Origin of the sequence: Bradyrhizobium sp. LB8.2 (genome assembly GCF_040548035.1) — a bacterium.
Lineage (GTDB): Bacteria > Pseudomonadota > Alphaproteobacteria > Rhizobiales > Xanthobacteraceae > Bradyrhizobium.
Genome location: NZ_JBEPQV010000029.1, coordinates 55,442 through 109,934, shown reverse-complemented (window position 1 = coordinate 109,934; position 54,493 = coordinate 55,442). Strand labels below are relative to the sequence as shown.

The following is a 54,493-nucleotide window of genomic DNA, read 5'->3' as shown; positions in this document are numbered from 1 at the left end:
ATCGAGGGCGCACGCCTCAACCCCGTGAAGATCTCGGACATGGTCTCCATTCTCCGAGAGGACACGACCAAGCTTTACAAAGCCGTGATGCGGAAGGGCTGAGCGATGAAGAAGTTTTCAGTGGCAGACCACACGTTCAAGGACGCAAAGGCGGCTCTCGCTCATGCGAAAGCGCTGTTTGAGACCGGAGAGATCAGCAAAGCTGAATTCAGTAAGCTGAAGCAGAAGCTCGATCCATCCAGCGACATCGATCTCTATCTGAATAAGACCTATGGGGACAGGCGGCGGTGAGGACGATGAAGCGAATTCTTCTCTCGGCCTGCCTGGTTGTGAGCTCAGCCGCTCCTAGCTTCGCCGCTGGCACCATCCCCGGCATCAGCATGACGCAGCAGTTGGATGAGCTCGCTCACCCGCTGATCGGCGGAAAACTCTACCTGATCCAAGCCGGAACGACCTCCACTCCGCAGAGCTGCTATCAAGATACGGCTCTCACGCTGGCGTATCCGAACCCTGTCACGCTCGACGCCTCAGGGCGCGTACCGCAGCTCTTCTGTGCTGACGGCAATATCAAAATCCGCCTGACCGACAAGAACGGCGCTCAAAAGCTCGTTCAGGACAATCTCCTGGTTGTCGGCCCCTCTGGCGGTGGCGGCGGCGGTGGCACGGTCGACCCGACAACCATCTTCAAGACCGGCGCCTTCATGCAGTTCTATGGCACCGGCAATATGACGGGCTGGGTTCGCTGCAATGGACGTACAGTCGGCAGCGCTAGCTCTGGTTCATCCGAACGGGCGAACGCAGACGTTCAAACTCTGTTTGAGTTTTTGTGGGCCGCTGATCCCAACCTTGCGGTAAGCCCCGGTCGGGGCACCTCGGCGAATGCGGATTGGACTGCCAACAAACAACTGACGTTGCCGGATTGCCGTGGGCGCGTTGTTGCAAGCCTTGACGACATGGGAAATTCCGCGGCCAGTCGATTGACGTCGACTTACTTCGGAGCAACGGCAACTGTTCTTGGAGCAACAGGAGGCGCAGAGGGTAAAGCAATCGTCACGACGAATTTGCCTCCCTATTCGCCGGCCGGTTCTGTTAGCGGCATCATCACATCTTTTAGTTCTTCTGCGCTCTCGAATAGCTCCGCCGGGTCCAATATTTCTCCTTCAACACTTGTAAACGGCACCACGGCCGGGACGCCTCTTGGCGTGCAAGCTTGGAATACAGTTTCGGGAACCATTTCAGGAACGTTCACTGGCACCGCGCAAGGCGGCACAAGCACGCCATTGGCAGTCGTTCAGCCGACGATCCTCGCAACAACGTACCTCAAACTTTAGGAGGCGCCTCCATGGCAAGCCGAGAACTTCTTAAACGGACCGCATTCGCCAAACGCAATCCCGAATGGAATGACGACCTTCGCGGGGCCAATATCGGCATCGCGCACGCGGCTGGGATGGTTGCCGCGGGCAAGCTGACGCACAAGGAATTCAAGGACTATGAGGGGCATCTCTGGTACGAGATGCTCGAAAAGATGCCGATGGACGTTTTCTCCGAGATGCAAGCCGATGGCTCGCTCGAGGATCTGGAAGCGCTGGCACGTCGTTACGATGACGACCGCGATTCCGGTAGCCTCATGGACGATCGGAAGGCTGTCGAACGGAAGGTCAAGGCCGACGCGCTTGAGATGAAATGGCTGGACGGTACGATTGACAACGAGACGTACGCGCAGCTTTCGCGCGATCACGTGGGCACGAGCGAGAGTCTAGATAACAAGATCGCTGATGGTGACCACAGCGGGGCGGCTTTTGAGGTATTCGAGGGCCGGTACGATGAGAAGCCCGACCACGATAACCAGCTTGCGCGCTATCTCAATGAAAAATTCGGCGGTGGAAAAAAGCCGGACGGCAGCGATGTTGAGCCATTTTCAGTGAAGCGAGACGATCGCTCGAGTTGGGAAAAGGCGACCGATAAAGACGGCATTACCGATCTGGACAAGTTGGATGAGTTCGAGCACAGCGCGTCTGAGTACGCCCAATCCCATCCGGGTGGATGGGTGGATCATGACACCGTGGTCGATCTGGGGTCCTCATTCACCAACAATCCAAACCGGAGCAACGAGGATTGATGGCAGAGCAAGACGCGAAAACCGGCCGCTTCCTGCCGGGCAACAGCGGCAACGGCGGCCGGCACAAGGGCGCGCGCAACAAGCTGCACGCCGATTTCATCCAGGCATTGTTGGACCACTTCCACATGCGGGGTGCTGCGGAAAACGCGGCCGCCCTTCCCCGTGGTCAGGCAGCTATCGAGATCGTCTACCGGGAAAATCCTCGCGACTACCTGAAGCTGATCGCGAGCGTGCTTCCCAAGGAATACACCATCGAGGACAACCGGTATGACGACGTCGGCGACGAAGAGCTCCGCGAAATCATCGACGACTTCCGCCGAAAAGCATCTGAGCGAGAAGGAAGCCAAAGCGCTCGCGAGAGCACAGGCGGAGCTAAACCGGCGCTTAACTGAGAACCGGCTTCAATATTATCGGCCCTATGCCAAACAGCGCGCGTTTCACGAAGCGGGGCTCATCTACCGCGAGCGTTTGTTCCGCGCAGCCAACCAGGTCGGCAAGACCATCGCGGGCGGCTTTGAAGCTGCTATGCACGCAACCGGCCGCTATCCGGACGATTGGAAGGGAAAGGTCTTTGACGAGCCAACTTTCGCTTGGGTTGGCAGCCCCACGGGCGAGACGTTGAGGGACAATCCGCAGCGCATCTTGCTTGGCCGCGTTGGGCAGCATGGGACAGGATCGATCCCAAAAGACGCGATTGTCGAGACTACCCCTGGCGCCGGCGTGTCCGATCTGGTCGGCAGCATAATCGTCCGCTGGGGCGGGGGCGGTGATGTCCAGGCCGGTCAAAGCTCGATCGGCCTGAAGTCTTACGTCCAGGGCCGCGAGAAGTGGCAGGGCGAAACGTTGCACTGGATCTGGCTTGATGAGGAGCCGCCGGAGGATATCTATTCCGAAGGGCTGACACGGACGAACTTCCACCAGGGCCTGGTTTGGTTGACGTTCACGCCCCTCCTCGGCATGTCGGAAGTGGTCCGGCGCTTCCTGATTGAGAAGTCGCCAGATCGCTGTGATATTCCCATGACGATCGAGGAAGCCGAGCACTACACGCCGGAACAACGGCAGAAGATCATCGCGAGCTATCCGGCGCACGAGCGGGACGCGCGTACCAAGGGTGTCCCGATCCTTGGCTCTGGCCGCATCTTTCCGGTCACCGAGGAATTGATCACGGTCGCGCCCTTCGAGATCCCCACGCACTGGCACCGGATCGGCGGCATGGATTTCGGCTGGGACCACCCCTTTGCCGCGGTGGAGCTCGCCTGGGATGCTGACCAGGACGTGGTCTATGTGATCAAGGCCCACCGGCTGCGTGAGGCAACGCCTGTCGTGCACGCGGGCGCAATCAGGTCTTGGGGGCCCCTGCCCTGGGCCTGGCCCCGGGACGGCCGCCGGGAGACGCTGGAGGGCGCTGGCGTGGCATTGGCTGAGCAGTACCGGGCTCAGCAACTCAACATGCTACACGAGCACGCGCAGTTCATAGACAAGTCTGTGAGCGTTGAGGCCGGACTGATGGACATGCTGACCCGAATGGAAACCGGCAAGTTCAAGGTCTTCAGCAGCCTGCTAGACTGGTTCGAGGAGTTTCGGCTGTTTCACCGCAAGGACGGCAAGGTCGTGAAGCTGGGGGACGACCTACTATCCGCGACCCGGTATGGCGTGATGATGCTTCGCTTTGCCGAACAGATCTATCGGAAAGACAAGCCGCGGCGCCGGCGTGGGTTCTTCTGGGGTGGCGGGCACGACTCCGGCGCCTGGATGAGCGGCTAGGTAAGTTCCGCTAGTGGCTGTCACATCCGCAACACGATCTGCTTGCCTTAATCGTCCTCGATTACGGATGGAGGCTCCTTCAGCGCTTTAGCGAACAGAATCTGACTAGTCTTCAATTTGATGGTGTTGATCTTGGCAAGCGCGCATCTGCGAAAGGCCTCTTCGTTCGCTAGGCCGTCTCGCCAGTTCGAAAGGCGCCTGCAGTCCTGGTCAACATGGGGACTGTCGAAGAACACGTAGCGAGTAGTGTGCGCAAACTTATTTCGGATGCTCTTGATCACTTGCAGGTCGTCCCTCGTCGATTGATCGATCAACTCGAACATGTAAGCGATTTCGATTTTTGCTGAGAGGCTATGAAGAGGGCCCATTCCGCCGAATATCTCTTGCGCTTGCTTATTCGATAGGGATCGGCCGGCAGTGAGAAGAAGCTTCTCAAGCTCATCCTCAACTAGTCCGGCAATGACCAAAGCGTTGCCGGCTTGGCTTCCACGGTGAAGAATGCGGATCAGATCATCCGAGCTAAGCGGCGTGGTTTCTGTGGTCATCCTGCCCTCGTCTAAACCATCGTGGGAATCACCTAGCCTATCAAATTGGACGGCAGCAATCCGATGCGGCGGGGCGAGGCACCCTATTTTTCGCGTTCGTACCCGTAAGCGACGACTGCGCCGGTCAAAATGCAGAGACCGAGGGTGATGGTGAAGTGATTGATCTCGGCGCATCCCAAAGTGGTAGAAAATCGAACCGGGGAGATCAGTTCCGAAGAGAGCAATTATTGCTCCTGTCCAGATCGATCAGCACAACCTACACCAACGGCTCGCAAACGCAGGTCGCTCTAGGCAGCCGACCATCCTCGCCAACAAGCTGATCCGCGTCTCATTTAGCGAAGACAGCCGCTGGAGATCGAAGCAACATACTTTGCTTTTTGGCAAGGCAGGGTTTCTCTACGAGCAACCATGAGAGGACCGCGGCAAGAAACGTTAGTGCGTATACGACTATCAAAAGATATGCGCTGCGCTCAAGGCCTACCGACATCAGCGCCACAATGACCGGCATGTGATAAAGATAGACGCCGTAGGAAATATCATTGCCGCGAAGAAAGGTGGAGGCCCGCGGCAGCGTGTGGGCGGCAGAAAGAACGGTCCCTGCGAGCAGTACGAGTTGCAGAGCGTTGAGCAGGTTCAGGTTGTGATAGTCGGGTATTTGGCCAGACCATAGTGAGTAGGATAAATAGACGGGAATCCACAGTGCAGCAGTGCCGTCAAATAGGAAGCGAAGTTTCGACCACGCGAACCATGCAGCGCTTCCGAGTAGAAAAATCCAGAGATATGGCGGAATCGTTGTCCACAAATACCTGTTTTCATCGTTTTGAAGGTGCACTTGAACGGCGATCGACGCTGCGCCAGCGGCGACGATGACGAGACACAACACTGGCGGATTTGATCTGATCCGACGATGGAAGAGAAGCGGGGCAACGATATAGAACCCGAGCTCCATCGTGATCGTCGCTAGAACTCCTCCTGGGAAGAACCGGAGGGATTCGTTCCAAACGAACTGCGCAGTGCCAGCTACCTCGGCGAATATTGTGGATCCGGTCAGCGCGACAATGAGTAGCCATGCGAATGATGCCGCCGGGTCTCGAAAAACTCCAGCCGCGAACATCATGATGATAATGACTGCGATGTTCACCCACATAGCCGGGTAGATTCGCAGGGCTCGTTTCGTGAAGTAGTGCGGCGCGCTCTCGCTGTTGACGAGTGAAGCGGTGACGAGAAATCCGCTGATCACAAAGAAGATCGGAACGCCGGGAAATATCGCGAGGACGTAGCCTGTCGTCGTCCCGTACGGGAGGCGCAGGTGCTCACCCGCGTGCATAAAGACGACCTGGCAGGCCGCCAGCAGCCGCAACACGTCAAAATTATTTTTGTGAACCATCCATCCCCTTCCCCACGACAAACCATGCCTTACAACCGCTGATGGCGCAACAACATGAGCCGCGCGCGAAAGCGCCCCGAAAGGGGATAGATTTTTAAGCAAATCAGTGGTGGACTGTCCGTGGGTGTCGAAACCCGGACCGAAGATGAGGCCGCGACCCTTGGCGGGGGAGCTGCCGACAATGCGCGTAGGAAACCTTGGCGGGTATCCTCAGGCGCTTAGGAGCGCTTGGCGGCGCACCTCAACCTGGCCTTTATGCCGGGGGCGGTGTGCCATGTCCAGAGCCGAAAGGCTTAAAAGCACGCCGACCAGTCTCTTCGGCTGGTTTCGACCCCCCGGCTGCCGGTCTGTTACCGGCGACGGCTGTCGAAAGCCAAACCGAAGAAGCACAACCCCATGACCACCGTTTTACGACATCCAAACGCCATCACGGAGCTATGGCCGTCCACCGGCGAGCTCTGCACACGCCTGGCTGCGCAAGAGCGGGCGAGAGAAAGGGCCCTCAAGCGCCTCGCCAGACTCAGGAAAAAGGCATCCGCGGAGATCACCCTGCTGATCGCCTTTCTGGACGCCTCCGACCCCTACGCCATGAACGAGAGGGAGGACGAGGCCGACGCTGGCCCATGCGAGGACGAGCTCGAGCAGGACTTGGCATCACCCGGCCCGTGCACCAGTGGCGACTACCTGGGCCGCTCACCATGGGTGGCCCGGAGCTTCGATCAGAGCCGATTTCAGGGTGAGGATGCCGAGGCCGACGACAGCGACGACGAGCCTTCGCTGGGGTTTCTGGATCTGGTCTATCAGGATGGGGGCCTAGTGGCTGGGCTGGGCAATGACATGGAGGACGAGCACGACGGTACCGAACCCGGACAGGACGAGGAGCCTTCCCTCGGTTGGACGACCAGCGGCGTCATTGGCGGGCTCAACGATCGCGAGCACGACGACTGCGACCGGGAGGACAGCGAGCCGCTGTTGACCGAGTGCGTGTGATCCGAGCCCTATGGGCACTCCAGCGGCTCAGCTGGGCACGCCGGCGTGTGATGCGACGCTATCGACGTCTGACGCTCTGAAGACCAACGGGGCCCGCCGGTTTATGCCGGCGGGCCATTCTGCCGACCGGCACGCCGATTGATGATTGACCCGGACCTTAGCTTGGGGCACGAGTGGATTTTTCTGGGTGCATTCTTTGGTGAAAGATTGTGGGATTTGAAAATACTGCCGTCTCGGTGGCGAGGCGGTTCGCAATTTATTCGGTGGGAATGGCGGGTGCTGTAGGGGTCACGCTATTGGCTGTCTTCAGCCTGCTCGACGATGCTATCGAGGCCCGATTATACAGGATTTGCCTGATGGCTCATCCGCCCGTTTCGTCGGGCTGCCTGACTGAGGAACATGCATTGCGGCTTGGATTTTACGTTCCGTAGCGTCTCCGCCCCAAACCACGACCGCCGCGCGTCCGTGCTATCAAAGCGTCGCTGGGGACATTTCTTAGCAAGATCAACGCTTGCGGCGCGAGAATGGGCGGCTCCAAGCCTGAGCTTATTTTGATCCAGGCTTTCCAAGATCGCACAAAGATACCGGCTGTCCCCCGCGGATACACAGATCATAGGCAAGCTTGTCGATAGTGGGCCCGAAAACAACAAGCGTGACATATAGTGCCGCTGCTGTGACGACGCCGCAGAACAACTCATACGCCGCGATGCGATAAACGGCCTTCAGCGGCGGTGTCCTTCCTCCCGCGGCGAGCCGATGCCGGTCATTCAGGTCTCTTTGAACGCGGGGCTGGCGAGCGGCGGCCAGGCGCCATCCAGCGACATCTTCAGTATTGCCGCAGTATTCGCAGCTGAGATCGCCTTGAAGAGTCGAGCGACCGCGCGCGAGAGTGCAGGACAGTGGAGCCCTGCAACAATGTGGGCAGACCAATGGGAGTTTTCGCACTCGCCAGCGTTGCAAAAGGAAGGGGAGCATGATGCGTTGCCCAACCTGATTGACGCCTATCAAACCTTGTGAAGACGCCGAAATAATGTCTGCCGGACTAACGCAGCGACTGGGCGTCGGCTCCTAGGCAACATCAACAAGAGGTCGATGAGTTCGCGGTCCCAGCGCCCGCTCACGCTGGCGGCCTTTTCATATTGGGAAATTTGCGGGTGGCGCGCGTAGTTGTCGGCGATCTCCAGGAGGGCGGCGCGCTCGACGGGGTCGCTAGTGGCAACTGCCAAGTCGCGGCAGGCCAGCTCTATCTGCATCATTGCCCGGCGATCCTGAGACACCCTGCCCCACCACGTGAATGCGCGTCGCCACATGCCATAGCCCCCCGTGATCGTTGGGCGAGCGCCGGTGCTACCGGATTTGCTACCCAACTGGTTGGGACGACGCGGGATAGCGGGAGACGAAAGCCCCGTAGAATTGAGGGAAACCCTGCAATCCAAGGCCTGAACGGCATTCCGTGGTATGGCCCGGAATGGCCGCTCCTGAATTTCAAGACCGGTGCCTTAAACCACTCGGCCACCCTTCCAAGTCCGGAATTGCTGTCGCTTAACGCAGTCGACGGTCCAAGGCAACGCGAAGTTGGCGCCCGACCCGAAACCCCCTCGCCCGCACACGATCTGTCAGGCGAGCGTCAGCCTGTTCCCTTAGCCTGTACGCCTCAGCCATCCGGACACTGGCGACATCTCCCAGGGCGTCGCCGGTTGCGAGGCCCGGTCTGGATTCATCTCCGTTTCCGGGCCTCGTTTGCTGCTCTCAAAAGCAAAACGGCGCCCCGTTGGGAGCGCCGCATGGAGTTCTTCGTTGCTGCCTCGGCTCAGTAGCCGCAGGAGGCGCAGCCCATCTGCACCGGGGCGTAATAGGAATAACCCGGCTGGACCATCTCGACGCGCTGGCGCGTGGCGTATTGCGGCGGGATGCGTTCGTACTGGACGCTCGGCGGCGCCACCATCACGGTCTGCGGCACCATCACGGTGCGGTACTGCGCCGGCGCGCGGTGCGCCACGACGGAGCCGGGCGAAACCATCACGGTCTCGTCGACGGTGCGGTATTGCGGCTGCACATATTGCTGCTGGTAGCAGGTCGTGCACGGCGGCGGCGTGTAGCAATTGTAGCAGCCGGCGGAAGCAGCAGTCGTCATGGAAATCGCAGCGACGACCGTCGAGAAAACGACAGCAAGAGTACGAGACATTATTGTGGTGCCCCAGTTGCCCAAAATGGATTTGCGAAGGTCGATGGCAGTATATGCCGCAAAACCTTGCTTTGCCGAAGTTCGTCGGGGCATCCTTAATGCGAACGGCCGGCTTTCGCCGGCCGTTCAGAACTTGTTGACCATGCGCGATGCGCGACGCTTGCGATCACGCCCGCGCAAGACGCTCCTACTTCGAGCGACGCTTGACCTCGCGCACCGCGCCACGCGCGGCGCTGGTGGTGAGTGCAGCGTAGGCCTGAAGCGCGGTCGAGACGTTGCGCTTGCGGCCCGTCGCCTGCCAGGCGGCATCGCCCTTCGCCTCTTCCGCGGCGCGGCGCTTGGCGAGCTCCTCGTCGGAGACCTCGAGGCTGATGCTACGGTTTGGGATGTCGATGGCGATGCGGTCGCCGGTCCGCACCAGACCGATGTTGCCGCCTTCGGCGGCTTCCGGTGACAGATGCCCGATCGACAGGCCCGACGAGCCGCCCGAGAAGCGTCCGTCGGTGACGAGCGCGCAGGCTTTGCCGAGACCCATCGATTTCAGGTAGCTGGTCGGATACAGCATCTCCTGCATGCCGGGGCCGCCGCGCGGGCCTTCGTAGATGATGACGACGATCTCGCCGGCAACGACCTTGCCGCCCAAAATGGCCTCGACGGATGCGTCCTGGCTCTCGAACACGCGCGCGGGACCGGAGAATTTCAGGATCGAGGCGTCGACGCCCGCGGTCTTCACGATGCAGCCGTCCTGCGCGAGATTACCGTAGAGCACGGCGAGGCCGCCATCCTTGCTGAAGGCGTGCTCGAGGTTGCGCACGACACCCTTCTCGCGGTCGGCATCGAGCTCGTCGTAACGGCGCTCCTGGCTGAAGGCGACCTGGGTCGGGATGCCGCCGGGCGAGGCGCGGAAGAAGGTGCGGACCGACTCGCTCTTCGAGCGCTTGATGTCCCAGCGCTCCAGCGCGTCTTTCATGGTCGGCGCGTGCACGGTCGAGACCGACGTGTCGATCAGGCCGGCGCGGTCGAGCTCGCCCAGGATGGCCATGATGCCGCCGGCGCGATGCACGTCCTCGACATGCACGTCGGCGACCGACGGCGCGACCTTGCAGAGCACAGGCACGCGGCGCGACAGCCGATCGATGTCCTGCATGGTGAACTCGACCTGCCCTTCATGGGCGGCGGCGAGCAGATGCAGCACGGTGTTGGTCGAGCCGCCCATCGCGATGTCCAGCGTCATCGCGTTCTCGAACGCCTTGAAGTTGGCGACATTGCGCGGCAGCACGGAGGCGTCGTCCTGCTCATAGTGGCGACGCACGATATCGACGATGGTGTGGCCAGCCTCGACGAACAGGCGCTTGCGGTCGGCGTGGGTTGCGACCACCGTGCCGTTGCCGGGCAGCGCAAGACCAAGTGCTTCAGTGAGGCAGTTCATCGAATTGGCCGTGAACATGCCCGAGCACGAGCCGCAGGTCGGGCACGCCGAGCGCTCGATCACCTTGACGTCCTCGTCGCTGACCTTGGAGTCGGCGGCGGCGACCATGGCGTCGATCAGGTCGACGGCCTTGGTCTTGCCCTGCAGCGTGACCTTGCCGGCCTCCATCGGTCCGCCCGAGACGAACACGGCAGGAATGTTGAGCCGCAGCGCCGCCATCAACATGCCGGGCGTGATCTTGTCGCAATTCGAGATGCAGACCATGCCGTCGGCACAATGGGCGTTGACCATGTACTCGACGCTGTCGGCGATCAGCTCGCGCGACGGCAGGCTGTAGAGCATGCCGTCATGGCCCATGGCGATGCCGTCGTCGACGGCGATGGTGTTGAACTCCTTGGCGACGCCGCCGGCCTGCTCGATCTCGCGCGCGACGAGCTGGCCGAGGTCCTTGAGGTGGACGTGGCCGGGCACGAACTGGGTGAAGGAGTTGACGACCGCGATGATCGGCTTGCCGAAATCGCCATCCTTCATGCCCGTCGCGCGCCAGAGGCCGCGAGCGCCCGCCATGTTGCGGCCGTGAGTGGTGGTACGGGAGCGATAGGCTGGCATGGCGGTTTCCGTCCTCGGTTTGGCTGGCCGGGCGAGAAAAATGGAAGCCGCCTCAGGCCTTTCCCGGCCGGATAGCGCACGGAATGGGCCGGCGCAACGGTAACTTGGGCCTGACAGGGCCGGATCGGCCTTTCGCAGGCCTCCCCTGCTCCCGGCGCGGTCTATTGGAGGGTCGGATCGAGGCGGTCGCGCAATCAGTCGCCAATTGCGGAGACCGCCAGCGTGGTCGAGACGATCAGGGGCGAGACGATGTCGGGCAGGATATGCCGGAGGGAAGACGCATGCATCCGCGCGCGGAATCACGCGCGTTCGTCTCCGTAGTGATCCGGAATGGAGTCCTATTCAGATGTCGCGTACATCGCGTGACATCGATCGGCGGCCTTACAAGGGCATCACCCTCTGATCGCGCTACATGGGGTTGGGGGACCGCATGGGGCGGGGGATCAAAGGCTGGGGCAAGGTTACGAGGTCCGGACTCCTAGGCACTCCGGACCTCGGGACTTTCTAGATTGAACGCGATTTCGCGCCGCCGGCCTCATGAGCCGCGCGGCGCGATTTCGTTTTGGGCAGCTGCACGGTCAGACCTTGCCGATCAGTTCGGCACATTCCGTTCGAGATCTTCAAGCCACGCCGCCGCGCTGGAATCCGACGGCGCGCGCCAGTCGCCGCGCGGCGACAAAGAGCCGCCGGCCGAGACCTTCGGCCCGTTCGGCATCGCCGATCGCTTGAACTGGCTGAAGGCAAAGAAGCGGCGCAGGAACACCTCCAGCCAGCGGCGGATCTCCTTGAGATCATAGGCCTTGCGCTTATCGGTCGGAAATGCCGGCGGCCATTCGCCCTCAGCGACGTCCTTCCATGCCTGCAGCGCCATGAAGGCGATCTTGGACGGCCGCATGCCAAAGCGCAGCGTGTAGAACAGGTTGAAATCCTGGAGCTCGTAGGGACCGACGGAGGCTTCCGTGCTCTGTGCCTTCTCGCCGGGCTGGACCGGAACCAGTTCGGGCGAGATCTCGCCCGACAGGATCGAGGCAAGCGTCCGGTTGACGTCGTCGCTGAACTGTTTTGAGGCGATCACCCAGCGGATCAGGTGCTGGATCAGCGTCTTCGGCACCCCGGCGTTGACGTTATAATGCGCCATCTGGTCGCCGACGCCGTAGGTGCACCAGCCCAGCGCGAGCTCCGAGAGATCGCCGGTGCCGATCACGATGCCGCCGTGATGGTTGGCGAGCCGGAACAAATAGTCCGTACGCAGGCCCGCCTGCACGTTCTCGAAGGTGATGTCGTAGACCTTCTCGCCCTTGCCGAAGGGATGGCCGATGTCCTTCAGCATCTGCGTCGCCGTGGTGCGGATGTCGAGTTCCTGCCAACTCGTCTGCAACGCCTTCATCAGCGCCAGCGCATTGGTCTTGCTCTCGCTGCCCGTGGCAAAACCCGGCATGGTGTAGGCAAGGATGTTCTCGCGCGGCAGGCCAAGGAGATCGACGGCCTTGGCGGCGACGATCAGCGCATGGGTCGAATCGAGCCCGCCCGAGACGCCGATGACGACGCGCTTGGTGCCGGTGGCGCGCATGCGCTGGACGAGGCCGGCGACCTGAATGTTGTAGGCCTCATAGCAGTCCTGCTCGAGCAGGCTCTCGTCGCTCGGCACGAACGGAAAGCGCTCGATCTTGCGCAGGAAGCCGATGTCGGCGGCCGGCGGCTGCAGGGCAAAGGTGATCCTTCGGAAGAAACCTTCGCGCTGGCGGCGATTGTCGTCGAACGTGCCCATCGAGGCGCGCTCCTGTCTGAGCAGGTCGAGATCGATGTCGGCCAACGTGATCTGGCCGCCCTGACGGAACCGCTCGCCCTCAGCCAGCAGCACGCCGTTCTCGTAGATCGAGGTTTGGCCGTCCCAGGCGAGATCCGTAGTCGATTCCCCTGCCCCCGCGGCGGAATAAACGTAGACCGCGAGGCAGCGCGTCGAGGTGGATTGGCACAGCAACGCGCGCGAACGGGCACGGCCAATCGTGATCGGACTGCCGGAGAGATTGATAAGAACGCTTGCGCCAGCAAGCGCGAGCTCGGAGGCCGGCGTCACCGGGATCCACATGTCCTCGCAGATCTCGACACCGATCGTCAGGCCCGGGACGTCCTCGGCCGCGAACAGGAGATCGACGCCGAACGGGGCATGCAGCCCGCCAAAAGCGATCGTCTCGCCGACGATGCCGGCGCCGGAGGCGAAATGCCGCCCCTCGTAAAACTCGCGATAGGTCGGCAGGTAAGTCTTGGGTACGACGCCAAGCACGTTGCCGCGATGAACGACGACGGCGCAATTGTAGATGCGATGACCATGGCGCAGCGGCGCGCCGACGATCAGCGCGGTCATCAGCGCCGAGGAGGCTTCGACGATCGCGGCAAGTCCGCGCTCGACCGCATCGAGCAGCGGATCCTGCTTGACCAGGTCTTCGATCGCATAGCCGGACAGGCAAAGCTCGGGAAACACGGCAACCGCCACCGACTGCTTGTGGCAGTCCTGCGCGGCCACCATGATGGCCTTTGCGTTGGCCGAGGGATCCGCCACATGCGAGGTGGTGACGCAGGCCGCCACGCGCGCAAATCCGTGGGCATAGATCGAGTGGAAACTCATCGAGCTCAGCACCTTTGATGTCTTCCGGCATCGAGAGGCGTCGTCCGGACGCCGCCTGCTCCGGCTCTATTTAACCCATCGACGTGACTTCGTGCAGGCCATCCACCGTCATGCATAACGGATTTGCAGCTGCGCCGGCACGCCCCTTGGCCGGATCAGGCGCTACGGGCCAGCACGTTGGACAGATCGCCGCGTAGCCACTCGGCGATCTGCGGCCAGGCATGGGCGTGGGTTCGCGCGCCCATGAACAGGCCGAGGTGGTTGCTGGGTTCGGAGGCCGCCGCAACGAAGGCCGGTGGCGTGCCGAGCAAACCGGCGGTGGCGAGCGCCTGCGCGGCCGGCACGACGTCGTCATCGAGCCCGGCCAGCAGGAAGACCGGCGCCTTGACGTGCTTCAGATCAATCACGCGGCCGAGCGCCGTGAATTGCCCGTTCGCGATCCGGTTCTCCCGGAAAATCCGGTTGACGATCTCGAGATAATAAGCGCCGGGCAGATTGAGCGTCTCGGCGTTCCAGCGCTCGAACCGCGCGAGCAGCGTTGCGCTCCCCTCAGCCGCAAGGTCCACCTGCAACGCCGCGGCGATGTCGTCGCGGGTTGGCGCCTTGGACCAGACACGCAGCATCTCCTCGCCGCTGACATTACCGCCGCCCCGTGCGACGAGCTGGTCATAGACCATTTCGGGAGCGTCGCGGGCGAGCTGCGACAGCCTGGACTCGATCGAGAGGTCGACCGGCGCGCCGACCAGGACCAGCCGCCGCACCTTGGCGGGAAAGCGCGCCGCATAGAGCAGCGACAGCCAGCCGCCCTGGCACAGGCCGACGAGATCGACCGGCGCGCCGATCTCGTCGATGGCGACGTTGAGATCGCCGAGATAGCAGTCGATCGAGAGATAGCGCATCTCGGGCGTGGCTGACCGCCAGTCGGCGAGATAGATCCGGTCGATGCCGCCATTTTGCAGGGACTGCACCACGCTGTGGCCGGGTGCGAAGTCGGCAATCAGGGCCCGATGCAGCGCGTAGGGCGCGCAAACCAGCGCCGGCTGGCCGGATCGCGTCCGCGTGCAATCGCGCAAGCGCATGGTCGCGAGCTCCAGAGCAACGGAGTTGGCCGTGGTCCACGGCAGGCTGCTGTCGGCCTGCTCCGGCGGACCGCGCTCAAGCCATCCGAACCAGGCGTCCATGGCGAGCTGAGCCGCTGCGAACGGCCACAGCACCGGGTCACCCGGGACCTGCCCCGGCGCGCGCAGCTGTTTGCCGGTCTTCTCCGCCATGGCTACGTCACCGTTCTCACAGGAATGCCTCGAGGCCGATGACCGGAATGCCGCGCTCCCGAAAACTCTGATGGGTTGCGCCCATCGAGCCGTCGAGGTCGATGCCACAGCAGGCATCCTCGATGACGGCGACATCGAACCCCGCCTCGCGGGCATCCTCCGCCGAAAAGCGGACGCAGAAGTCGAGCGCGAGGCCGGAGACGAAGACGGTGTTCAACTCGCGTTCGCGCAAATATCCGAGCAGGCCGGTCGGTGTTTTCTTGTCGTTCTCGAACAGCGCCGAATAGGAATCGATGCCGCGCCGAAACCCCTTCCGCACCACCAGACTCGCGCGGGTGACGTCGAGATCGCGATGAAATTCGGCGCCCGCGGTGCCCTGCACGCAATGGCTCGGCCACAGCACCTGGGCGCCGTAGTCAAGCGCGATGGTCTGGAACGGCTGCCTGCCCGCATGGTTCGAAGCAAAGGAGACATGATCCCGGGGATGCCAGTCCTGGGTCAGCACCACATTGGCGAATTTTTGGGCGATTCGATTGATGGCGGGCACCACCTTCTCGCCGCTGGGAACGGCGAGCGCCCCGCCGGTGCAGAAATCGTTCTGCACGTCGATCACCAGCAGCACGTCGCGGTCGGAAATCTTCATCGCAAGGTCCATTTCAAGCCGTCCCGCGCGACCGGCGCCGAACGCTCCTCCAATGTCGATCTTCCCGGCAACTACCGCAAGGTGCGGCGATCTGCGCGAATGGCCGCCGTCATTCCCAAGGGATGCAACGGTTTGGCCTCGTGCGTGTTGACTAGATCCACCCGAGGACGGATTCTGAAAGCCGTTCGCATCTTGCGATCCGATAGAACGGAGGAAGAGGTTCCCGCAGCCGGCAAGGCCGCGGCAGCCATATGGACATGACCATCGGCAAGACAGGACCGATTCTTCTCGCCGATATCGGCGGCACCAATGCGCGCTTCGCGCTCAGTCAGGGCAATCAGACCGGACCGATCGACTATGTGAAGGTGGCAGACTTCCCGACCGTCAGGGAAGCCATTGTCGATGTACTCGGGCGCCGGTCCGGCGGCGAACCGCCCCAAAGGGCCGTGCTGGCCGTGGCGGGTCCGGTGACCAACAATCGCTGCGTCATGACCAACAGTCCGTGGGTCATCGACGGCAACGAGCTCCAGCCGGCCCTTGGCTTCGGCAGCGTTCACGTTCTCAACGATTTCGAGGTGGTGGCCTGGTCCCTGCCTGCCCTGCAGCCCGCCGACCTGATCCCGCTCGGCGGACAGGATGGCCTTCCCGGAGAGCCGTTGCTGGTGGTCGGGCCTGGAACCGGCTTTGGCGTCTCCTGTTTGGTCGAGCGCCATGGCGCACGGCTGGCCGTCGTCACCGAGGCCGGCCACGCGACTCTGCCGGCGGAGAACGAGCACGAGGAACGCGTGATCGCGTCCATGCGCCGACGCCTCGGCCATGTCTCCATCGAGCGCGGTGCACTGTCCGGCTCCGGCCTGCAAAGCCTCTACGAAGCGCTGTCCGAAGTTGAAGGCGCTCGGGTGCCGCATCGCGATGCTGCCGCCATTACCAAGGCGGCCCTGGAAGGCAGTTGCGAACTCAGCCGCGCGACCCTGGGGATGTTTTGCGCCATTCTCGGCTCAGTCGCCGGCAATCTCGCAGTGACCTTCGGCGCCCGTGGCGGTGTCTATATCGCCGGCGGAATCGTGCCGCGTTTTCCGGATTTCCTTGCAGCTTCCGCGTTCCGGGCGCGCTTCGAAGCCAAGGGGCGCTTCCAGGACTATCTACGCAACATCCCGACCAGGCTGGTCACGAAGCCTGACGCGAGTTTCGTCGGCCTGAAGATGTTTGCCGAGCACAACCAGCCTTAAGATCTCATACGAGTTCCAGTAATTCACAGCTCATTGCACCGAACGCGCGGTTCCATGCGGGATGGCGCTTGCGTGCATGTTTCGGATCAGAAACAATTCGGCGTTGTGTGTGGCGTAGTTGCGGGGGCGTGACATGCGTAAGCAGGATTTTGGTTTCGACTATCACCGCTATCACCGCCTGCTAATCGAGGCGGACGACGACGGCAAGCGGCTGGCCCTGATCGAGCTTTTGATCGAGGAAAAGGCGCGGGATCGGCTTGCTGCCCAGCGGGCTTCGGACCGCGCGGCCATGACAGCCCACACCATCGCCACGGTGCTGAAGAACGGGCGCCACTGAGGCGTGATCTTGTTACGGCGCGCGCAGACGCGGGACCGATTGCGATTCCGTTAACGATGCATCGAAAGCTCGCGTCAAACTTTTTGCTCTAAGGCTTCCCTCACCTGATGCAATTCAGGGGCAACAAAGGGGGGGAATGAACATGAGCATGATTTCGATCGCCGCGATGCCGGCCACCATCGAAACGCGTTTGACCGATTCTTCTTTCAAGACCATCTTGCTGTTCTGCTGCACAGGCCTCGTCGCCTCGTTCGGCCTGATGGCGCGCGGCATCGATCTTGGCGCCGGCCTGATGTGAGACCGCGACGAATTCCGTCGCAAAATGGCCGCCCTTGATGGGCGGCTATTTTCGCCGTCGCTCAGTGCGGCGTCTTCGCTCCCGCTTCCGGAAACATCGAATCGATCATCGCCTTGAGCTGATCGATCCCAATCGGCTTGCGCAGGATCGGCCGACGCCGGAGCAAGGACGGCAGCAGTTCCGGCCCGTAGCCCGTGGCAAACAGAAACGGCTTCCCGCGGCGCTCGATCAGGTCGGCCACGGGATCGACGTAGACGCCCTTGAGGTTGATGTCGAGAATCGCCAGATCGTACTGCGCGGTCATGGCGTAAGCGCTGGCATCCCGGACATTGTCGGCTTCCGCGACGACGTGGTGGCCGAGTTCCTCCACCATGTCCGCCATCATCATCCGGATCAACGCCTCGTCTTCGACCAGGAAAACGGAGAGTGCGTCCGCCATTTAAACCCCGCAATCAGCTTACGAAGCTAAGCATAACCGAATTGCGGAGAGGATTCACGAATTCGTGGCGGGCGCCGTTAATTCAGGCGCGCCCGATCCGATTCAACTTGATCAATCCAATCCTCGTTCGTGGCTAAGGTGCACCATCTCCTGTATGAAGACCTGCTTCTGCTTGTCATCGAGGCTCGAGTAGAGTGGCTCGGCAGCGTCGGCGACGTTGCGCTGGTCGGCAGCGCGATCGATCAGGAACTGCGACTCGTTGCGCATCTGCTCGATGATGTCGTCCGGCGGATCCCGCTTGGCCCGGGTAACCCGCAGGTTGAGCCGCTCCGCACCATTGTGCCCCAGGTAGTGCATGGCGCTCGAGAAGCCGAACCAGTGCTTCTCCTGATCGGGCGTGAGGTTCAGTTCCGTCTTGATCCGCTCGATATATGAATCGCTGTTGGCAACGATTTGCTCGGCGGTCTGTTGCGGCGCGCCGGTCTGGGTGAGGACGGGGACGTCCTTATTGTCCTGCGGCGCATTCTTGGCTTCCTTGCTCGCCTTGGCGCCCTTGCCCGCCTTGCCGCTCTTGGCATCCTTGTCCTTGCCGGCGCCGGGCTGCTTAGAGTCCTTGCTGGCGTCCTTGTTAGAATCCTTGGCGGCCGGCGGCGCCTGATTGCCGTTATTGTTGTTGACGCCGAGCACGCCGGTGAAGACGCCGACCACGCCGCCGATCGCACCGCCCAGCACGCCCCCGACGGGGCCCGCTGCCTTGTTGCCGGCCGCGGCCCCATCCTGAACGCCTTTGACCAGGCCTTGTGCATTCGCGACCGCGGCTGCGCCGAGCAGCAACACGAAAACGGCCCCCAGCGCGAACCATCGTCGCAGGTAAAGCCGCGCGGGCGGCGCCGGGTTTTTCATTCTGGTCTCCATGGTCGATCTGATTGGCCTGTCGGGGTGGAAGCCACCCGCCAGTTGCAACTCTATCGTTTTCACCGCTTCGAGGTCTAGGCGCCGACAAATGCTATCCACGCCCGAAAAGTGTTTGGCGCGAGGCGCTTATGCAGGCTCGTTGGAAACTGCGGCGTAATTGCGCACATGTCGCTGCGGCGGGGCGGCGCAAAGTGTGCGTCGCAAAACGACCGACCGCGGTTCATGGCCGGCGCGCGACACCGAAGGCAATCCCACCTTCCCGGGGCACAACGTTAGTTCTAGGCGCAAGCCGTCCGGTTTTCTCGACAGACGCGATCAATCATGATCTGATCGCGCTACCAATCTGCAAAAACGATCAACAAGAAACTCCCAACAAGAAAATCAAAAGCAAAACTCGGAAGAGTTCAGAGGAAACACCAGAACAATAAACACCCAAGCGAGGAAACGAGATGTCACGCAAGACACTGACGCGACGTCAATTTGTGGCTGCCACTGCAATGTCCTCTGCGGCGCTGATCACCGCGCCCTATGTCCGAGGCGCTTACGCCGCCGGCAAGCTCTCGATCGGCTTCTGGGACCACTGGGTGCCCGGCGCCAACGATGCCTCCACCGCCCTCGTCAAGGAATGGGGCGAGAAGGAGAAGGTCGAAGTCTCGATCGACTACATCACCAGCAACAACAAGAAGATCGAGTTGACCGCGGCGGCCGAAGCCCAGGCCAAGTCCGGTCACGACATTCTCCAGATGCCGAGCTGGTGGCCACACGCCTATTCGGAGAATCTCGAGCCGCTCAACGACGTCATGGAGCCGCTCATCAAGCAGAACGGCGAGGTGAACGGCACCGTCAAATATCTCGGACAGTCGGGCGGCAAATGGCTGGCAGTGCCTGCGACACCGGGAAGCCAGATCAAGGGCCCCTGCTCCCGCATAGATCTGATGAAGAAGCACGCCGGCATCGACGTGCAGGAGATGTATCCGGCCGGCAGTCCGCCAAAGGCGGACAACTGGACCATGGAGACCTTCCTGAAGGCGGCCGAGGCCTGCCACAAGGCGGGCTTCCCCTTCGGCATCGGTCTCGGCGAGACCACCGATAGCGTCGACACCGCGGGCGCGATCTTCCAGTCATTCGGCGCCGAGCTGGTCAACGCCAAGGGCGATATCACCGTCAAGACCGACGCGGTCAGACAGGCGCTCGAATTCTACAAGAAGCTGATCGCCGTTCTGCCCACCGACGCACCGTCTTGGGATGATGCCTCCAACAACAAATGGCTGATCTCGGGCCGCGGGGCGATGATCCTGAATCCGCCGAGTGCCTGGGCGGTCGCCAAGCGCGACGCACCGCAAGTCGCCGAACAGTGCTGGACGCACGGCTTCCCGTCCGGTCCGAAGGGACGTTTTGCGCCCTTCCTGCCCTACTTCTGGGGCGTCTGGGCCTTTGGCAAGAACAAGGAAGCGGCCAAGAGCTTGCTCGTTCACCTGTCCTCGCCAGCGGCGATCGAGAAGTTCGTCGCGGCGAGCGGCGGGTACGATCTCCCGGCCTACGCGAACATGACGAAGTTCAAAACCTGGGCCGAGGAAGGGCCGCCGAAGGGCACGCTGTTCCACTATCCGGATCCCTACAAGCAGCAGACGATGTCGATCGCCGCGTCTCCAGCGCCGCCGAAGATCGCCCAGCAGATCTACTTCCAGGCAACGCTGACCAAAATGGCGCTGCGCTTTGCGCAAGGAGAGAAGTTGGAAACGGCGCTCGCCTGGGCGGAGGGTGAGTGCGAGGGCTTCATGCGGACCTGAGACGGGTATGTGCCATGGCGGTTCACGCTTCGCGCGTGAGCCGCCGGGGCACCCCTCGCTCGATCCGCTTGCCGAATGAAGCCGACGGCTGCGCCGGCTTCGCCATTCAACATGTCCTGCTACATGTCCTGCAAAGAGGCTAACGTCATGGCCGATGTCGTCGTTGAGCAAGGCCGTCTCGCTCGTGCTGCGAGCCCGCGCAAACGGGCGAGCCTGCGCAATGCAATGGGACGGAAATCGACCGTAGCGTTCTTCCTGACGCTGCCGCTGATCCTCCTGATCGCCCTGCTCGTGCTCTATCCCGCCTTCTATTCGGTCTACCTGGCGACGCTGAACAAGGCGATGACGAAGTTCGTCGGCCTCAGCAATTTCACCTTCCTGTTCAAACGCGAAACGTTCTGGATGGTGGTGAGACAGTCTTGCATCTTTGCGATTACCGCCGTGGTCTTCAAAGCGCTGATCGGCTTCATCGTCGCGCATTTCGTCCACAACATTCCGGGCAAAAAGCAACGTAAATGGCGCGGCATGCTGCTGGTGCCCTGGGTGATCCCGCCGGCGATGAGCACGCTGGCATGGCTGTGGCTGTTCGATCCCTCCTACAGCGCCTTCAACTATACGCTCTCGTTCTTCGGCATCGGTCCGATCCCGTGGCTCGGTGACACCTTCTGGGCACGTTTCTCCGTCATCCTCGTCAACGTCTGGTACGGCGCGCCATTCTTCCTGATCATGTATCTGGCCGCGCTGAAATCCGTGCCTGACCAGCTCTATGAAGCCGCAGCGATCGACGGCGCCAATTGGTGGCAGAAGATCTGGCACATCACCTTGCCGATGATGCGCAACATCATCGCCATCACCACGCTGTTCTCGCTGATCGTCACTTTCGCCAATTTCGACATCGTACGTATCCTCACCTCCGGCGGTCCGCTGGACCGGACGCATCTGTTCGCCACCTGGGCATTCCAGGTCGGCATCCAGAGCAGCGACATTCCGCTTGGCGCCTGCGTCTCGCTGTTCATGGTGCCGATCCTCGCCGTCGCAGCGGTCTTCATCCTGCGCGATGTCAACAAACGTGGGAACGAAGCCTGATGAGCACGCTCGCGATCGACAAGACCGGACCGACGCGTAAGGTCAAGCTGCGAAGCATGAGCCGCGACCGCACCTGGGCGCTGCGCTGGTCCTACTTCTTCCTGGTGCTGTTTGCGATCTTCTTCCTGATCCCGCCGGTCTATATGCTGATCACCTCGCTCAAGAGCAGCGCGGAGATCTCGGCCGCCACCAATCCGTGGTGGGTCTTTCATCCGACTCTGTCGAACTATGTCGAGCTGTTGACCTCGAACCAGTTTCTGCGGTTCTTCTGGAATTCGTCGATGATTTCGATCGTGGTCGTGATCGTGACGATGCTGATCAGCATTCCGGCGGCGTTTGCATTGGCGCGGATGAAGTTCTGGGGCTCGGCGACGCTCGCGACCGGCGTCTTTCTCACCTATTTGATCCCGGACAGCCTCCTGTTCATTCCCTTGTTCAAGATGCTCGCGGTGGTCCAGGACTTCACCGGCATCACTCTGCTCAACCGCTGGTACGTGCTTGTCTTCATCTATCCGACCCTGACCGTGCCGTTCTGCACCTGGATCATGATCGGTTATTTCGCCTCGATCCCGAAGGAGTTGGACGAGGCTGCCCTCATCGACGGCGCCTCCTGGCTCCAGACCCTGACGCGGATTTTCATCCCGGTAGCCCTGCCCGGCCTGATCGCCGCGACCATCTTCGCCTTCACCGTGTCCTGGGCGCAGTTCCTCTATCCCCTGGTGTTCACGACATCCATCGACCAGCTCGTGCTGCCGGTCGGTATCACCACCACACTGATCAAGGGCGACGTCTTCAACTGGGGACAGATCATGACCGGTGCGCTGCTCGGCGCAGCCCCGCCGCTGGTCATCTACGCCTTCCTGATGGACTATTACATTGCCGGCCTGACCGCCGGCGCGACGAAGGGTTGAGAACGAGGGGTTGAACTGCAATGGCCGACGTTTCCCTGCGCAAGGTGATCAAGCGTTACGACGACGTCGAGGCCGTGCGCGGCATCGATCTCGACATCTCCGACCACGAGTTCATCGTGCTCGTCGGCCCCTCCGGATGCGGCAAGTCGACGACGCTGCGCATGATCGCAGGCCTGGAGGACATCACCGACGGCGACATCATGATCGGCGGCGACGTCGTCAACGACGTGCCGCCGAAGGACCGCGACATTGCGATGGTGTTCCAGAACTACGCGCTCTACCCGCACATGACTGTCGCGGAGAACATGTCGTTCGGGCTGCGCCTGAAGCACTATCCCAAGGCCGAGATCAAGGCGCGGGTGACGGAAGCCGCCCGCCTCCTCGACATCACCGACCTGATCGACCGCAAACCGAAGCAGCTCTCCGGCGGCCAGCGCCAGCGCGTCGCCATGGGGCGGGCCATCGTGCGTAATCCAAAGGTCTTCCTGTTCGACGAGCCGCTGTCCAATCTCGATGCCAAGCTGCGCGTGCAGATGCGGATCGAGATCAAGAAGGTACACCAGAAGGTACGAACCACCACGGTCTACGTCACCCACGACCAGGTCGAGGCGATGACGCTGGCCGATCGCGTGGTGGTGATGAACAAGGGCCGCATCGAGCAGATCGGCACGCCGAACGAGCTCTACCACAAGCCGGCGACGCGCTTCGTCGCGGGCTTCATCGGCTCGCCCGCGATGAACTTCCTCCCGTGCCGGCTGGAGGATGCCGGCGGCGCGCTCCAGATCCGCCTGACCGACCGCATCGCCTTCGCGCTGCCGCCGGCCCGTGCCACGCGCTACAACGCATTGCCGCGCACCGAAAAGCTCCTGCTCGGCATCCGGCCTGAGCATCTCACCGAGTCGCATGCGCATCTTGGGCCGGGCGTCGAAACCTTCGACACCGTGCTCGACGTCACCGAGCCGATGGGCATGGAGACCCTGGTCTATTTCGGGCTCGAGGGTACGCCCGTCTGCGGCCGCGTCGATCCCAATGCCGGCGCTGCAGACGGGGCTCCCATGCGTTTGGCGATGGACCTCAACAATATGCACCTGCTAAACGAAGAGACCGGCGTCGTGTTGTGACGCCGGTTTTGGAAACGCGAGCAGGCGGGGAGCGATGTCGACCAACAAGAAGAAGATTTTCGTTACACAAACTTTGTCGCAAGGTGCGCGCGCCCTCCTCACCCAGCGAGATGACATCGAACTCATCGAGTTTCCGAACCTGATCTCCGCCAAGGACTTCGAGGCCTTGCTGAAGAACCATGCGCCGGTCCATGGCGTGGCGCTTGGTGCCACCGCCTTCGGCGAGACTGAACTCGAAGCGTCGAAGGATATGAAAGTGGTGACGCGGATCGGCGTCGGCTACGATGCCGTCGACGTTCCCGCCCTCTCCCGCCGCAAGGTGCCGCTGATGGTCGCGGGCAGCGCGAACTCGCCTTCGGTCGCAGAGCAGGCGTTGTTCATGATGCTGACGCTGGCAAAACGCGCGCAGGAGATGCACGCCTGCGTCAAGGACGGCAAATGGGCCGACCGGCTCGGCATGCTGCCGTTCGATCTCTACGGCAAGACCGTCCTCGTCATCGGCTTCGGCCGGATCGGCACCCGCACCGCCAAGCGTTGCCTGGCGATGGACATGAACGTGCGGGTCTACGATCCCTACAAACCTGCCGCAGATATCAAAGCGGCCGGCTGCGAGCCCGTCGCCGATCTCGACGCGGCGCTGCCTCACGCCGATTTCGTCACCATCCACTGCCCGAAGACGCCGGAAACAGTCGGCCTGTTCGACGCAGCACGGATCGGCCGGATGAAGCCGAAATCCTATCTCATCAACACCGCTCGCGGCGGCATCGTGAAGGAGGCCGCGCTGTACGACGCCCTGGTCTCGGGCAAGATCGCCGGCGCCGGCATCGACGTGTTCGAGGTCGAACCGCCGCCGGTGAGCAATGCGCTGTTTGCGCTGCCTAACGTGATCATGGCCCCGCATGTCGCCGGTGTCACGGTCGAGGCGGTGAGTCGCATGAGCGAGCAGACCGCGCGCAATATTCTGAGTGTGCTGGACGGCGATCCCATCAGGCAGAACATCATCAACCAGGACGTCCTGGGCTGAGCCGACCTCCGGGGCGGGCGGCCAACCCGCCCGCCTTCGGAACGCCAGAATGCGTCCCATTTTGGTGCAGATCGAGCCCTCACTCAGCCTTAATCAAACCCGCGTAATAGGTCCGGCCGCGGCGGCAGTGGGACAGACTTGCCGGCCGCGTCGAGCTGGAGGATGAACCCTTGTCAGAGATCGACCCGACCGACCACACGCTGGCGACCATCGCCAGCATTTTGGAGCACCCCGAGCCCGTCCTCGTCGTGCGCGAGACCGAGACCGAGACCGTGACCGTAACAGAAATGGTGGTTGCTGGTGAGCATGTGGTCGCCGACGAGCACCCGATGGTCGATGAGCATCCGGTGGTCGAGGAGCAGCCGCTGGTGCCGGAGCACACCGATGCCGACGGCTACAGCAAGGTCGGTCCGGGGCCGATGGTGGCGATCCGTCTGAAATGGACGGTCCATCGCGGCGACGACAGCCAGTTCTACGTCCACGAAACCATCGGCGAGCAGTCTGTGCCCGTGATCAGCGGCCCGATGACCAGCGAGGCTGCCGTGCATTTCGTCGACGTGCACGAGGACGAGGCACATCGGCGCTTCGAAGAGCTGCGCAGCGAGATCGCCGGCCGCAGCTCGCTCGCCGACTACGAGCGCAAGGGCGAAGCCTAGGCTTATCGTCGTCCGAGATAATCCTTCTTCACGAGCTCGACACCTGCGTGCCGCAAGAGGTCGTAGGTCGTCGTCACGTGAAAGAAGAACTGCGGGACGCTGAAGGTCAGCAGCAGCGTCCGTCCGGTGAACGGCAACTCGGTGCCGTTTTTCAGCTTGAAGAAGACATTCCGGTCCGCCGCGGCGTCGATCTCCGCGCGCGGCAGGCTTTCGATGAACTCGATTGACGTGGCAATGCGGGCCTGAAGCCCGGCCATGTCGTGCTCCAGCACCGGCAGCGTCACCGGCTCGCGCTCGGCCAGCAAGGCCGAAGCGACCGCGGCATGGCGGCAGGCCTCGCCGATCTGCTGCGCCAGATCGTACATGTCTGGTGACATGCGCATGCCGAGCAGGACGGACGGATTGAATTTCCGGATTTCGGCATAGGCAACGCCCTTGTCGAGCAGTGCGGACAGGTTGCGCAAGTAAGGCACGAAGACGCCGACCGAGGCGTCATACATCGAGATCGTCACTTCAAAATTCCCTTCAATTCCGCCTCGCCAGCGACGGGCATCTGGTCTAGATCCAAGCCTCAAGAGCGGCACAATGACAGCTCGGGCATCGGTGGAAAAGAGATGATCGTTCGGATGACCATTCGAATTTTGGCGGCTTTGGCCGTGGTCCTGCTGGCAAACATTTCGGCCCACGCACAGCAGGCGGCGCCCTCCCGCCTCGACGAGATCGTCAAGCGCGGCACTTTGCGCGTCGGCATGACCGGCGATTACAAGCCCTTCACCTATCTCGACAAGACGACGCAGCAGTTCAGCGGCTTCGACGTCGATATGGCCGAGGCACTCGGCAAGGCGCTCGGCGTCAAGGTCGAATTCGTGCCGACAGCCTGGCCAAAGCTGATGAAGGATTTCGAGGCTGACCAATTCGACATCGCCATGGGCGGCATCTCGGTCACGCTCGACCGGCAGAAGAAGGGCTTTTTCTCCACGGCCATCATGCGCGAGGGCAAGACGCCGATCGCGCGCTGTGCCGATGTCGGCCAATACCAGAGCATCACCGACATCGACAAGAAGGGCACCCGTGTGATTGTCAATCCCGGCGGCACCAATGAGCGCTTTGCGCGTGCCAACATCAAGGACGCCGACATCACCGTCTTCCCCGACAATACCGTGATCTTCGATGAGATCGCCAAGGGCAATGCCGACCTGATGATGACGGACGCCTCCGAGACGCGCTACCAGCAGAAGCAGCATTCTGGCGTGCTCTGCGCGGTGCATCCCGAAAAGCCGTTCGATTTCTCCGAGAAGGCCTATTGGCTCCAGCGCGACATGGCGCTGAAGGCGTTTGTCGACCAATGGCTGCACATCGCCACGGAGGACGGCAGCTACAAGAAGATCTACGCCGCCTGGTTCGACTAGGGCGCGTCCACCTGTCGCTTGCCCCGGCCAAACTTTGGACCGGCTCCGGTGTTATTGAACCCGGAACAGCCGGAGCACGACTCATACGGTGACAGTGATCTAGATCACTTTTTGCGATCGCACCGGGGCGTAAGCGTCGGTGCGGGGACCACCTGTTTCAGGAGACGGAAATGAGGAAGCTGTTGGCCACGGCCGCATTCCTTTTGGCGAGCACCGCTGCGCAGGCGCAGTACACCTTCGACTATGGCGGGCGCACCATCCGCATCGATCCCGACCGCGGCACGGTGCAAATTCCCGGCGTCTATGACAACACCGGGCAGGGCAAGGCAAAGAAGACCAAGACCGACGCCAAGGGGGCTCCTAAAGCGGACCCGCAGGCACCGCAACAAGCCAAGGCCGATCCGCAGCCGCCGGCAAATCCGGCGCCGGTACCCGCGCCTGTCGTAGCACCTCCGGCGGCCGAGCAGGCCCCTGTCCAGGCTCCCGTGGCGCCTCCTGCCCCGCCGGCGCCTCCGGCCACCACAGCTAACAATGCTCCGGCCGAAGACGCGCTTGTGCCGCCGCCTCAGCCGGCCCCGAGTGCTGCTCCGACGATGGCCGCAGTACCGCCCGCACCGCCTCCACCGCCAGCCCCGACGGTCGCAGCCGCGCCTCCGGCTCCGCCTCCCGTCCCGGCGCCTGCGCCTGCCCCCGTTCAGTCGGCTGCCGTCGCGCCGCCGGCTCCCGCGGCCGCGCGCGATCTCAATTCACCGCTCGGCGTCTGGCTCACCGAGGAGAAGGAAGGCAAGATCCGGATCGAGCAATGCGGCAACAATCTCTGCGGCTATTCGGTAGATTCGAAATCGAACCAGAACGGCGAGCAGGTCCTGATCAACATGAAGCCCGGCAAGGATCAGAACAAGGACCAGAAATGGTCCGGCCGCATCCTCGATCCGAACTCCGGCTCGACCTACGATTCAACCATCGCGCTGAAGGGCACCGATCGGCTGCGCGTGCAGGGCTGCGCCTTCGGCGGCATGTTCTGCGGCGGCCAGACCTGGACGCGTCTGAACTGACGTCGAGACGACACTCTGACCGAGACAAAGGGACCCGCAACGCGGGCCCCTTTGCTTTTGTCCGCCAAGTCGTTTGCGACGTGCGCGACGTCACAGAGCCCGTCGCGCGCGTGACAGCCCTCACATCGCCGTTTCCGCGTCCATGTCACGATCCCCGCATGATCAAACCTAGGGGCGTGTCATGAACGGATTTCGCAAGGCTCTCTTCGCCACAATCATTGTCATCGCGTTACCGGCCGCTCAGGCCCGCGCTAGCACTTTCGACGGCGCATGGAATGTCCGTATCTCATCGTCGAGCGAGACCTGCGGTAACGGCTCGACCGTCTCGATCGGCATCAACAATGGTCAGATCGCGTCGAGCAGCGCCGCAGTGACGGCGTCCGGCCGCGTCGCGGATGCCGGCCGCATCAATGTCACCTTGAGCACCGGCATCAAGCGCGCCGTCGGCTTCGGCCGGCTCAGCGGCACCTCAGGCTCCGGCACCTGGCGCGGCACCATGTGCACGGGCACGTGGACGGCGGAAAGGATGTAAAGTGCCGTGTCCCGGACGAGCAGCGACGCATCGCGGTACGCGATGCGTCTTGTTCCGGGGCACGAGAGTCAGCCGACCGCCGCCCCATATTCCGCGTCGGTCACCGGCTCCAGCCAGGTCGAGAACACGCCGTCGAGCGCTTCCTGCATGGCGATGTGGGTCATGCCGTTGGTCGGCGTGGCGCCGTGCCAGTGCAACTCGCCCGGCGGAATCCAGACGGTGTCACCAGGGCGTATTTCCCTGATGGGCCCGCCCTTGGACTGGACCCGGCCGACTCCCGAAATCACGTAGAGCGTCTGACCGAGCGGATGGTGATGCCAGTTGGTGCGCGCGCCCGGCTCGAACGACACGCGCGAGCAGTTCAGCCGCGCCGGCGCGGGCGCCATGATCACGGGGTCCTGAAGGACCGTGCCGGTGAAGTGTTCCTTGGGCGCGCGGCGGGTCGGCCGCGTGCCTGCGACAGTGATCTCCATGGGGTAACCTCTCTTGCTGTCTGTTACTTCTTGCTTGCGGCGTAGCGCGCCTTGGTCTCGGCGTTCATGGGATAGAGGCCCGGGAGCACCGCGCCGTTGTTCACCTCGTTGACGATCCAGGCTTCCATCCGCTCCTGCTCGACACTCTCATTGAGCACGTGTTCGAGCATCGCCTGCGGGATCAGCACGCAGCCGTCCTGGTCGGCGACCACGATGTCATTCGGGAATACCGCAACGCCGCCGCAGCCGATCGGTTCGCCCCAGCCGACGAAGGTCAGGCCGGCAACCGACGGCGGCGCGGCATAGCCGTCGCACCAGACCGGCAGGTTGGTGCCGAGCACGCCCTCGACGTCACGCACGACGCCGTCGGTGACGAGTGCTGTGACGCCGCGCTTCATCATGCGCGCGCACAGGATGTCGCCGAAGATGCCGGCATCGGTGATCCCCATGGCGTCGACCACGGCGATGCAGCCCTCCGGCATTGCTTCGATCGCGGTGCGGGTCGAGATCGGCGACGACCAGGATTCCGGCGTCGCCAGATCCTCGCGCGCCGGCACGAAGCGCAGCGTGAAGGCCGGTCCCACCAGGCGCGGCAGACCCGGGCGCAGCGGACGCGCGCCGCGCATCCAGATGTTGCGCAGGCCCTTCTTCAGCAGGACCGTGGTGATGGTGGCAGTGGTGATGCCGGCGAGGGTCTTGCGGGCTTCGGGGGACAGCGACATGGAAACAGACGAGCTCCGGATGGGCGGGAATGAACGCGCGCATCTTGCGAGGTGCGGGCGTGCCGTCAAGGGCCAAGAAGGTACCAATCATGCAGGGCCGCAGCGCTGTTATGCGTCGCGATAACAAGGCTTTATCGTCTTCCCCTGCATTAATTTATTGGACTTGGGGGCGCATTTACGCGAAGCAGGGACAAGCGGAACTCAAGGCCGAGCCCGCGTATCTCCAGAAGCCCGATTTCGACAGCCCATGTCCGCGACGCTTCCCCCGCCCCGCCTTTTGCCCAGTGGCGACAGCGCCGTCACGGTCGAGTTCAGCCGTACCATCGACGACGACGCCAACCAGCGCGTGCTGGCGCTCGACAAGGCGCTCGCAGCAAGCCCGATCGATGGCATCACCGAGTCCGTGCCAACCTATCGCTCGCTGCTGGTGCATTACGATCCCGGCAAGATCGGCTTCGACGCACTCGGCGAAAAGCTGCTCGCGCTCGCCAGCCAACCGTTGCCGCCGGCCACCAGGGCGCGCCGCTGGCGCATTCCCGTCGCCTATGGCGGCGTGCACGGCATTGACCTCGAGGATGTCGCGAAGGCGCTGAACACCACGCCCGACGACATCGTCGCCCGCCACGTTGCCGGCGACTATAAGGTTGCCATGATCGGCTTCACGCCGGGCTGGTCCTATCTCAGCGGCCTCGACAAATCCCTGCAAATGTCGCGGCGACAGAATCCGCGGCTGCTGACGCCGGCCGGCACGATCTCGATCGGCGGTATCCAGGCCGGAATCCAGTGCCTGGCTGCGCCCAGCGGCTGGCACCTGCTCGGCCGCACACCGGTGCGGACCTATCAGCTCCACCGCAATCCGACCTTCCTCACCGAACCCGGCGATCGCGTGACGTTTTTCGCAATCGACCATAAGACGTTCGAGGAACAGGATCGCGCCGCCGAGGCCGGCGAGATCATTGCCGAGCAGGCGGTCGCATGAGCCGGCTTGTGATCGCCAGCATCGGGCCTGCAAGCTCCATCCAGGATGGCGGACGCCACGGAGCGCAACGCTATGGCCTGACGGTCAGCGGAGCGATGGACCGCCTGTCGCTCGCGGCAGCGAACACGCTTGTCGGCAACGAACCGTTCGCCGCCGTTGTCGAAGTCGGCCCGTTCGGCGCCTCGTTCACCGCCCGCGACGGCACCGTGCGCGTCGCAATTTCAGGCGCGCCGCGCAATGTGGACATCGCCGGCAGTCCGGTCGCCATGGACATATCGGTGACGCTGAAGGACGGCGAGACGCTGACGCTGGGTTTTGCTCGCGGCGGTGCGTTCACCTATCTGGCGATCGAAGGCGGGATCAAGGGCGAGCCGATATTTGGCAGTCTCGCGGTCAACGCCCGCGCCGGCCTCGGCAGCCCCTACCCGCGCCCGCTCCAGGCCGGTGACGAATTATCTGTCAGCGCCGCAAGCGGTGCGCCGGAGTTGCGCATCGAACTGCCGAAGCTATCGAGCGGTCCGATCCGCGTCCTGCTGGGACCGCAGGACGACGAGTTCGACGACGCCAACAAGGCGCTGTTCCTCGACAGCGTGTGGAAGATCTCGGCGACCTCCGATCGCATGGGCTACCGGCTCGAAGGCCCCGCGATCAAGCATCTGCACGGCCACAACATCGTCTCCGACGGCACGGTCAACGGCAGCATCCAGGTGCCCGGCAACGGCGCGCCGATCGCGCTGATGATGGACCGCGGTACCTCCGGCGGCTACCCGAAGATCGCAACCGTGATCACGGCCGATGTCGGCCGCCTCGCGCAGACCTCGGCAGGAACGGCGTTCCGCTTCAAGGCGGTCAGCATGGCCGAGGCGCAAGACGAGGCGAAGAAATTCGCGCAAACCATCCGCAGCCTGCCCGATCGCCTGCGCTCTGCCGACACCGTCGCGCTCAACATCGAGGCGCTCAGTGATGCCAACGTCGCGGGTTATGCTGTAAGTGCCGTCGACGCCGGGACCTGGCAGGTCGCGGCCGAGCCGTAAACGACAAGAAGACCAGAGACGGAGAGCTACCCATGAAGACGATCGATCTCAATTGCGATCTCGGTGAAAGTTTTGGCGCGTGGGAGATGGGCAACGACGCTGCGATGATCGAGCTGGCGAGCTCGGTCAACGTCGCCTGCGGGTTTCATGCCGGCGACCCCGACATCATGCGCCGGACAGTCGAGCTTGCGAAGGCGCGCGGCGTCTCGGTCGGCGCACATCCCGGCTATCGCGACCTGCACGGTTTTGGCCGGCATCCGATCGCGGGGCTAAAAGCCTCCGAGATCGAGAACCTCGTCGCCTACCAGATCGGCGCGTTGCAGGCGATCGCGACGGCCGCCGGCCACAAGGTGACGCATGTGAAGGCGCATGGCGCGCTGTCCAACGTCGCCTGCGAGGACGACATGACTGCGAAGGCGATCGCAGCCGGCATCAAGGCGGTCGATCCCGGCCTGATTTTCGTCGTGCTCGCCAATTCGAAGTTGGTGAAGGCCGGCGAAGACGCCAATCTGCCGATGGTGCACGAGGTGTTCGCCGACCGCGCCTATGAGGACGACGGCAACCTCGTCTCGCGCAAGAAGCCTGGCGCGGTGCTGCACGACGCCAAGGCCATCGCCGACCGCGTGGTGCGCATGGTGCAGGATGGCGCGGTGGTCTCGGTGACAGGCAAGGTGATCAAGATGCGCACCGACACGGTCTGCATCCACGGCGATACGCCGGGAGCAGTCGACATCGCGCGCGGCCTGCGTCAGGCCTTGAAGGATGCGGGAATCGAAGTGGCGCCGTTCAAGCGCGGGGCGTGATCAGAACGGGTGTACCGAGAGCGTGCCGAACACGATGGCCGCGATGACGGCGAAGGCGCTGTACATCGCGGCATGATGCATGCTCGCCGCGGTCCGCCGCGAGAGCGAGCGCGCGTAGAAGTGCAGCCTGGCTTCCGCCGATAGTTCGCGCATGGTCGATCTCCAACGCCCCATTTGCGGGATTATGAAGGATCAATCCGGGTGGTGGGCAAGACATCCGCGGAAATAGCGATGCGGGTTCTCCTAAGAAGCCCAATCGAAGATGCAAATTCTCCTCGCGGGCGGGTTCCGAGCATCTTATTCGTTAAAGTCCGAGGCGATCGGAACCGACCGGCCCGCCTGTGCTCCTTGCCGCGCCTTAGTACACGTCAGTCTGGAAGCGGCCGGTCTTCTTGAGCTCGGCGACAAAACTGACGGCTTCGTCGGTCGAACGCGCTCCGAATTGGGCGACGATGTCGACCAGTGCGCGCTCGACGTCCTTGGCCATGCGCTTGGCATCGCCGCAGATGTAGAGATGCGCGCCCTCGGCAAGCCACGTCCACAACTCGCGACCGACCTCGCGCATGCGGTCCTGCACGTAAAACTTCTTCTCACCGTCGCGCGACCAGGCCAGCGACATGCGCGTGAGCAGGCCCGAGGTCTTCATCGCATTGAGCTCCTCCTGGTAGAAGAAGTCGCAATCGCTGCGCTGGTGGCCGAAGAACAGCCAGTTCTTGCCGGGCGCACCGGTCGCTTTGCGGTCGAACAGGAAGGCGCGGAACGGCGCTATGCCGGTGCCGGGACCGATCATGATGACCGGCGTCTTCGGATCCTGCGGCAAGCCGAAGCCGTGCGCCTTTTGCACATAGACCTTGAGCTTCTCGCCCTCGCCGATGCGCTCGCCGAGGAAGGTCGAGGCGACACCGATGCGCTTGCGTTTGCCGATGATGTAACGCACGGAGTCCACCGTCAGCGACAGTTTTCCGGGCGTTGCATTGTGCGACGAGGAGATCGAATAGAGCCGCGGCTGGAGTGGCTCCAGCGCCTCGACGAAGGCCTCGGGGTGCGGACGCGTGCCCGAAAACTTCTGCAGCGCCGCCATGACGTCGAGCGTAGCGGCATCGCCATCGGGATCCTCGCCCTGCGCCAGCGCCCGCGCCTTCTCGCGTTGCGCGCCGCCGGTGATGAAGGAAAGCAGCTCGAACAGCGTGTCGGGCGCCGGCGACAACGAGACGTCGTCGATCAGCACCTCGCGCAACGTCTTGCCATTGACCTTCGTGGTATGGGAGGCGCCGAGCAGCGCGATGATCTGGTCGACGAGGCCGACCTCGTTGCGCGCAAACACGCCGAAGCTGTCGCCGACGGTATAGTCGAGCTTGCTCTCGGAGAGATCGAACTCGACGTGATAGGTTTCCTTCTCCGACTTTCCCTTGTTGAGAAGACGACGAGACAGGAAGGTCGCCGCAACAGGGTTGTCGCGTGAGCGGCCGGGCTCGGCGATCGTCACGGTCACGGCGGGGGCTGCCACCGCGTCTTGCTTGTCGGACGCCTTGGCCATCGGCGTCTTGTCCAGCTCTTCGTACAGCGACTTCAGCATCCGCGCGGTTTCCTTGCCGCCGGGGACGCAAAGGTTGAGCCGCGCTTCACTGCGGCCCGCGATCGCCTCCGAATAGTCGTGGCAATTGTAGCCGCACTGGCCGCAATCCTGCTGCGCCATCGCCGCCATCATCTTGCGGCGCACGGGACGGCCCTCGGCGAGTTTCATCCGATCCGCGATCGGCATGGTCTGGTCATGCCACGGAGATTCGCCGTCGTCGCCGTCACCGGCTGCGCCTTGCAACACGGCGGCGCCCTGCTCGGCCGACAGTGGCGCTGCTGCATCGGGCGACAGAAGCCCGGCAAAGAAGCCGTTCAGCCAGGAGCGTTGCGCGTCGGAGAACGGAGCGCTCGTGGGAATGATGTCGAGTTTCGGCGGAGGGCTGATCTGGTTCATGAAGACACCTCGGCATCGGCAAGCTTGCGCAGCGTCTCGCCGTCGTGGCGGCGCGCAAAGGACAGGAACGTTTCGTCGGGAGACGAGCGATGGGCGATATAGGCCTTGAGCAGCCCTTCGATCGTCTTCGGCGCGTCTTCGGCCTTGAGGTCGTGATAGATCTCCTGCCCGACGTCGGCATCGGGGCCAAACCCGCCGCCGGTGAAGAGATGATAGCCCTCGACCGTGTCCTCCTCGTTCACCGGCACGCGTGCTCCGATCAGGCCGATGTCGCTGATGTAATGCTGCGCGCAGGAATGGTGGCAGCCGGTGACGTGGATGTTGACCGGCTTGTCCATCTCGACGCGCGGCTCGCACCAGTCGCCGATCTCGGCGGCGTGGCGCTTGGTATTCGCCGCGGCAAAGCGGCAGCCGGCATTGCCGGTGCAGGCGATCAGGCCGGCGCGGATGTGCGAGGCTTCGACCGCGAGCCCGATCTGCTTGATCGCCGCCATCGCAAGCTCGACATTCTCGTCGCGCACCCCTGATATCAGCAGGTTCTGCCAAACGGTCAGGCGGATATCGCCGTCGCCGAGGTCCTGCGCCACCTTGGCGAGGCCCCGCATCTGATCGCAGCTGATCTTGCCGAGCGGCAGCGACGCGCCGATCCAGTTCAAACCGTCCTGCTTCTGCTTGTGCACGCCGATATGCGCCATGCGGTCCGCGGCAGGCCGCGGGAGAAACGCCTCTTCCGGCACGCGCGTAAACGGCTTCTTCAGCCGCTCCTCGACCAGCTTGAGAAAGCCGTCATGGCCCATGGCATCGAGCACGTATTTCAGCCGCGCCTTGTTGCGGTTGGTGCGGTCGCCGTGCTCGATAAATATGCGCACGATGGCGTCGGCAACGGCCGTGGCTTCTTCAGGCTTGACGACGATGCCGGAATATTTGGCGAAATCCTTATGCCCGGTGATGCCGCCAAGGCCGAGGCGGAACGAGACTCCGGGCTCGACGCCGAAACCGTCCTTCACTTCAAAGGCCGTGAATGCGATGTCGTTGGTCTCCTCGAGCACGGCGATCCTGCCGGCACCGTCGAAGGCGACGTTGAACTTGCGCGGCAAGCCGTACAGCGAGCGATCGTTCAGGATGTGGTAGTGCCACTCGCGCGCATAAGGCCGCGTATCGATCAGCTCCTGCGGATCGATGCCCGCCGTCGGCGTTCCCGTCACATTGCGGATGTTGTCGGCGCCTGAGCCGCGCGAGCACAGGCCGAGGTCCTGAACGCCCTCGATCAGCTTCACGGCGTTCTTTGGCGGGATCTCGCGAAGCTGGAGATTGGCGCGCGTCGTGACGTGGCTGTAGGGCCCGCACGTTTCATCGGCGAGATCGGCAAGGCCGGACAGCTGCCAGTGCTTCATGATGCCGTTCGGAATCCGCAGACGGCACATGTAGGAGTCCTGCGTCGGCGCGACGTAGAAGATGCCGTAATAGCGCCAGCGGAAATTGTCCGCCGGGCTTGGCGGCGTATTGTCGAGCGCCTGCTGGCGGAGACGCGGATAAGCATCGAAGGGATGCTCGTCGCGCTTGATCTTCTCCTGGTCGGCGAGCTTCTTGCCCGCAGCGATGACCTTGTCCTGCGCCTTGATGTGCACGGCATCGGGGCCGGTCGGTTCGGGGCTCGCCTTGCCGGCGCCGCCGAGACCGCGGCCGACCCGGCTGATCTGCAAACCGCTCGTGAAGCCTTCGAGATAGCGTTTCTGGTCGTCGGTAAAGTCGACTGAGACGGTGTCGATTTTCATGGTCAGTAACGAAGCTCCTGCGGCCACCTGGGTGTCGACGGAAAGTGCACGACCCGCGAGGAACTCGGCTGGCTTGATAGCCGGCTCTGCACCCAACGGTCCGATCAGCTTCGTTGCTGCGGGACTGGCTCAGCAGGCACCTGTGACAGGCTGGCCGCACTGCAACATTCAAGTTGCGTGCCAGCTTTGATGAAATGAAACTTGGTGCAATATCAGATGATTAGGCGCGCCCTAGGGAACTCGCGCCTCTGGAATTCTTATGAAATTCGAGCAGTCGGCCTAAAATTTAGACGCTGATCTCCAGCGCTCAAAAACAATGCAAACGCGAATCAGGCCTTCCAGCGGCCCACCTCGAAGGCCGCAAGATGCCCCCGAATATTCGCGGGATCAAAAGCGGGGCCGGCAAATGCGCCGAATGCCGCGGGGGCTTGCGTGGGCGGCCGTCGGCCGAGAGCGCCGTCGTAGAGGTCGGGCCTGAACACCGTCATCGCTGTCTTGACGCCGTCCGAACTCAACGTCGTCTGCCCCCAGCGCACCATCTGCGCATAGAGCCAGGCGGCCTGGACCGGATCGGGGCGCCCTGCCTCTTCGCGTCCCACCAGAAGGTAGCTGCCACTCTCGCGAAAGGTGCCGTCCGGCGAAATCTTGAGGCGTCCCGTGAGGGTGCGCTGGATGACTTCGGCGTCGACTCCGATCCGTTCGGGCTGCGCCAGGATCCGCGCCGCTTCGGTTCGGTTTTCCGGATGCTCAATGAACTCGGCCGCCTTCACCGCGGCGCGCACGAGGCTAGCGACCACGTCGGGATGCTTGTCGGCCCAGACCTGGCGAACTGCCAGCACCTTCTCCGCCGCGTGGGCGAGGATGTCGGAGACGAAATGCAGGATATGGCCGATGCCGAGATCGACCGCGATCGAATTCCAGGGCGCGCCGACGCAGAACGCATCGACGTGGCCGTTGGCAAGACTATCGACCATGTAGGGCGGCGGCAGCACCACGAGGCGCACATCCTCGTCGGGATCGACGCCGGCCGCCGCCATCCAGAACCGCAATTGGTAATTGTGGGTGGAGAACGGGAAGGTCATGCCGAAGGTCAACGGATCGGCTCCCGCCTTGCGCCGTTTGGCGACAACGCGTGCCAACGCTTTTGCCGTAGCGAGCGGATCGAAGCGATCGCCGTCGATCTCCTCCATCAGCGCCGCATGAAGCGCCGGCGACACCGTGATCGCGTTGCCGTTGATGCCGAGATTGAAGGGCGCCGCGATCGGCACCTTGACGTGACCGAGCCCGAGCGAGGATGCGATTGCGACCGGCGCCAAGAGATGCGCGGCATCAAACAGGCCGATATTGAGTTTGTCGCGGACGTTGGACCAGGAGACCTCGCGCACCAGCTCGACCTCAAGCCCTTCGGCCGCGGCGAAGCCCTTGTCGACGGCAACGATCAGCGCTGCGGCATCGACCAGCGGAATGAACCCGATGCGGAGAGGAGCGGTCATTTCAGCATCTCCGACGCGGTGATGATCGACTGCGCGATCTCGCCGATTTTCTTCTTCTCGCGCATCGCAGTGGAGCGCAGCAGCACATAGGCTTCGTCCTCGGCGAGGCCCTTCACCTTCATCAGGATGCCCTTGGCCTTCTCGATGATCTTACGATCCTCGAGCTGCGACTTGGTGCGCTCCAGCTCCTCCTGGAGTTTTGCGAAAGCATTGAAGCGGGACACGCAAAGATCGAGGATCGGCTTGATGCGTTCCTTCTTCAACCCGTCGACGATGTAGGCGGAGACCCCCGCTTCCACGGACGCCTGGATCGAGGATGAATCGCTCTGATCCACGAACATCGCGATCGGCCGCTTCACGGCGCGGCTAACCTGGAACATCGCCTCCAGCACGTCGCGGCTGGGATTTTCGAGATCAATCACGATGATGTCGGGGTCGACCGCATAAATACGGGCGAGCAGGCTCTGCATTTCACGGATATGGACGATCTGCATGAATCCGGCCTCCCGCAACCCTTCTTCGAGGATCGCAGCCCGGATCGGGCTTTCGTCGACGATCACGATTTTGGGTGACTGTTCGGCGCTCATAGCTCACTCACGGCAGGTGATTCACCCATAGCACGCCGGAGGGCCCTGCAAAGGGTTGTAATTATGGGCAATTGGGACTAGCTCAGGCCTGTCAATCAGGCAGATTTGGATATGGATCAGACGGCTGCGCCCAAGGTCAGCTTCGTGTCGCTCGGGTGTCCCAAGGCATTGGTGGATTCCGAGCGCATCATCACGCGCCTGCGCGCCGAGGGCTACGAGCTCGCCCGCAAGCATGACGGGGCCGACATCGTCATCGTTAACACTTGTGGCTTCCTCGACAGCGCCAAGCAGGAATCGCTCTCGGCGATCGGCGAGGCCATGGCCGAGAACGGCAAGGTAATCGTGACAGGTTGCATGGGCGCCGAACCCGAGCAGATCGAGCAGGCCTATCCCGGTGTGCTCTCCATCACCGGCCCGCAGCAATATGAGAGCGTGCTCGACGCCGTGCACCGCGCACTGCCACCGGCGCACAATGCGCATCTCGATCTGGTGCCGCCGCAGGGCATCAAGCTGACGCCGCGCCACTACGCGTATCTGAAGATCTCCGAGGGCTGCAACAACCGCTGCACCTTCTGCATCATTCCGAAGCTGCGCGGCGATCTCGTCTCTCGTTCGGCCAATGACGTGCTGCGCGAGGCCGAACGCCTGGTCAGTGCCGGCGTGAAAGAGCTGCTGGTGATCTCGCAGGACACCTCGGCCTATGGCGTCGATCTGAAATACGCCGAGAGCCCGTGGAAGGATCGCCAGGTCCGCGCCAAATTCCTCGATCTCGCGCGCGAGCTCGGCGAATTCGGCGCCTGGGTTCGGCTGCAATATGTCTACCCCTATCCGCATGTCGACGAGGTCATCGCCTTGATGAATGAGGGCAAGGTGCTGCCCTATCTCGACATCCCGTTCCAGCATGCGAGTCCCGAGGTGCTGAAGGCGATGAAACGTCCGGCGGCGCAGGACAAGACGCTGACGCGCATCAAGCGCTGGCGCGAGGAATGCCCCGATCTCGCCCTGCGCTCGACCTTCATCGTCGGCTTCCCCGGCGAGACCGATGCCGACTTCGCCTATCTGCTCGACTGGCTCGACGAAGCCGAGATTGATCGGCTCGGTTGCTTCAAATACGAGCCGGTCGCAGGCGCAACGTCGAACGCGATCGAGAATCCCGTGCCGGAAGAGATCAAGCAGGAGCGCTACAACGCGCTGATGGCCCGCCAGCAGAAGATTTCCGCGCGCAGGCTGAAGCGCAAGGTCGGCACGCGCCAGCAGATCATCATCGATGAGGTCGGTCCGACTGTTTCGAAAGGCCGCTCCAAGGCCGATGCGCCCGAGATCGACGGCGCGGTTTACCTGTCGAGCCGCCGCCCCTTGCGCGTTGGCGAGATCGTCACCGCGAAGATCGAGCGCGCCGACCAATACGACCTGCACGGCAGCGTCGCGGGGTTCTGACGGCGCTTCGTCACACCAGCCATTTCGGCACCCAGCGCTCCGGCCTTGGTGCCCGCGCAAGATCAGCCTGCGCCTCGGACAGCCTCGCAGGCTCGCCGTCGATGCTCGGGCGTACGTCGTATTCGAAGTTCGGCATCACCCGGCCGTCGGCATAGAGTCCGAATTTCATAGCGTGCCACAGCCCGAGCTCGGGCTGCGCGCAGCGCATCTCCTCACGCAGATCGCGCAGCAGGGATTCGATCGAGCCGGCTTCCTCGAACGACTGCGGCCCGCGCGTCAGGACGCGCGCCTCGTATTGCTTGCCGACGATCGCGATCTCGAAGTTCGTCTTGTCGCAGGGCTTCTTGCCCTTCGGCAGATGCGCGGCAAGGCGCCAGCCGAGCTCGGCCATCAAGCGGTGATTGGCCCAGTAGTCTTCGCGATCCCGGCTCCAATTTTCCACGAAGCCGCGAAAGTCGGGCAGCTCCGACGAATTGTCATCGGGCGTCGCCGCCTCCCCGGTCAGCCGTCCGGCGAGCCATTGCGCGAGTTCGACCGTCTGGCATTCGACGTCGTCATGCGGCAGCAGATCGTGCCACGCCTTCTCGAATTGCTGCGATGTCAGTTTTGCGAGCAGGCCATCGAGGCTCGGCGCCAGCAGCTCGTGGTCGCCCTCGGAGCCAAGCCCCACGATCGGCGGATTGTCGCGGTCAAGACCCGCGCCATACCAGCCGCCGACGGCCGAGCCATCCGGCAGCCGCATGAACAGCGAAAACCTGTCGCGCAAGGGACTGCCGTCGAAGATCGGCGCCTGATCGGAAAACTGGCCTTGCAGCGAGAAGCAGCCGACGCTGCCCCAGGGGCGCCCCTTCAGCCAGCCGGCGAAGTCGACCAAAAGGGATGGTGCCTCGATGCCCGGCGGAAACGCGCCGCGAATGCTGTCGAGGTCGATCGGGTAAGGCGTGTCGGACAAGGTTTTAAAACTATCTGGTTGGTCCCGCCCCTCTTGGTCTGAACCGTCATGCGTACGGTTCGAACCAATTCGCGTTGGTCGATCACAAACGCGCTAGAGACGTGATAGTTTCTAGGCGGACGATCGATAAAATTCAATCGTGCGAGTGACATCCGGCGCATCGTGCCGCGCGCAACCGCATACGAGTTGCGCCTCTTCGTCACCCGCGACGTCACAACCGCCACACGCCGAGCAAGCCACGTATCTGACCTGCCCCATGCACGCTGGGCGGGTGATCTGTAAAACGCGCGCTTGACAAGCCCCGCCATTCGCCTGTATTGCCGCGCCCCATGATCAACGCTCGGACCCATCAGCGCATCGAAATGCTCCGCCGTCGCTTCCGCGACGATGAGAGGGTGCGCCATGTCCGACGACGCCGCTGAACCACTGAATTCAGCCCAGTTTTCGAGAAGGCCGCACCCGCAAGGTGCGGCCTTTTTGCATTTCGCGCGCATTTTTGATCCGCCTCCAGAGGAGTTCGACATGACCACGCACCCGTATGACGCGCTGATGGACATCACCGCTCGGCCCAAGGCCGTGTTCGTCCGCGGCGCCGGCTCCTACCTCTGGGACGACAGCCGCAAGCGCTATCTCGATTTTGTGCAGGGCTGGGCCGTCAACTGCCTCGGCCACTCCCCGCCCGCCATTGCCGACGCGCTCGCCGCGCAAGCCAAGCGGCTGTTGACGCCGAGCCCGGCCTTCTACAACGAGCCCAGCCTGAAGCTCGCGCAGGCGCTGGTCGCCAACAGCGCGTTCGACCAGGTGTTCTTCGCCAATTCCGGCGCGGAAGCCAACGAGGGCGCGATCAAGCTTGCGCGCAAATATGGCAGCCTGCACAGAGGCGGCGCGTTCGAGATCATCAGCTTCGAGGGTGGCTTCCACGGCCGGACGCTGGCGACGATGTCGGCCTCGGGCAAGAAGGCCTTTGAGCCATTGTTCGAGCCGAAGGTCGCCGGCTTCAAGAAGGCGAAGCTCAACGACATCGCTTCGGTCGAAAAGCTGATCAACGACAACACCGTCGCTGTGATGATCGAGCCGATACAGGGCGAGTCCGGCGTGTGGCCTGCAACCGATCAGTTCTTGCAGGAGTTGCGCGCGCTCACCGACGCGCACGATCTCCTGCTGATCTTCGACGAGATCCAGACCGGCATGGGCCGGACCGGCAAGCTCTTCCACTACGAGCATACGGGCATCGCGCCCGACATCATGACTCTCGGCAAGGGCATCGGCGGTGGCGTGCCGCTCGCAGCCCTGCTCGCGACCGAACGCGCGGCCTGCTTCGAGCACGGTGATCAGGGCGGCACATTCAACGGCAACCCGATCATGTGCGCGGCAGGACTTGCGGTGCTCAACGAGGTCAGCAAGCCGGACTTCCTCAAGGCGGTCACCGAGACAGGCTTGCTGCTCGAAAGCGAATTGCAAAAGGTCTCCGCCCGGCACGGCCTCGGCGAGGTGCGCGGCCGCGGCCTGTTGCTCGCGCTCGACCTCAAGCTGCCGATCGCACCCGGCATCGTCGCCCAGGCGTTCGAGGCCGGCGTGCTCCTCAACGCGCCGCAGGTCGACACGCTGCGCTTCATGCCGGCGCTGAACGTCACGCGGGCCGAGATCGCCGAGATGATCGGCTGCCTCGACGGGATTTTGATCAGGGCCGGCGCGGCACGGCGGGTGGCGTAAGGCCTGCCTCGTACCCCCGAACGCAGCGCAGCGCCCCTTCGCGGTGCGCTGCAAAGCCGGGACACGGGAGCAGATGACGACGGAAGAACTACGGCTTCAAGATCGACGCGCCCGTGGTCTTGCGGCTTTCGAGATCGATATGCGCCTTGGCGGCGTCCTTGAGCGCGTAGGCGTGGTTGATCGGCACGTGCAGCTTGCCATTGATGACAGCAGCGAACAGCGTGTCGGCGCCTTCCAGCAACTCCTTGCGGGTGCCGACATAGTCGTTGAGCTTCGGTCTCGTCGCAAACAGCGAGCCATGTGCGTTGAGTTCGGCGATCGAAAACGGCGGCACCGGGCCTGAGGCATTGCCGAAGGAGACGAACATGCCGCGCGGCTTGAGGCAGGATAGCGAGCCCGGGAAGGTCGCTTTGCCGACGCCGTCATAGACGACGTCGCAGCCCTCGTTGCGGCTGATTTGTTTGACGCGCGCGACGAAGTCTTCCTCGTTGTAGAGGATGACGTGGTCGCAGCCATTGGCCTCGGCAAGCTCGGCCTTTTCGCGCGAGCCGACGGTGCCGATGACGTGGGCGCCCATTGCCCTCGCCCATTGGCAGGCGAGCAGGCCGATGCCGCCGGCCGCGGCATGGATCAGCACGCGATGATGCGGCTCGACCTTGAAGGTCTTGTGCAGGAGATACCAGACGGTCAGCCCCTTCAGCATCAGCACGGCGCCCTGCTCGTGGGTGATGTGGTCGGGTAGCTTGACCAGTTTCTCCCAAGGGATATTGCGCTCGCCGGTATAGGCGCCAAGGTTGTAGTAGTAGGCGACGCGGTCGCCGGGATGGAAATTGGTCACGCCCGACCCGACAGCGACGACTTCGCCCGAGGCCTCGTTGCCGGCGATGAAAGGCAGCCCGGGCGCCTTGTACAGGCCGGTGCGGTAATAGACGTCGATGAAGTTGAGGCCGACCGCATGCTGGCGGATGCGCACCTCGCCCGGGCCGGGCGCCGGAACATCGACGCTCTCATAGACCAGGACTTCGGGGCCTCCGACCTTGTGGACACGGACGGCTTTGGTCATCGCCTGACCTCCTCTTCTCGCAGGCCAGCGAAAGGCATCGCGCCCGCCTTGTCAACTCGACACCGGCTGGAATGGCTAGACCGACGGCTTGCCGATTTTCCTGCGGTTGCGCTTCGCCAGCACGTTGAAGAATTCGACCGCCGCCGAGAACGCGATTGCGAAATAGATGTAGCCGCGCGGGATGTGGAACTGGAATCCGTCCGCCACCAGCGCGACACCGATCAGCACCAGGAACGCCAGCGCCAGCATTTTCGTGGTCGGATGCTCTGCGACGAATCGCGACACCGGCCCGGATGAAATGTACATGATCAGGCAGGCGATCACGACGGCCGCGATCATGATCTCGATGTCCTGCGCCATGCCGATCGCCGTGATGATCGAGTCCAGCGAGAACACGATGTCGATGATCACGATCTGGACGATGACCCAGAAGAAAGCGTTACGAGGGGAGTTCTCGTCGCCGTCGCCGTCATCGGCTTCGACCTCACCATGAATCTCGTGCGTTGCCTTCGCGATCAGGAACAAGCCGCCGCCGATCAGGATGAGGTCGCGCCAGGAGAAGCCGTAACCCGAAAACGAAAACACCGGCGCGGTCAGGCCGATCAGCCAGACCAGCAGGCTGAGCAGGATGATGCGGAAGATCAGTGCCAGCGCGAGCCCGATCTGGCGGGCGCGGTGCGCCTGATTTTCGGGGATGCGCGAGACGATTACCGACAGGAAGATGACGTTGTCGATGCCGAGCACGATCTCGAGCGACGTCAGGGTGAGGAGCGCGGCCCAGGCTTCGGGGCTTGTCAACAGGTGCATCATGCGAAGGATCTTGTCAGCCGTATCAATGCGTCGCTGAAGCTGATCCAGAGCGCGATCGCGCAGAGCGCGACAGTCACGCCGGTGCCGACGCGAAAGTCCATCTGCAGCGTGTAGAGGGAGAGCAGAGCCCAGATTGCGATCAGCGACATCGTCAGCCAGCGCAGCCGCACGACACGCACCGGATGCAGCACGTGGAACGGCACGAAGGTCAGCACCACCAGGCTTGCTACCAGCAGCGTCGACAGCAGCGGCGGCCAGTGCAGCAGGAACAGATAAAACGCCGCCGCATTCCACAGCGCCGGAAAACCGCGAAAATGATTGTCGTCGGCCTTCATGCGCAGATCGGCGAAATATAGTGCGCTGGTGACGATGATGGCGACACCTAGCAAGGGTGCGGCGACCGGCAGCAGCAAGCCGCTGGCCACGATCGCATAGGCCGGCACGAACACGTAGGTGACGAAATCGACCACGAGATCGAGCACGTCGCCCGACCAGTTCGGCTGCACGTCCTTGACGTTGAGCCGGCGCGCGATCGGCCCGTCGATCGCGTCGATGATGAGGGCGACGCCCAGCCATTGAAACATCGCCGCCCAGTGCTCGCGCACGGCCTCGAGCATTGCCAGCAGCGCAATCGCCGCACCGAACGCGGTGAAGATGTGCACCGAGAAGGCGGCGGCGCGGATCGCGGGCCTGTGCTTCAGGGAATCCTCTTGGCTGTCCATGGCTTCTGCTATCAGAATGACACCGGTTTGCACATAAGCCATTGCGGCGCCCGGTCGCACAATTCGTCATAAAATCAAGGAAATATGAGTGGGCTTGAATTTGCCGTGGGGCGTGTCAAATGTCGTTCCATGACAGATGCATCGACACTCTTTGACGCGGCCGTGATCGGCGGCGGACCGGCGGGACTTAGCGCGGCCATCGCACTGGCGCAGGCGGGCGCACGGACCGCGCTGGTGGCGCGGCGCGTGCCCTATGCCGACAACCGCACCACCGCCCTGCTCGGTGCTTCCGTCGGTCTCCTGGAAACGCTCGATGTCTGGTCGCGCTGCAAGGACAAGGCGGCATCTCTCGAAATCATGCGGCTCGTCGACGACACGGGCCGGCTGTTCCGCGCGCCGGAGGTCCGGTTCTCCTGTCACGAAATCGGACTCGATGCCTTCGGCTACAACATCGACAACCGCTCGCTGATGCTGACGCTGGAAGCGCGCGCGGCCGAGTTGCCCGGTCTCGTCCGTTTCGATGACGAGGCCGAAACCGTTGTCATCGAAGCCGACGACGTCGCGATCCGCACCGCCGCCGCGCAATTCCTCTCTGCCCGTCTCGTGGTGGGCGCCGACGGCCGCCATTCGCTCTGCCGCGAAGCCTCCGGCATCACGGTGACGCGGCGCGAGCTGACCCAGACGGCGCTGACCTTCAATGTCGGCCACGCGCGCCCGCATCGCAACGTCTCGACCGAGTTCCACACGCCGCAAGGCCCTTGCGTGTTCGTGCCCCTGCCCGGCGACCGCTCCAGCGTCGTCTGGGTCTCGGCGCCTGCGGACGCCGAACGGCTTCGCGGCCTGGGCGACGCGGAGCTGTCCGCCGCGATCGAGAAGCAATCGCATTCCATTTTAGGCCGCATAACAGTGGAGCCCGGGCGCAACCTGTTCCCGCTGGCAATCGAACGCCCCAAATCCTTCGGCCGCGACCGCATCGCGCTGGTCGGTGAAGCCGCCCATGTGGTTCCCCCGATCGGCGCCCAGGGTCTCAATCTCGGCCTGCGAGATGCCGCCGACATTGCCAGGCTCGCAGGCGACGCCATCGCATCGAGTCAGGATCCCGGCGCAGCCGACGTGCTCAAACGCTACGACCGGGCCCGGCGTCCGGACATTCTGAGTCGGACCTTTGCGATCGACATCGCCAACCGCTCCCTGCTCAACGATTTCCTCCCGCTCCAGCCGGTCCGTGCGGTCGGCATGCACCTGCTCGGCGCGTTCGGCCCGCTCCGGCGTTTTGCGATGCGCGAGGGCCTGACGCCGACGTGGCGGCGCTAAGGTTTAAGGAAACGCCAGCCGGCCGGTCTGGATCGCCCACATCACGCTGGTCAGCGTGACCACGGACGCAAACGTTCCGAGCAGCACCGCCACGGAGGCAGATTCGATCCAGGCGTCGTTCTGCCGGGCGATGACGAACACGTTCAGCGCCGGCGGCAGCGACGCCATCAGCACGGCGGTCGCGGCCCAGGGCTGCGCGAACGGACCGAACGCCAACATCAGGCAGAAAGCTGCGAGCGGATGGATCAGGAGCTTGACCGCGATCACGCCCGGCACTTCCCAGGGTACGCGGTCGAATGGGCGGAGCGCCACCGTCACGCCGAGCACGAACAGCGCGGTCGGGGCGGCTGCGTTCTGGAGGAAGGTGATGGTGCGGTCGAGCGCGACCGGCATCTCGATATGGAGCGATGCGAAGGCCGCGCCGAAGCAGGCCGACATGATCAGCGGGTTGAGCACGATCTGCTTCAGCACGACGCCGAAGGCGTGCACGATCGAGGGATGATCGCGGTCGGAGAGCTCGATCAGCAACGGCACTATCGTGAACAGGAAGATGCTGTCGCAGCAGAAAATCAGCGCGGTCGGCGCTGACGCCTTGGTTCCGAGCACGGCGAGCGCGAGCCCCGGCCCCATGTAGCCGATATTGCCGTAGCCGCCGGAGAGCCCGGCGAGCGTCGCCTCGCGCAGCGTCAGGCGGCCGAGAAATTTGCCGACGACCAGCGCCAGGGTGAATGCCGCAACCGTCGACAGCGTGGTCGCAATCAGGAACGGCGGGTTGTTCAATTCCGAGAACGGCGTCTTCGACATGATCGCAAATAGCAGCGCCGGCAGCGACACATAGAGCAGGAAGAAGTTCATCCAGGCGAGGCCCGATTCCGGCAGGGATTTGACCTTGCCGCAGGCGAATCCAACGAAGATCAAGCCGAAATAAGGTAGAGCGAGATTGAGGATATCGACCATTGATGAAGTGTTTTCTGAGGACATGGGGGCTATCTGCCCCGTAAGCGCGGGTTAATTCCAGATCAGGGCACTAGCATCGGCCACAATCCTGGTCTATCGACGGGGAATGATTAAAGCGCGGACCGCCAAATTCCAGATCGGACAGGTCGTGCGCCACCGGATCTTCTCGTTCCGGGGCGTGATCTTCGACATCGATCCGGAATTCAACAACACCGAGGAGTGGTGGCTGTCGATTCCCGAGGAGGTGCGGCCCCACAAGGACCAGCCGTTCTATCACCTGCTCGCCGAAAACGCGGAATCGGAATACGTCGCCTACGTCTCCGAACAGAACCTGGTGCCGGACGATTCCGGCGAGCCGGTCCGGCATTCCCAGGTCACCGAGATCTTCATCAAGGACAAGGCCGGCGGCTATCGTCCGCGGAACCCGTCGCTGAACTGATCTTCGCTCGGACACATCTTCGCTCAGACAATATGGGTCAGAAAAAAAGGCGCTCGAACCGAGCGCCTTTTTCATGTCCGGGATTGGGTCCCGATTACTTCTGAGCGGTCGGAGGTGCGCCGGGCGCGCCACCTTGCTGCTCGAGCTTCTTTCGCTGCTCGTCAGCCTTCTTCTGAAGCTCTTCCTGAAGCTTCTTCTGAGTTTCCTCGAACACCTTCGGATCGGTCGGCGGACCGTCATAGGCCTTCTGGAATTCGCCGGCGAGCGGCAGCGGCAGGGTCAGCGGCGCGCCGTTGGCATTGATCGCCTGAACAACGAGATTCTGGCCCTTCTTCATGTTGTTGATGAACTCGGGCGTGGCCTCGTAGTCGGACATGCAGCCGTTCTGGAAGCAGATCACATACGGGCTCTGCAACGGCGGATTGTTGTCCACGATGATGCGGGTGCCGTGCACCAGCTGCATGCCGAGCGGCAGCGTCACGCGCAGGATCTTCTTCGGCTCGCCTTCCGGCTCGATAATGACGGCCGCGATGACCGGCTGGCCCGACTCGATACGGCCGTCCTTGCCGGTGAAGCAAACTTGCTTGGCATTGGCGTCCTGGCCCTTGAGGCAGAACTTGGTCCAGGGGGCGTAGATCAGCTGGATCTGCTGATCCGCCGGCTGGGCCGCGCCCTGCTGCGCCGGAGCGCCCTGAGCGGGCGGCTGCTGGGCAGGTGCCTGAGCGGCCGGCGCCGGGGCCTTTGGGGCAGCCTTCGGAGCGGCTTTCGGGGCTGCCTTGGGCGCGGGTGCGCCCGGAGCCGGGGCCTGAGCCTCGGCGGCAAACGGGACGGCCAACGCCGTCGCCGTCAACAAGGCGAGAAGTCGCCCGCGCGGCCGGACGGACGCGGCCAAGTAACGGAAATTCATTGCGGAAAACCCTTTCTGAACGGGAAGTGCCCGAACCGCTTCGACGCACCGAACATGGCCGCCTTGGGCGCGGCTCTGTCCCCGTCAAATGAGGCGGACACGTGACGGGCTCGGCGCTCTTGCGCGATTGCGTGCCTTCTTAACGTGGCCGACGAAAAGATCAATGCCGACAAGCGTCTTTGACCGCGCCCTGACGTGCGTCCCCGGGAAATTCCCTGTGATAGGATTCAGGCCCCGCCGGTCCTCGAATCAACGTGTGCAGATGTTCATGTTCCAGCGCCTTATGGAGGGCCGTCCTGAAGGTCTGTGCGTCCGCCTCTGCGTCCTGGCTTTCACCTTGGGGCTCCCGTTCGCCTTGGGATTCCCGGCAAGCGGCGCAGGGGCCGAGGAAGCCCACGCCATTGCCATGCACGGCAAGCCGGCGATGCCTGCCGATTTCACCCACATGCCCTACGTCAATCCTGATGCCCCAAAGGGCGGTCGGCTGACCTGGGGCGTTCTCGGCACCTTCGACAGCCTCAATCCCTTCATCGTCAAGGGACTGGCCGTGCAGCAGATGCGGAACTACGTGGTCGAGAGCCTGCTCGCGCGCGGCAATGACGAGCCGTTCACGCTCTACGGCCTGCTCGCCAGATCGGTCGAGACCGACGACGAGCGGAGCTTTGTCACGTTCCACATCGACCCCCGGGCCCGCTTCTCCGACGGCAAGCCGCTGCGCGCCGAGGACGTGCTGTTCTCCTGGCAGCTGCTGCGCGACCACGGCCGCCCCAACCACCGGCAATATTACAGCAAGGTAGCAAGTGCCGAGGCCCCAGATCCCCTCACGGTCCGCTTCGACCTCGCGGGGGCCAATGACCGCGAACTGCCGCTGATCCTCGGCCTGATGCCGATCCTGCCGAAGCATGCGGTCGATGTCGCGGCATTCGAGGAGACGACGATGACGGGCCCGGTCGGCTCCGGCCCCTATCGCGTCACCGCCGTGAAGCCCGGCGCCAGCGTGACGCTCACCCGCAATCCCGATTATTGGGGCCGCGACCTCGCCATCAATCGCGGGCTCTATAATTTCGACGAGATCAGGCTCGACTATTTTCGCGAGGCCAACGGCCAGTTCGAAGCGTTCAAACGCGGCCTCTATGATTTCCGCATTGAGCACGAGCCGCTGCGCTGGCACGACGGCTACGATTTTCCCGCGGCGAAAAGCGGCGAAGTGATCCGCGACACCATCAAGCCGGGCGTGCCGCAACCTTCCGAATTTCTGGTGTTCAACACGAGGCGTCCCGTCTTCGCCGACATCCGGGTGCGCCAGGCGCTGACGCTGCTGTTCGATTTCGAGCTGGTCAACCGCAACTACTTCTTCAACCTCTACTCGCGCGTCGCCGGCTATTTTGCCGGCTCGGACCTCTCGGCGTATGGCAAGCCTGCGGATGCGCGTGAGCGGGAGCTGCTCAAGCCGTTCGCTGCGCAGATCCCGCCAGACGTCCTGGACGGCAGCTACCGCCTGCCGGTGACCGACGGCTCCGGGCGCGACCGGACGACGCTGCGCGCGGCCCTGAAGCTGCTGTCGGAGGCCGGCTACGATCTCGACGGCACGCTGCTTCGCAATCGCGCGACCAAGGCGCCCTTCACCTTCGAGATTCTGGTCACGACCCGCGACCAGGAGCGCATCGCGCTTGCCTTCCAACGGGACCTCAAGCGCGCCGGCATCGAGCCGAGCGTGCGCTCGGTCGATCCCGTCCAGTTCGACCAGCGCCGGCTCTCTTACGAATTCGACATGATCCAGAATCGCTGGGACCAGTCGTTGTCGCCCGGCAACGAGCAATATTTCTACTGGGGGAGCGCTGCCGCCGACAATCCGGGCACCCGCAACTACATGGGTGCCAGGGATCCCGCGGTCGATGCCATGATCGCGGCGCTGCTGGAGGCCCGTGAACATACGGATTTCGCATCGGCGGTGCGGGCGCTCGATCGCGCTTTGATCTCCGGTTTCTATACAATCCCCCTGTTTAACGTATCCGAGCAATGGATCGCGCGCTGGAATCGGATAGAACGGCCAAAGGCCACATCGCTGTCCGGCTACCTGCCGGAGACGTGGTGGTCGAAGGGGCAGCCGCAAGCTGATCAAGCAAAGTGACGCCGTGAACCAGCCAACCGTATCGCCGACGCTCGACACGCTGTTTCAGCGCACGCTGACGCGGCAGCCGCATGCGCTCGCTCTGCTCGACCCCCTGAACAAGTTCCGGGTGACCGGGCACCAGCCGCGGCGTATGAGCTATGCCGAGGCTGACACGGCCATCGAGGCGCTGTCGGCCTATTTCGTCGAATCGGGCCTGCCGGCCAATTCCGTCGTCGCGATCCAGTTGCCGAATACGGTCGAGTTCGTGCTCACGGTGCTAGCCGCCCATCGCGCCGGCCTGGTCGTCGCCGTGCTGCCGCTGCTCTGGCGCCATGCCGAACTGACCGCCGCCCTGAACCGCACCGCGGCGCGCGCCATCGTCACCATGAGCACGGTCGACGGCGTCAGCTATGCCGATCTCGCAATGCATGCGGCCGCCGAAGCCTTCTCGATCCGCCATGTCTGCGGTTTCGGCACCGACCTGCCCGAAGGCATGGCCTCGCTCGACGATGTACTGGCCCGCCCGCCCGGCATCGCGCGCACCGTGATCCAGGATGGCCGCAAGGCGGCGATGATCTCCTTCGACGTTACCGCGGAAGGCTTTCGTCCGGTGCCGCGCCCGCATTTCAGCCTGATCGCCGCCGGGCTCGCGATGTCGCTAGAAGCCGACATCAAGCAGGGCGCGACCGTGATGGCGGCATTCACGCCGATGTCGTTTGCCGGCCTCGCCTCCTCGCTTGCGGTGTGGCTGCTGTGCGGCGGCGCGCTGGCGCTGCATCATCCGTTCGAGCATGACGTGCTGGAGCAGCAGATCAACGAGCACGAATGCGACGTGCTGATCGCGCCGGCGCAGTTTGCCCAGCGGCTCGGCGATTCCGATATGCCGGCGCGGATGCCCACCTTGCGCAATGTCATCGGCCTGTGGCGCGCCCCCGAGCAGGTGGCGGCGAGCGAGGCCTGGATCGCGGCGCATGCGCCGTTCACGGACGTCTATCTGTTCGGCGAGGCCGGATTGTTCGGCGCTCGGCGTGGCGAGGACGGCATGCCGGTGCCGGTGATGCCGGGACCGCACGGTGCGCCGCGCGAGCAGTCGGGCTCGTCGATCGCCGGCGAGATTTTGCTGACGCCGAAAGGCACGCTCGGCCTGCGCGGCCCGATGGTGCCGATCGCGGCGTACGCCCCGCCGCCGCCGGTCGGCGACACACTGATCGCGCAGCCCCCACGCGACTATGTCGACACCGGCTATGCCGCGCGGCTCGACCGCCCCAGCGGGGCGATCTGCATCACCGCGCCGCCCTCCGGCATCATGGCCGTCGGCGGCTACCGCTTCCTCTCCAACGACCTGCAGGAATGGGCGCGCCGACTCGGCCAGGGCGCCCTCCTCACCGCGCTGCCCGACCGGCTCTCCGGTCACCGGCTGGCGGGCCGGGCCCAGGACAATGCCCGCGCCCGCGAGGCGCTCAACGAACTCGGGCTTAACCCCCTGATGGTCGAAGCTTTTCGCGACCGTTCCGGGCCGGTCTAGGCGCAGTTTCGACTAATCCATTGACGCTGCATTAAGGCGGGCGGACTAGATTGCGCAGCATCGATTGCATGATCAGAGTTGCTCGATGTCCCAGGCCGGCCCGATCCTGTTTGTGTCCAACGTCGAGCGGCCGGCCTTCATTGCAACGCTGGACGAGGCGCGATTCTTCCCCGTGGTCGACACCGGCTGGGCCGGCGCGGTGCGCGCGGTCGAAGAGCTGCAGCCGGCGGTGGTTCTCGCCGCGATGCATGCCGGGCACGAGCCGCATCTGGCGCCGCTCGCCAGGAAGATCGCGGAGCAATCGCCTTACCTTCCCTTCGTGGCCCTGGACGCGGCGGGCGCGCTCCCGCACAACGCCCTGCCCTTCTCATCGCGCGGCGGCCATTCCGACCGCCTGATCGCGCGGCTTCGCGCCGCGCTGCGCATTCGCACACTTCATGCCACGGTGTTGCGCCGGCTGCCGGAAGTGAAAGTCGCGCTGCCGGAGGCCGACCCCGCACGTGATGCCACGGTGCTCCTGATCGGCCGCGGCGCGGCTTACCCTGCGCTCTCTGTCGCGCTCGGCGAGCGCGTCGGGGTCGTCGGCGCGCTCTCGATCGAGGCCGCGGCCAAACATCTCAACACCCGCGACCTCGACGGCGTCGTGCTGGCCGAGGGTTTTACGGCCCGCGTGACGGATGCCTTCCTCACGGTGCTCGCCGAGGATACCCGGTTCCGCAGCCTGCCCGTGATCCTGACTGCGCACCAGCTGACGCAGACTTACGATCTGCCCAATCTCGAGCTGATCCCGGGCGACCCAGCGAAAGTCGCCGCCAACGCGCTGCCCTTGATCCGCCAGCACGCGATGGAAGCGCAACTGAGCCGCACGCTGCGCTCGATCGATGCCGGCGGCTGGCTCGACCCGCGCAGCGGCCTGCTCACGGTGGAAGCTTTTGCCCGCGATTTCGCCAAGGCGGTCGAGCAGACGCTGGCCCGCGGCGGCGGCCTCTCGGTCGCGCGCTTCGCCTTCGACCCCGGCAATTCCCGCGCCCAGCTCGATGCCGCCCGCATTCTCAGCCGCCTGATGCGGCAGATGGATTTTGGCGCGGCACAGAAGGACGGCTCGGTCATCGTCGCGTTCGCCGAAACCGACTTCCGCACCGCCCACATGATCGCCCGCCGCCTCTCCGCGGTGATGCGGCACACGTCGAACGGCAAGCACGAGATGCGCAGCGATCCCGTGGTCTCGGTGGACTCGCTGTCGCCGTCGGATACGGCAAGGTCGCTGCTCGGGCGGCTGTCCGCCGAGGCGTCCCGCGCGGCGTCGTAGAGCACGAGCAGCCTCGGTTCGCTGATCTCATGCCCTTTTTGAACGTTCGCCGTAGAGCTCGGGCTGTTCAGGCCATCACGAGCTTGATCTGACCGTCTTCAAAGCTTCCCATCGCGAGAGCGTCGCGAGCCATCTTGTCGATGGCTGGCCAATTCGCGAGAAGATATTTCTGTGCCTTTCGTCGGGAAGGTGGTTTGCAAAATGCAGCTCTGTCGAGCGTTCCCATTCGCGATCTGAAAGGATACGGCTTGGGGGCCTTCAATGGTCTCTTGTTCGGTGGGTTCGGGAAGCTTGCGCATACTGCTCCTGCGTAGAATTTTTCGAATGAATTCGCTTGATATCTGCGGGTTCAACGAACCGGCGGAATGACCACATCTAGTCGACGCAGGCGGTCCCAGTGGCGATCGTCTTGGCCTTCGCCAGGCGCTTCGGCCTATGCTCGAGGCGGGGCTGCGTGTTGCGGACGGCCTCGGTCAGCATCTGGCGGAGCTCAGCCTTCGTCATGGGAGCTTGCCGCGCGCTCGACTTCTGCCAGTTTGCCATGCCCCTTATATGGGGATGCTCACGCTAAACGCCACTATTCGCTCCGGAGGATGATCGGGCCCCTCTGCATACGGGGTCATAAAAAACCCGCGGCCGGTGAACCGGTCGCGGGTCGTAAGAACCAGAGGCTCTGCCAGTACATCCGTGGTCAAAGCGACATAGCACTAATCGCGCAGCTTACACAGCGCGCAGATCCTCAGCAGCAGACTTGCCGGTCCGGCGGTCTGCAACGACTTCAAAAGAAACCTTCTGCCCCTCGTTGAGGGTGTTCATGCCGGCGCGTTCAACGGCGCTGATGTGAACGAAGACATCCTGGCTGCCCTCGTCCGGCTGAATAAATCCGAAGCCCTTTTGGCTGTTAAACCACTTCACAGTTCCCGTCGTCATGGGGGTCGTCCTTTAAGATAGATAAGCGTTTGGCCGCGCTCAGAAGCGCGGTCTGTGTCGTCGAGATCTGGAGGGAGAGTCGTCAGTCAGGCGC

The 54,493-nt window shown here is 63.2% G+C and carries 56 protein-coding genes (1 of these 56 only partly in view); 30 read left to right on the top strand and 26 right to left on the bottom strand.

Annotated features, from left to right (window positions below):
• The 6 genes in view from ABIB06_RS29235 to ABIB06_RS29210 are tightly spaced (at most 11 nt apart) and all read left to right on the top strand, a layout consistent with a single transcriptional unit that may run on beyond the window.
• Positions 1 to 102, top strand: partial view of a hypothetical protein gene (locus ABIB06_RS29235; protein WP_354047742.1) — the end only. Its footprint begins 102 nt before the window's first position; only the last 102 of its 204 coding nucleotides appear in the window; its start codon lies beyond the left edge, outside the window; the stop codon is at positions 100 to 102.
• A 3-nt stretch (positions 103 to 105) separates the two neighbouring features.
• Positions 106 to 291: a hypothetical protein gene (locus ABIB06_RS29230; RefSeq protein WP_354047744.1), complete on the top strand. Its 186-nt coding sequence runs from the start codon at positions 106 to 108 to the stop codon at positions 289 to 291.
• A gap of 5 nt (positions 292 to 296) precedes the next feature.
• Positions 297 to 1,331, top strand: coding sequence for a hypothetical protein (locus ABIB06_RS29225; protein WP_354047746.1), 1,035 nt, complete (start codon positions 297 to 299; stop codon positions 1,329 to 1,331).
• A gap of 11 nt (positions 1,332 to 1,342) precedes the next feature.
• Complete coding sequence (locus ABIB06_RS29220; RefSeq protein WP_354047748.1) at positions 1,343 to 2,119, top strand: hypothetical protein; 777 nt, start codon at positions 1,343 to 1,345, stop codon at positions 2,117 to 2,119.
• On the top strand, positions 2,119 to 2,511 hold the full coding sequence (locus tag ABIB06_RS29215; RefSeq protein ID WP_354047750.1) for a hypothetical protein: 393 nt from the start codon (positions 2,119 to 2,121) through the stop codon (positions 2,509 to 2,511). Before ABIB06_RS29220 ends, ABIB06_RS29215 begins: the two co-directional genes overlap by 1 nt.
• Positions 2,447 to 3,883, top strand: a complete 1,437-nt coding sequence (locus tag ABIB06_RS29210; RefSeq protein WP_354048035.1) for a terminase large subunit domain-containing protein — start codon at positions 2,447 to 2,449, stop codon at positions 3,881 to 3,883. Before ABIB06_RS29215 ends, ABIB06_RS29210 begins: the two co-directional genes overlap by 65 nt.
• 47 nt (positions 3,884 to 3,930) lie before the next feature.
• Here ABIB06_RS29210 and ABIB06_RS29205 read toward each other — a convergent pair whose 3' ends face one another.
• Together ABIB06_RS29205 and ABIB06_RS29200 are read right to left on the bottom strand one after the other, a co-directional pair.
• Positions 3,931 to 4,428 (bottom strand): hypothetical protein, encoded by a 498-nt coding sequence (locus ABIB06_RS29205; RefSeq protein WP_354047752.1) that lies wholly within the window; start codon positions 4,426 to 4,428, stop codon positions 3,931 to 3,933.
• A gap of 328 nt (positions 4,429 to 4,756) precedes the next feature.
• Positions 4,757 to 5,815 (bottom strand): acyltransferase family protein, encoded by a 1,059-nt coding sequence (locus tag ABIB06_RS29200; RefSeq protein WP_354047754.1) that lies wholly within the window; start codon positions 5,813 to 5,815, stop codon positions 4,757 to 4,759.
• A gap of 396 nt (positions 5,816 to 6,211) precedes the next feature.
• Between ABIB06_RS29200 and ABIB06_RS29195 the strand changes: the two genes are divergently transcribed.
• Both ABIB06_RS29195 and ABIB06_RS29190 read left to right on the top strand, forming a co-directional pair.
• Entirely contained in the window at positions 6,212 to 6,805 is a 594-nt protein-coding gene (locus tag ABIB06_RS29195) for a hypothetical protein (RefSeq protein ID WP_354047756.1), read from the top strand.
• 756 nt (positions 6,806 to 7,561) lie between these two features.
• A complete protein-coding gene (locus tag ABIB06_RS29190; RefSeq protein WP_354047758.1) occupies positions 7,562 to 7,822 on the top strand; it encodes a hypothetical protein in 261 nt (86 codons plus the stop codon).
• Here ABIB06_RS29190 and ABIB06_RS29185 read toward each other — a convergent pair.
• The 6 genes from ABIB06_RS29185 to pncA all read right to left on the bottom strand — a co-directional run bounded on the left by ABIB06_RS29185 (position 7,810) and on the right by pncA (position 15,580).
• The gene (locus ABIB06_RS29185) at positions 7,810 to 8,061 is read right to left on the bottom strand and encodes a hypothetical protein (RefSeq protein WP_354047760.1); all 252 of its coding nucleotides are present in this window, start codon (positions 8,059 to 8,061) and stop codon (positions 7,810 to 7,812) included. The two genes, ABIB06_RS29190 and ABIB06_RS29185, sit on opposite strands and share 13 nt — an antisense overlap.
• Before the next feature lie 554 nt (positions 8,062 to 8,615).
• Positions 8,616 to 8,939 carry a hypothetical protein gene (locus ABIB06_RS29180; RefSeq protein WP_247343463.1) on the bottom strand — a complete coding sequence of 108 codons (324 nt, stop codon included), beginning with the start codon at positions 8,937 to 8,939 and terminating at the stop codon, positions 8,616 to 8,618.
• Between the two features lie 238 nt (positions 8,940 to 9,177).
• Positions 9,178 to 11,028: a dihydroxy-acid dehydratase gene (ilvD, locus tag ABIB06_RS29175; RefSeq protein ID WP_247343467.1), complete on the bottom strand. Its 1,851-nt coding sequence runs from the start codon at positions 11,026 to 11,028 to the stop codon at positions 9,178 to 9,180.
• 592 nt (positions 11,029 to 11,620) lie between these two features.
• Positions 11,621 to 13,654, bottom strand: a complete 2,034-nt coding sequence (locus ABIB06_RS29170) for an NAD(+) synthase (protein ID WP_354047763.1) — start codon at positions 13,652 to 13,654, stop codon at positions 11,621 to 11,623.
• A 155-nt stretch (positions 13,655 to 13,809) separates the two neighbouring features.
• Entirely contained in the window at positions 13,810 to 14,925 is a 1,116-nt protein-coding gene (locus ABIB06_RS29165) for an alpha/beta fold hydrolase (RefSeq protein ID WP_354047765.1), read from the bottom strand.
• Between the two features lie 16 nt (positions 14,926 to 14,941).
• Positions 14,942 to 15,580: a bifunctional nicotinamidase/pyrazinamidase gene (gene pncA, locus ABIB06_RS29160; protein WP_354047767.1), complete on the bottom strand. Its 639-nt coding sequence runs from the start codon at positions 15,578 to 15,580 to the stop codon at positions 14,942 to 14,944.
• A gap of 245 nt (positions 15,581 to 15,825) precedes the next feature.
• On the opposite strand from pncA, the gene glk reads away from it, so the two are divergent.
• The 3 genes from glk to ABIB06_RS29145 all read left to right on the top strand — a co-directional run bounded on the left by glk (position 15,826) and on the right by ABIB06_RS29145 (position 17,432).
• Entirely contained in the window at positions 15,826 to 16,797 is a 972-nt protein-coding gene (gene glk, locus ABIB06_RS29155) for a glucokinase (protein ID WP_354047769.1), read from the top strand.
• Between the two features lie 133 nt (positions 16,798 to 16,930).
• The gene (locus ABIB06_RS29150) at positions 16,931 to 17,134 is read left to right on the top strand and encodes a hypothetical protein (protein WP_247346925.1); all 204 of its coding nucleotides are present in this window, start codon (positions 16,931 to 16,933) and stop codon (positions 17,132 to 17,134) included.
• Positions 17,135 to 17,276: 142 nt separating this feature from the next.
• Positions 17,277 to 17,432, top strand: coding sequence for a hypothetical protein (locus tag ABIB06_RS29145; protein ID WP_354047771.1), 156 nt, complete (start codon positions 17,277 to 17,279; stop codon positions 17,430 to 17,432).
• A gap of 61 nt (positions 17,433 to 17,493) precedes the next feature.
• Here the strand turns inward: ABIB06_RS29145 and ABIB06_RS29140 are convergent, their stop codons facing one another.
• Both ABIB06_RS29140 and ABIB06_RS29135 read right to left on the bottom strand, forming a co-directional pair.
• A complete protein-coding gene (locus tag ABIB06_RS29140) occupies positions 17,494 to 17,871 on the bottom strand; it encodes a response regulator (protein WP_354047773.1) in 378 nt (125 codons plus the stop codon).
• Between the two features lie 111 nt (positions 17,872 to 17,982).
• Positions 17,983 to 18,774, bottom strand: a complete 792-nt coding sequence (locus tag ABIB06_RS29135) for a Spy/CpxP family protein refolding chaperone (protein ID WP_247444365.1) — start codon at positions 18,772 to 18,774, stop codon at positions 17,983 to 17,985.
• Between the two features lie 461 nt (positions 18,775 to 19,235).
• Here ABIB06_RS29135 and ABIB06_RS29130 point away from each other — a divergent pair, with 461 nt between their 5' ends.
• From ABIB06_RS29130 to ABIB06_RS29105, 6 genes are all read left to right on the top strand, one after another.
• A complete protein-coding gene (locus ABIB06_RS29130; RefSeq protein WP_247346913.1) occupies positions 19,236 to 20,576 on the top strand; it encodes an ABC transporter substrate-binding protein in 1,341 nt (446 codons plus the stop codon).
• Positions 20,577 to 20,723: 147 nt separating this feature from the next.
• Complete coding sequence (locus tag ABIB06_RS29125) at positions 20,724 to 21,662, top strand: carbohydrate ABC transporter permease (protein WP_354047776.1); 939 nt, start codon at positions 20,724 to 20,726, stop codon at positions 21,660 to 21,662.
• Positions 21,662 to 22,573 carry a carbohydrate ABC transporter permease gene (locus ABIB06_RS29120; RefSeq protein WP_247346911.1) on the top strand — a complete coding sequence of 304 codons (912 nt, stop codon included), beginning with the start codon at positions 21,662 to 21,664 and terminating at the stop codon, positions 22,571 to 22,573. Before ABIB06_RS29125 ends, ABIB06_RS29120 begins: the two co-directional genes overlap by 1 nt.
• A gap of 20 nt (positions 22,574 to 22,593) precedes the next feature.
• Entirely contained in the window at positions 22,594 to 23,694 is a 1,101-nt protein-coding gene (locus ABIB06_RS29115; protein ID WP_354047778.1) for an ABC transporter ATP-binding protein, read from the top strand.
• A 34-nt stretch (positions 23,695 to 23,728) separates the two neighbouring features.
• On the top strand, positions 23,729 to 24,718 hold the full coding sequence (locus ABIB06_RS29110) for a hydroxyacid dehydrogenase (RefSeq protein WP_354047780.1): 990 nt from the start codon (positions 23,729 to 23,731) through the stop codon (positions 24,716 to 24,718).
• A 170-nt stretch (positions 24,719 to 24,888) separates the two neighbouring features.
• Positions 24,889 to 25,374, top strand: coding sequence for a hypothetical protein (locus tag ABIB06_RS29105; protein WP_354047782.1), 486 nt, complete (start codon positions 24,889 to 24,891; stop codon positions 25,372 to 25,374).
• Positions 25,375 to 25,376: 2 nt separating this feature from the next.
• Here the strand turns inward: ABIB06_RS29105 and ABIB06_RS29100 are convergent, their stop codons facing one another.
• On the bottom strand, positions 25,377 to 25,874 hold the full coding sequence (locus ABIB06_RS29100; RefSeq protein WP_354048037.1) for a DUF1993 domain-containing protein: 498 nt from the start codon (positions 25,872 to 25,874) through the stop codon (positions 25,377 to 25,379).
• A 126-nt stretch (positions 25,875 to 26,000) separates the two neighbouring features.
• Between ABIB06_RS29100 and ABIB06_RS29095 the strand changes: the two genes are divergently transcribed.
• From ABIB06_RS29095 to ABIB06_RS29085, 3 genes are all read left to right on the top strand, one after another.
• Positions 26,001 to 26,783 (top strand): transporter substrate-binding domain-containing protein, encoded by a 783-nt coding sequence (locus ABIB06_RS29095; protein WP_354047784.1) that lies wholly within the window; start codon positions 26,001 to 26,003, stop codon positions 26,781 to 26,783.
• A 170-nt stretch (positions 26,784 to 26,953) separates the two neighbouring features.
• Positions 26,954 to 27,838: a DUF2147 domain-containing protein gene (locus ABIB06_RS29090; RefSeq protein ID WP_354047786.1), complete on the top strand. Its 885-nt coding sequence runs from the start codon at positions 26,954 to 26,956 to the stop codon at positions 27,836 to 27,838.
• Between the two features lie 181 nt (positions 27,839 to 28,019).
• Positions 28,020 to 28,370, top strand: a complete 351-nt coding sequence (locus tag ABIB06_RS29085; RefSeq protein ID WP_354047788.1) for a hypothetical protein — start codon at positions 28,020 to 28,022, stop codon at positions 28,368 to 28,370.
• A gap of 68 nt (positions 28,371 to 28,438) precedes the next feature.
• Here ABIB06_RS29085 and ABIB06_RS29080 read toward each other — a convergent pair whose 3' ends face one another.
• Both ABIB06_RS29080 and ABIB06_RS29075 read right to left on the bottom strand, forming a co-directional pair.
• Positions 28,439 to 28,843 (bottom strand): (R)-mandelonitrile lyase, encoded by a 405-nt coding sequence (locus ABIB06_RS29080; RefSeq protein WP_354047790.1) that lies wholly within the window; start codon positions 28,841 to 28,843, stop codon positions 28,439 to 28,441.
• A 23-nt stretch (positions 28,844 to 28,866) separates the two neighbouring features.
• Complete coding sequence (locus ABIB06_RS29075; RefSeq protein WP_247346892.1) at positions 28,867 to 29,565, bottom strand: ribonuclease activity regulator RraA; 699 nt, start codon at positions 29,563 to 29,565, stop codon at positions 28,867 to 28,869.
• A 247-nt stretch (positions 29,566 to 29,812) separates the two neighbouring features.
• Here ABIB06_RS29075 and pxpB point away from each other — a divergent pair, with 247 nt between their 5' ends.
• The 3 genes from pxpB to ABIB06_RS29060 are packed head-to-tail and all read left to right on the top strand — an operon-like array spanning position 29,813 to position 32,381.
• Positions 29,813 to 30,544 carry a 5-oxoprolinase subunit PxpB gene (gene pxpB, locus ABIB06_RS29070; RefSeq protein WP_354047792.1) on the top strand — a complete coding sequence of 244 codons (732 nt, stop codon included), beginning with the start codon at positions 29,813 to 29,815 and terminating at the stop codon, positions 30,542 to 30,544.
• Positions 30,541 to 31,578: a 5-oxoprolinase subunit C family protein gene (locus tag ABIB06_RS29065; protein WP_354047794.1), complete on the top strand. Its 1,038-nt coding sequence runs from the start codon at positions 30,541 to 30,543 to the stop codon at positions 31,576 to 31,578. Before pxpB ends, ABIB06_RS29065 begins: the two co-directional genes overlap by 4 nt.
• 32 nt (positions 31,579 to 31,610) lie before the next feature.
• On the top strand, positions 31,611 to 32,381 hold the full coding sequence (locus ABIB06_RS29060) for a LamB/YcsF family protein (RefSeq protein WP_354047796.1): 771 nt from the start codon (positions 31,611 to 31,613) through the stop codon (positions 32,379 to 32,381).
• On the opposite strand, the gene ABIB06_RS29055 is transcribed toward ABIB06_RS29060, so the two are convergent.
• The 5 genes from ABIB06_RS29055 to ABIB06_RS29035 form a co-directional block, all read right to left on the bottom strand.
• The gene (locus tag ABIB06_RS29055; protein ID WP_247346884.1) at positions 32,382 to 32,534 is read right to left on the bottom strand and encodes a hypothetical protein; all 153 of its coding nucleotides are present in this window, start codon (positions 32,532 to 32,534) and stop codon (positions 32,382 to 32,384) included. It abuts the gene before it with no gap.
• A gap of 205 nt (positions 32,535 to 32,739) precedes the next feature.
• A complete protein-coding gene (locus ABIB06_RS29050) occupies positions 32,740 to 34,353 on the bottom strand; it encodes a sulfite reductase subunit alpha (protein WP_354047798.1) in 1,614 nt (537 codons plus the stop codon).
• On the bottom strand, positions 34,350 to 36,128 hold the full coding sequence (locus tag ABIB06_RS29045; RefSeq protein WP_354047800.1) for a NirA family protein: 1,779 nt from the start codon (positions 36,126 to 36,128) through the stop codon (positions 34,350 to 34,352). Before ABIB06_RS29045 ends, ABIB06_RS29050 begins: the two co-directional genes overlap by 4 nt.
• 329 nt (positions 36,129 to 36,457) lie before the next feature.
• Positions 36,458 to 37,621 (bottom strand): CmpA/NrtA family ABC transporter substrate-binding protein, encoded by a 1,164-nt coding sequence (locus tag ABIB06_RS29040; protein WP_354069828.1) that lies wholly within the window; start codon positions 37,619 to 37,621, stop codon positions 36,458 to 36,460.
• Positions 37,618 to 38,208 (bottom strand): ANTAR domain-containing response regulator, encoded by a 591-nt coding sequence (locus ABIB06_RS29035; RefSeq protein WP_354047804.1) that lies wholly within the window; start codon positions 38,206 to 38,208, stop codon positions 37,618 to 37,620. Before ABIB06_RS29035 ends, ABIB06_RS29040 begins: the two co-directional genes overlap by 4 nt.
• Before the next feature lie 111 nt (positions 38,209 to 38,319).
• Between ABIB06_RS29035 and rimO the strand changes: the two genes are divergently transcribed.
• Positions 38,320 to 39,645: a 30S ribosomal protein S12 methylthiotransferase RimO gene (rimO, locus tag ABIB06_RS29030; RefSeq protein ID WP_354047806.1), complete on the top strand. Its 1,326-nt coding sequence runs from the start codon at positions 38,320 to 38,322 to the stop codon at positions 39,643 to 39,645.
• A 10-nt stretch (positions 39,646 to 39,655) separates the two neighbouring features.
• On the opposite strand, the gene ABIB06_RS29025 is transcribed toward rimO, so the two are convergent.
• Positions 39,656 to 40,597, bottom strand: a complete 942-nt coding sequence (locus tag ABIB06_RS29025; RefSeq protein WP_354047808.1) for a hypothetical protein — start codon at positions 40,595 to 40,597, stop codon at positions 39,656 to 39,658.
• Positions 40,598 to 41,119: 522 nt separating this feature from the next.
• Between ABIB06_RS29025 and ABIB06_RS29020 the strand changes: the two genes are divergently transcribed.
• Positions 41,120 to 42,310, top strand: a complete 1,191-nt coding sequence (locus ABIB06_RS29020) for an acetylornithine transaminase (protein ID WP_354047810.1) — start codon at positions 41,120 to 41,122, stop codon at positions 42,308 to 42,310.
• 88 nt (positions 42,311 to 42,398) lie between these two features.
• Here the strand turns inward: ABIB06_RS29020 and ABIB06_RS29015 are convergent, their stop codons facing one another.
• The 3 genes from ABIB06_RS29015 to pcsA all read right to left on the bottom strand — a co-directional run bounded on the left by ABIB06_RS29015 (position 42,399) and on the right by pcsA (position 44,947).
• Positions 42,399 to 43,373 (bottom strand): quinone oxidoreductase family protein, encoded by a 975-nt coding sequence (locus ABIB06_RS29015; RefSeq protein ID WP_247346867.1) that lies wholly within the window; start codon positions 43,371 to 43,373, stop codon positions 42,399 to 42,401.
• A 75-nt stretch (positions 43,374 to 43,448) separates the two neighbouring features.
• The gene (locus tag ABIB06_RS29010; RefSeq protein WP_354047812.1) at positions 43,449 to 44,183 is read right to left on the bottom strand and encodes a TerC family protein; all 735 of its coding nucleotides are present in this window, start codon (positions 44,181 to 44,183) and stop codon (positions 43,449 to 43,451) included.
• On the bottom strand, positions 44,180 to 44,947 hold the full coding sequence (pcsA, locus tag ABIB06_RS29005) for a phosphatidylcholine synthase (RefSeq protein WP_354047814.1): 768 nt from the start codon (positions 44,945 to 44,947) through the stop codon (positions 44,180 to 44,182). Before pcsA ends, ABIB06_RS29010 begins: the two co-directional genes overlap by 4 nt.
• 87 nt (positions 44,948 to 45,034) lie before the next feature.
• Here pcsA and ABIB06_RS29000 point away from each other — a divergent pair, with 87 nt between their 5' ends.
• Positions 45,035 to 46,219, top strand: coding sequence for a UbiH/UbiF family hydroxylase (locus tag ABIB06_RS29000; RefSeq protein ID WP_354047816.1), 1,185 nt, complete (start codon positions 45,035 to 45,037; stop codon positions 46,217 to 46,219).
• A gap of 3 nt (positions 46,220 to 46,222) precedes the next feature.
• Here ABIB06_RS29000 and ABIB06_RS28995 read toward each other — a convergent pair whose 3' ends face one another.
• Positions 46,223 to 47,176, bottom strand: a complete 954-nt coding sequence (locus ABIB06_RS28995) for an AEC family transporter (protein WP_354048039.1) — start codon at positions 47,174 to 47,176, stop codon at positions 46,223 to 46,225.
• A 106-nt stretch (positions 47,177 to 47,282) separates the two neighbouring features.
• On the opposite strand from ABIB06_RS28995, the gene hspQ reads away from it, so the two are divergent.
• Positions 47,283 to 47,615, top strand: a complete 333-nt coding sequence (hspQ, locus tag ABIB06_RS28990; RefSeq protein ID WP_247346858.1) for a heat shock protein HspQ — start codon at positions 47,283 to 47,285, stop codon at positions 47,613 to 47,615.
• 94 nt (positions 47,616 to 47,709) lie between these two features.
• On the opposite strand, the gene ABIB06_RS28985 is transcribed toward hspQ, so the two are convergent.
• Positions 47,710 to 48,522: an invasion associated locus B family protein gene (locus ABIB06_RS28985; RefSeq protein WP_247346856.1), complete on the bottom strand. Its 813-nt coding sequence runs from the start codon at positions 48,520 to 48,522 to the stop codon at positions 47,710 to 47,712.
• A gap of 262 nt (positions 48,523 to 48,784) precedes the next feature.
• Here ABIB06_RS28985 and ABIB06_RS28980 point away from each other — a divergent pair, with 262 nt between their 5' ends.
• From ABIB06_RS28980 to ABIB06_RS28970, 3 genes are all read left to right on the top strand, one after another.
• Positions 48,785 to 50,653 (top strand): extracellular solute-binding protein, encoded by a 1,869-nt coding sequence (locus ABIB06_RS28980; protein ID WP_354048041.1) that lies wholly within the window; start codon positions 48,785 to 48,787, stop codon positions 50,651 to 50,653.
• 4 nt (positions 50,654 to 50,657) lie between these two features.
• A complete protein-coding gene (locus ABIB06_RS28975) occupies positions 50,658 to 52,160 on the top strand; it encodes an AMP-binding protein (RefSeq protein ID WP_247346854.1) in 1,503 nt (500 codons plus the stop codon).
• 85 nt (positions 52,161 to 52,245) lie between these two features.
• Positions 52,246 to 53,469 carry a GGDEF domain-containing protein gene (locus tag ABIB06_RS28970; protein ID WP_354047819.1) on the top strand — a complete coding sequence of 408 codons (1,224 nt, stop codon included), beginning with the start codon at positions 52,246 to 52,248 and terminating at the stop codon, positions 53,467 to 53,469.
• A gap of 375 nt (positions 53,470 to 53,844) precedes the next feature.
• On the opposite strand, the gene ABIB06_RS28965 is transcribed toward ABIB06_RS28970, so the two are convergent.
• The gene (locus ABIB06_RS28965) at positions 53,845 to 53,973 is read right to left on the bottom strand and encodes a hypothetical protein (protein ID WP_256467602.1); all 129 of its coding nucleotides are present in this window, start codon (positions 53,971 to 53,973) and stop codon (positions 53,845 to 53,847) included.
• A gap of 216 nt (positions 53,974 to 54,189) precedes the next feature.
• Positions 54,190 to 54,399, bottom strand: coding sequence for a cold-shock protein (locus tag ABIB06_RS28960; RefSeq protein WP_247346851.1), 210 nt, complete (start codon positions 54,397 to 54,399; stop codon positions 54,190 to 54,192).
• Positions 54,400 to 54,493: the final 94 nt, after the last annotated feature.

Bases quoted from the DNA above. Each gene is read 5' to 3' on its own strand.
- ABIB06_RS29230 (WP_354047744.1), top strand. From the start codon at position 106: ATGAAGAAGTTTTCAGTGGCAGACCACACGTTCAAGGACGCAAAGGCG.
- ABIB06_RS29225 (WP_354047746.1), top strand. From the start codon at position 297: ATGAAGCGAATTCTTCTCTCGGCCTGCCTGGTTGTGAGCTCAGCCGCT.
- ABIB06_RS29220 (WP_354047748.1), top strand. From the start codon at position 1,343: ATGGCAAGCCGAGAACTTCTTAAACGGACCGCATTCGCCAAACGCAAT.
- ABIB06_RS29215 (WP_354047750.1), top strand. From the start codon at position 2,119: ATGGCAGAGCAAGACGCGAAAACCGGCCGCTTCCTGCCGGGCAACAGC.
- ABIB06_RS29205 (WP_354047752.1), bottom strand. From the start codon at position 4,428: ATGACCACAGAAACCACGCCGCTTAGCTCGGATGATCTGATCCGCATT.
- ABIB06_RS29200 (WP_354047754.1), bottom strand. From the start codon at position 5,815: ATGGTTCACAAAAATAATTTTGACGTGTTGCGGCTGCTGGCGGCCTGC.
- ABIB06_RS29195 (WP_354047756.1), top strand. From the start codon at position 6,212: ATGACCACCGTTTTACGACATCCAAACGCCATCACGGAGCTATGGCCG.
- ABIB06_RS29190 (WP_354047758.1), top strand. From the start codon at position 7,562: ATGCCGGTCATTCAGGTCTCTTTGAACGCGGGGCTGGCGAGCGGCGGC.
- ABIB06_RS29185 (WP_354047760.1), bottom strand. From the start codon at position 8,061: ATGATGCAGATAGAGCTGGCCTGCCGCGACTTGGCAGTTGCCACTAGC.
- ABIB06_RS29180 (WP_247343463.1), bottom strand. From the start codon at position 8,939: ATGACGACTGCTGCTTCCGCCGGCTGCTACAATTGCTACACGCCGCCG.
- ilvD (WP_247343467.1), bottom strand. From the start codon at position 11,028: ATGCCAGCCTATCGCTCCCGTACCACCACTCACGGCCGCAACATGGCG.
- ABIB06_RS29170 (WP_354047763.1), bottom strand. From the start codon at position 13,654: ATGAGTTTCCACTCGATCTATGCCCACGGATTTGCGCGCGTGGCGGCC.
- ABIB06_RS29165 (WP_354047765.1), bottom strand. From the start codon at position 14,925: ATGGCGGAGAAGACCGGCAAACAGCTGCGCGCGCCGGGGCAGGTCCCG.
- pncA (WP_354047767.1), bottom strand. From the start codon at position 15,580: ATGGACCTTGCGATGAAGATTTCCGACCGCGACGTGCTGCTGGTGATC.
- glk (WP_354047769.1), top strand. From the start codon at position 15,826: ATGACCATCGGCAAGACAGGACCGATTCTTCTCGCCGATATCGGCGGC.
- ABIB06_RS29150 (WP_247346925.1), top strand. From the start codon at position 16,931: ATGCGTAAGCAGGATTTTGGTTTCGACTATCACCGCTATCACCGCCTG.
- ABIB06_RS29145 (WP_354047771.1), top strand. From the start codon at position 17,277: ATGAGCATGATTTCGATCGCCGCGATGCCGGCCACCATCGAAACGCGT.
- ABIB06_RS29140 (WP_354047773.1), bottom strand. From the start codon at position 17,871: ATGGCGGACGCACTCTCCGTTTTCCTGGTCGAAGACGAGGCGTTGATC.
- ABIB06_RS29135 (WP_247444365.1), bottom strand. From the start codon at position 18,774: ATGAAAAACCCGGCGCCGCCCGCGCGGCTTTACCTGCGACGATGGTTC.
- ABIB06_RS29130 (WP_247346913.1), top strand. From the start codon at position 19,236: ATGTCACGCAAGACACTGACGCGACGTCAATTTGTGGCTGCCACTGCA.
- ABIB06_RS29125 (WP_354047776.1), top strand. From the start codon at position 20,724: ATGGCCGATGTCGTCGTTGAGCAAGGCCGTCTCGCTCGTGCTGCGAGC.
- ABIB06_RS29120 (WP_247346911.1), top strand. From the start codon at position 21,662: ATGAGCACGCTCGCGATCGACAAGACCGGACCGACGCGTAAGGTCAAG.
- ABIB06_RS29115 (WP_354047778.1), top strand. From the start codon at position 22,594: ATGGCCGACGTTTCCCTGCGCAAGGTGATCAAGCGTTACGACGACGTC.
- ABIB06_RS29110 (WP_354047780.1), top strand. From the start codon at position 23,729: ATGTCGACCAACAAGAAGAAGATTTTCGTTACACAAACTTTGTCGCAA.
- ABIB06_RS29100 (WP_354048037.1), bottom strand. From the start codon at position 25,874: ATGTATGACGCCTCGGTCGGCGTCTTCGTGCCTTACTTGCGCAACCTG.
- ABIB06_RS29095 (WP_354047784.1), top strand. From the start codon at position 26,001: ATGACCATTCGAATTTTGGCGGCTTTGGCCGTGGTCCTGCTGGCAAAC.
- ABIB06_RS29090 (WP_354047786.1), top strand. From the start codon at position 26,954: ATGAGGAAGCTGTTGGCCACGGCCGCATTCCTTTTGGCGAGCACCGCT.
- ABIB06_RS29085 (WP_354047788.1), top strand. From the start codon at position 28,020: ATGAACGGATTTCGCAAGGCTCTCTTCGCCACAATCATTGTCATCGCG.
- ABIB06_RS29080 (WP_354047790.1), bottom strand. From the start codon at position 28,843: ATGGAGATCACTGTCGCAGGCACGCGGCCGACCCGCCGCGCGCCCAAG.
- ABIB06_RS29075 (WP_247346892.1), bottom strand. From the start codon at position 29,565: ATGTCGCTGTCCCCCGAAGCCCGCAAGACCCTCGCCGGCATCACCACT.
- pxpB (WP_354047792.1), top strand. From the start codon at position 29,813: ATGTCCGCGACGCTTCCCCCGCCCCGCCTTTTGCCCAGTGGCGACAGC.
- ABIB06_RS29065 (WP_354047794.1), top strand. From the start codon at position 30,541: ATGAGCCGGCTTGTGATCGCCAGCATCGGGCCTGCAAGCTCCATCCAG.
- ABIB06_RS29060 (WP_354047796.1), top strand. From the start codon at position 31,611: ATGAAGACGATCGATCTCAATTGCGATCTCGGTGAAAGTTTTGGCGCG.
- ABIB06_RS29055 (WP_247346884.1), bottom strand. From the start codon at position 32,534: ATGCGCGAACTATCGGCGGAAGCCAGGCTGCACTTCTACGCGCGCTCG.
- ABIB06_RS29050 (WP_354047798.1), bottom strand. From the start codon at position 34,353: ATGAACCAGATCAGCCCTCCGCCGAAACTCGACATCATTCCCACGAGC.
- ABIB06_RS29045 (WP_354047800.1), bottom strand. From the start codon at position 36,128: ATGAAAATCGACACCGTCTCAGTCGACTTTACCGACGACCAGAAACGC.
- ABIB06_RS29040 (WP_354069828.1), bottom strand. From the start codon at position 37,621: ATGACCGCTCCTCTCCGCATCGGGTTCATTCCGCTGGTCGATGCCGCA.
- ABIB06_RS29035 (WP_354047804.1), bottom strand. From the start codon at position 38,208: ATGAGCGCCGAACAGTCACCCAAAATCGTGATCGTCGACGAAAGCCCG.
- rimO (WP_354047806.1), top strand. From the start codon at position 38,320: ATGGATCAGACGGCTGCGCCCAAGGTCAGCTTCGTGTCGCTCGGGTGT.
- ABIB06_RS29020 (WP_354047810.1), top strand. From the start codon at position 41,120: ATGACCACGCACCCGTATGACGCGCTGATGGACATCACCGCTCGGCCC.
- ABIB06_RS29015 (WP_247346867.1), bottom strand. From the start codon at position 43,373: ATGACCAAAGCCGTCCGTGTCCACAAGGTCGGAGGCCCCGAAGTCCTG.
- ABIB06_RS29010 (WP_354047812.1), bottom strand. From the start codon at position 44,183: ATGATGCACCTGTTGACAAGCCCCGAAGCCTGGGCCGCGCTCCTCACC.
- pcsA (WP_354047814.1), bottom strand. From the start codon at position 44,947: ATGGCTTATGTGCAAACCGGTGTCATTCTGATAGCAGAAGCCATGGAC.
- ABIB06_RS29000 (WP_354047816.1), top strand. From the start codon at position 45,035: ATGACAGATGCATCGACACTCTTTGACGCGGCCGTGATCGGCGGCGGA.
- ABIB06_RS28995 (WP_354048039.1), bottom strand. From the start codon at position 47,176: ATGGTCGATATCCTCAATCTCGCTCTACCTTATTTCGGCTTGATCTTC.
- hspQ (WP_247346858.1), top strand. From the start codon at position 47,283: ATGATTAAAGCGCGGACCGCCAAATTCCAGATCGGACAGGTCGTGCGC.
- ABIB06_RS28985 (WP_247346856.1), bottom strand. From the start codon at position 48,522: ATGAATTTCCGTTACTTGGCCGCGTCCGTCCGGCCGCGCGGGCGACTT.
- ABIB06_RS28980 (WP_354048041.1), top strand. From the start codon at position 48,785: ATGTTCATGTTCCAGCGCCTTATGGAGGGCCGTCCTGAAGGTCTGTGC.
- ABIB06_RS28970 (WP_354047819.1), top strand. From the start codon at position 52,246: ATGTCCCAGGCCGGCCCGATCCTGTTTGTGTCCAACGTCGAGCGGCCG.
- ABIB06_RS28965 (WP_256467602.1), bottom strand. From the start codon at position 53,973: ATGACGAAGGCTGAGCTCCGCCAGATGCTGACCGAGGCCGTCCGCAAC.
- ABIB06_RS28960 (WP_247346851.1), bottom strand. From the start codon at position 54,399: ATGACGACGGGAACTGTGAAGTGGTTTAACAGCCAAAAGGGCTTCGGA.